This is a genomic window from Actinocatenispora comari (assembly GCF_017312725.1).
Lineage (GTDB): Bacteria > Actinomycetota > Actinomycetes > Mycobacteriales > Micromonosporaceae > Actinocatenispora > Actinocatenispora comari.
On sequence record NZ_BOPO01000001.1, the window covers coordinates 1 to 57,477 of the forward strand.

Here is a 57,477-nt window from a genome sequence, read left to right on the forward strand (position 1 = left end):
CGTGGGGAGGGGGCTTCGCCCCTCCCCACACCCCTCCCCGTCAAGGGGGCCTTCGCCCCCTTGACCATCCCCCGCCGGGAGACCAGAGACGAGATCCTGACACCGCCTGGCACGCCTCGGAACGTCGGGGAACGGTGATCGGGCCGGACACCCCCTGGCCGCCTCGGAACGTCGGGGAACGGTGATCGGGCCGGACACCGCCTGGCCGCTTCGGAGCGTCGGGGCCGGTTCGGGTGGACGCCGGGCCGGTTCGGGTGGTCGGTTGAGGGTCGTTGGCGGGTGGCGGGTCAGAGGGAAGGGGTGGCGCCGCCGTCTACCAGGATGGTGCTGCCGGTGATGAAGCCTGCGTGGGTGCTGGCGAGGAAGGCGGCGGTGGCCGCGAAGTCGGCCGGGGCGCCGAGCCGGCCGACCGGGATGGTGGCGGCGATGTCGGCAAGGCCCGCGTCGGGGTCGGCGAACTGGCTGGTCAGCGCCGGGGTGCGGTGGTAGCCGGGGGCGAGCACGTTGATGGTGACGCCGTCCGGGCCGATCTCCGGTACCAGCGACTTCGCGTAGCCGGCGAGGCCGGGCCGCACCGTGTTGGACAGGCCGTATTGCGGGCGGGGCGCCCGGATCGTCTCGGAGGCGACGAGCAGGATCCGGCCCCAGCCGGCCGCTCGCAACCGGGGCAGCGTCGCCTGCACGAAGCCGATGTGGGCGAGCAGGCACAGCTCGACGGCGTCCCGGTAGGCGTCCAGGCCGAACGCGGTCACCGGGCCGGCGGGTGGGCCGCCGGCGTTGCTCACCACGATGCCCGGTTCGCCGAGATCGGTTGCCACCGCGTCGATCCAGCCGCGTACCGCGTCCTGGTCGCGCAGGTCGACCCGGTCGGCCCGGACCGACCCGTCGCCACCGACCGGGTGGGCCGCGGCCACCTGGTCGGCGGCGGCGGCGAGGCGCTGCTCGTTCCGGCCGCAGATCGCGACCCGGGCGCCCTCGGCGGCCAGTGCGGTCGCGACGGCCAGGCCGAGCCCGCTGGTCGCGCCGGAGACCAGCGCGACCCGGCCGGCGATACCGAGATCCACCAGGGTGCTCCTCTCGTTCGGTGCTCCGCACCGGCTGCCGGGAGGCCGCCGGCCACCCGACCGTTCGTCAGGCGGTGTCGCGCAGCCGGTAGCCGTACCGGTGCAGCCACGGTGCGGCGATCGAGGCGGCGACGTACCGGGTGGTACGCGGGGCGGTGGAACGCCAGCGATCGTCCGGCCGGATGGTGACCGGTCCGGTCCGCAGCCGGTCCGGGTTGCCGGTGACGGTGTGGTTGGGCGACAGTACGGCGGTGCCGTCGGCGCCGACCGGTGCGACGGCGGCGAGGCCCCAGTCCGCGAGCACCGCGCCGAGGGTGTCGGCCGGTGCGGCGGCGAAGTCCTCGTACCGCAGCCGCCGGTACCGGTCCGGGAAGGCGCGGCCGACCCGCGCCGAGGCGCGCTGGAACGCGACCCAGTAGGCGGTGCTGCGCCAGGCCGGCATGGCCGGGATGTACGCCTTCGGGCGGCGCCACGACTCCGCGATCGCGCGCGGATCCCGCAGCACGTGCAGCACGTACGGCCGGACCCGGCCGCTGCCGCACAGCGTCGCCGCCTCGGCCGGGAACTTGCCGCTGTCGACGATGATCCGGGCACCGGTCTCCGCTGCGATGGCTTCGTAGAGCCGTTCCAGATCGCGCCGGGCCAGGGTCGTGGCGGTGCTCTCGGCCAGCCGGGCGACGGCGTGCCGGGTGCGCAGCAGCCGACGCTGCCGGTCCAGCACGGCCGGCACCACCTCCGGGGCGTCCAACCGGCGCAGCACGGCCGACCACAGTGGACAGTCGGCGATCCGGGCGCCGCAGCCGCACGTGTCGTTGGTGCCGTCGCCCAGCACCCCGTGCCGCCACAGGTACCGCAGCTCGCCGACGTGCACCGCACCGGGCAGCTCGCCGATCAGGTTCCCGATCAGGGTGGTACCGCTGCGGCACCAGCCGGTCAGGTAGACGACGACGGGCCGCTCGTTCATCGCCGGCCCGGCAGAGCCGCGGCGACCTTGTCGACCGCGTCGACCAGCTGGGCGCAGTCCTCCTCCGTCAGGTTCGCCGACAGCGGGATGTCGACGGTGCGGGCCACCGCGGAGGTACTGGCCGGGAAGGCGGCGCGGGCGGCGGCCGGGTCCGGATGCAGGAACCGCCAGTTCCAGAACGCGCGGACGTTGACGTCGTTCGGGTCGCCGAAGGCGCGGACGCCGATCCCCTCGGCGCGCAGGGCGCGGGCGAACCAGCAGGCCGTCGGTGCGTCCGGTAGCCGCAGCAGCAGCGCCTCGCCGAGGTAGGCGCCGGGCGCGACCGGCTGCCGGACCGCGATGTCCGACCGGTCGGCGAGGGCAGCGGCGACCCGGTCGTAGTTGCGGCGATGCGCTTCGAGTCGGCCGGGTAGCCGAGCGAGCTGGGCGTGGGCGAGGGCGGCACGGATCTCGTCCATCCGCCAGCTGTACAGCGGCAGGGACAGGTCGTCCAGCTCGGGAGGGTCGGTGAAGTGCCGGGCCATGCGCGATTCGTAGGCGCCGGAGTAGACCAGCGCCCGGGCGTGCAGGGTGGCGTCGTCCGTGAGCAGGAAGCCGCCTTCCCCGGTGTTCAGCGCCTTGTCCGACTGGGTGGAGAACGCGCCGGCCCGGCCCCAGGTGCCGAGCGGCCGGCCTGCCAGCCGGACCCCCAGCGCCGGCACCGCGTCCTCGACGACAGGCACCCCGTACTGGTCGGCGATCGCGGTGAGGGCGGGCATGTCGGCGGCGAACCCGCGCATGTGTACCACCACGATCGCGCGGGCGCCGGCGGCGAGTGTGCGGTGCAGGTCGGCCGGATCGAGTTGCAGTTCGTCGTCGCACTCGACCAGGACCGGGCGGTGTCCGGCGAGCAGGATCGCGCTGGGGGTGGCGGCGAACGTGAACGTCGGGCAGATCACGTCGGAGCCGGCGGGCAGGTCCAGCGCGAGCAGCCCCAGCGCGAGGGCGGTGGTGCCGCTGGCGCAACCCAGCGCGTGTCCGGTGCCGAAGTACCGGCACAGCTCCGCCTCGAACGCGCCGGTCTCGGTCGCTTCGTGCGGGCGGGTGTCGTACCGGAAGTACCGGCGGCTGCGCAGCGCCCGGACGGCGGCGTCGATGTCCTCGTCGGCGACGTAGGCGTCGCCGTTGTCGTAGGCCGGCCAGCGGGTCGTACGGACCGGGGTGCCGCCGTCGATCGCCAGCGTGACGTCGGTGGTACTCGCGGCCATCGGCGGCTCCCTTCCGACCGGTGGCAGGCGTCGTTGCCGCACCACTCCAGGAGCCCGGGGCGGGGCACCGACGACGTGGGGCCGCCGTCGGGCCCGGATGCGTCATGCCGGGCTCGCGCTTACGAAATCGGATCGGTGCCGGCGCGGTATACCCAGCTACGGGCGAAACCAGGGTTTTCCCCAGAAGTTTCCTGGCCCCCGGATTTGTGCCCTAGGGTCTCGGTTCGAGTCGCCGAGCACGCCGGGCCCCGCCCCGGCCGGCGCGTTCGCCGACCCTGCTTACCTTGGCGCCCAAGGCGTTCGGTCCTCACCCGGATGGGGGTACGTTGCGCTACCTCGTCGACGATCCCGACCTGACCAGCCGCACACCCGGCGAGGAGCTGGCCGTGGCGGCCTGCCGTTCGCCGGGCGAGACCGCGACCGCCGTGGTACGAGGAGCGATCGCGCGGCACTTCCCCCTGGCCGCGACCCGGCCCCGCCCGCCGGTACGGGACCTGCTCAAGTCGGCCACCATCGCGGACGAGACGGTGTCGTTCGTCGAGGAGCGCCGCGGCTCGCACCAGGTCACCCTGGACACCGAGTACGCGGCGACCCCCGAGGCGCACCAGCAGCCCCGCGCGATCAAGGCGGCACTCACCGAGATCCGGGTCCGGGTACCGGTACCGGCCCAGATCTGCCGTGACCCGGCACTGCTGGCCCGGTTCGTCGACCACCGGGTCATCGTGCGACTGTGCACGGTGGAGAACGACGTCCTGCTGCACGGCAGCACCGACGGCGCGATCACCGGACTGCTCCGACTCCCCGACCTGCGCCGGCTCCGCGGCGGCACCGACCTGCTCGACAGCATCATGGCCGCCGCCGCCGACGTCGAGGACCAGGGCGGCTCCTGCGACGCGCTGGTCCTGCACCCCCGCACCTACTGGCGACTGATCGCGCTCGGCGCGCTGCCGACCCTGGACGCGGCCGGGCTGCGCATCACCCGGACCCGCATGATCGCCCCCGACCAGGTACTGCTGGGCGACTTCCGCGCCGGCGTCACGCTGCTGGACGGCAGCGACGGCGGCACCCTGACGCTGCGCCACCACGGCGAACTGGCCGAGATCGAGGCCGGCGGCCGGGTCGGCCTCGCGGTGCACCTGCCGCAGCACTTCGCCCTGCTGGTACTGGCGCCGGAGACGGTGCCGCCGGCCATCGAGGTCCTGCCGGCGGCGGAGGGGGCGGCATGAAGATCGGCATCCTGCTGTGGGACTACAGCGGCATCGACGCGGACGCCCTCGCGTTGCTGGAGTTCGGCAGGCAACGGGGCCACGAGATGTCCGGCTTCACCCTGGAGGAGATCGAGTACCGCCGGGCCGACGGGCGGGCGACCGTGCTCGCGAAGGGTGTCGACGTCGACGGCTACGACGCGGTGATCTCCCGGGCGAACCTGATCGGGGACGTGTGGCAGCAGGATCTGGCCGCCACCGCCGGGCCGTGGCGCGACCGGGTCGAGCGGTTGACGATGCTCAGCAACGCGCTCGGTCCGCGGCTGTTCGATCCGGTGGACGCCTGGCTGTGCGGGATGAGCAAGTTCCTGATGGCGCAACGGCTCGCCGAGGGCGGGTTCCCGGTGCCGCCGTTCCGGTCGGTGAGCTCGGTCGAGGACGCGGCGGCGGCGCTCGCCGACTGGGGCGACATCATCCTCAAGCCGTCGTACGGGCTGCGCGGCATCGACGTCGAGCGGGTCACCGACCTGGACGCCGACCGGTCCATCGTGGACAGTCAGCTGGCCCGCTACGGCACGGTGTTCTGCCAGCCGTTCTACCCCACCCAGTACGGCGAGCTGCGGATCACCGTGTGCGGCGAGGCGACGCCGATCAACATGCTCAAGCTGCCCGCGGCCGGTACCTGGCGGTGCAAGACGCTGGAGGGCGCGAGCTGGGAGCGGTTCGACGCACCGGACGAGCTGATCGACCTGTCCGTCCGGGCCGCCCGGCACCAGGGCCTCACCTGGGCCGGGCTGGACATCCTGCCGACCCCGGACGGGTACCGGATTCTCGAGGTCAACATGGTGCCCGGTTTCCTCGCCATCTTCGGCGACGGGCCCGCCGCCGAGGGCCACGCCGGCATCTTCGACTGGATCGAGAAGCGGTCCTGACGGCCCGCCACCGGCACGATCGGCGCACCGACGAGCGTTGGGGGACAACGGATCATGATGTACGGAGCGGAGTCGCTGCGGCTGCCGAGCGCCGAGCTGGCGGCCCGGTACCGCGCCGCCGGCTGGTGGCGGGACGAGACGTTCCTGGACGATCTGGCACGGGCCGCCGAGACCCGCCCGGAGCACCCCGCGATCATCGCGTACCAGGGCGACACGCCGCGGACGATCTGCTACCGCGAGCTCGCCGACCTGGTCGAACGGTTCGCCGGGGCGCTGCTGGCGCTCGGCGTCGAGCGCGGTGACGTGGTCGCCACGTACCTGCCGAACGTCTGGCAGCTGACCCCGCTGTGGCTGGCCTGCGCCCGGATCGGCGCGGTCAGCGCGGCGATGTTCCCGGCGCTCGCCGAGCGCGAACTGCGGTACACGATGACCGTCAGCCGGGCGCCGGTGTGCATCGGGCTGGACCGGATCGGCGACCTCGATCTCGGTGCCCGGATGGCCGCCGCGGCACCGGACACGGTACGGCACCGGGTGGTGATCGGGGACGGCTCGGCTGCCGACGCCATCGACTTCACCGAGTTCTTCCTCGCCACCGAGCATCCGGCGCCCGACCCGGCGCTCGCGCTGCGCCCGGACGAGCCCGCCGTACTGGTCTGCACGTCCGGCACGTCCGGCCAGATGAAGGCGGTGGCGCACACCGGCAACACGCTGTACGCGGCGGCCCGCGCCGGCGCCGAGCCGTACGGACTGGGTGCCGACGACGTGATCGTGGTGCCGCACCCGCACACGCACATGGCGGGCATGACCTACGGCGCGCTGATGCCGTTGCAGCTGGGCGCGACCTGGCTGCTGTACGACCGGCCGAACGACATGGGGCTGCTGCTCGACTCGATCGAGCGGCACGGCGTCAGCTGGGCGTACATGTCGCCCGGCTACCTGGTCGACCTGATCGCCCGGCAGCGCGAGCGGGCCCGCGACACCGGCTCGCTGCACCGGATCGTCTCCGGTTCCGCGCCGCTGCTGCCCGACCTGGTCGAGTCGGTACGCGACACCTTCCGGGTACCGGTGCACGCGCTGTGGGGCATGACCGAGAACGCCGCGGTCACCATGACCAGACCGGCGGACCCGGACGACTGGGCGACCCGCAGCGACGGCAGCGCGGTGCCGTGGATGGACGTCCGCATCGACGCGGCGGAGGGCGAGGAGGCGGGCCGCCTGCTGGTCCGGGGCGCCTCGCAGTGCCTCGGCTACCTGCACCAGCGCGACACCTACGACGAGTGCCTCGACGACGACGGCTGGTTCGACACCGGTGACATCGCGCGCCCCGACGGGCGCGGTGGCATCCGCATCGTCGGCCGCCGCAGCGACCTGATCATCCGCTCCAACGGCATGAAGGTGCCGGTACTGGAGGTCGAGGGGCTGCTCGCCCGACACCCCGGGATCAAGGAGCTGGCGCTCGTCGGCTACCCCGATCCGACCGTGCCGGGCTCCGAGCTGTGCTGTGCCGTCGTGGTACCGGACGGGCAGCCACCGACGCTCGCGGAACTGCACGAGTACCTCGGCGGGACCGGGATGGCGCGGGTGTTCTGGCCCGACCGGGTGCAGTTCGTCTGGCAGCTGCCGAGGAACTCGCTGGGCAAGATCCAGCGCGCCCCGCTGCACCAACGGCTGGAGCTGGCCGCGGCGCCGCGATGACGCGTACCGCGGGGGTCGGCAGCCCGGACGAGGACGCGGCCGGCCGCACCGACGGCTCCCGGGCCCGTACCGCGGCGCTGGCCGTGATCTGCGCCGCGCAGACGATGTTCCTGCTGGACACGATGATCGTGACGGTGGCACTGCCACACATCCAGACCGGGCTGCACTTCTCCGGCCCCGACCTGGAGTGGGTGATCACCGCGTACGCGCTGGCCTTCGGCGGGTTGCTGCTGCTCGGCAGCCGGTGCGGCGACGTGTTCGGCCGGCGCCGGATGTTCGTGTTCGGGCTGGTGCTGTTCACCGTCGCGTCGCTGACCGCCGGCCTGGCGCAGGCGCCGTGGCAACTGATCGCCTCCCGCGCGGCGCAGGCCGCCGGCGCCGCAGCGGCCAGCCCGGCGACGCTGTCGCTGCTCGCCACCACGTTCCCGGACGGCCCGGCACGGGCCCGGGCGATCAGCATCTACACCGCGCTGGGTACCGCCGGCGGTGGCATCGGCCTGCTGGCCGGCGGGCTGATCGCGAGCCTGACGTCGTGGCGCTGGATCATGCTGGTCAACGTGCCGTTCGGGATCCTCGTCGTCGCCCTCGCGCCGCGGGTGCTCCCCGAGTCGGGCCGCCGGCCCGGACGCTTCGACGTACCGGGAGCGCTGACCGGCACGCTCGGCATGACGCTGCTGGTGTACGGGCTGACCCGGGCCGCCGCCGACCCGTCCGGCACCGTGCACTGGGCCGACCCGGCGGTACTCGGATCGGTCGCCGGCGCCGCGCTGCTGCTCGGCGTGTTCGTGCTGGTGGAGTGGCGCAGCCGGCGGCCGCTGCTCCCGCTGCGGCTGTTCGCCGGCCGGGCCCGGGTCGGCAACTACCTGGCGATCGTCGCGTACAGCATGGCGATGACCGGGATCGCGTTCTTCCTCACCCTGTTCCTGCAGCGCATCTGGCACTACAGCCCCATGCGTACCGCGCTGGTCTTCCTACCGATGACCGCGCTGCTGGTGGTCTGCTCCCGCGCCAGCGGCCCGCTGCTGCGCCGCCTCGGTACCCGTACCGTCGTGCTCGGCGGGCTGGCGGTCGCCGCGGTCGGAGTCGGCTGGCTGTCCATGATGGACGGTTCGGGTGGCTACCTGACCGACCTGCTGGTGCCCAGCTCGCTGACCTACGCCGGCCTGGGCGTCGCCGCACCGCCGATGACCGTCGAGGCGATGGCGAGCATCGGCGAGCGGGACACCGGCATCGCCTCCGGCGTGTTCAACTGCGCCCGGCAGCTCGGCGGCGCGGTCGGGTTGGCGCTGCTCGGCAGCATCACCTGGACGACGGTCGCGGCGTACCGGCGACTGCCGGACGCGCAGGCACTGGCGGTCGGCGTCGACCGGGGCTTCCTCGCCGCCGCCGCGCTCGTCGTCCTGGCGCTCGCGGCCACCGTGGCCGGCACCCTTCGCCGCCGGACACCACGCCCCTGACGGCGCACCGGAACCCGGACCCACGGCGTACCACCGGACGCCCGGGGCGGGTCGCTTTCCCCGCCGGCCCCACGCGTACCACCGGACCTCCGGGGCGGGTCACTCCGCGGCGGGTGCCGCCAGCTCGCGGTAGCAGTGCAGATCCACGACGATGTCGTCGGCGTCGTACAGGGCGACCGTGTCGCCGTAGTTGTCCAGGAACTTCTTGCTCGCCGAGTCGACCTCCAGCGTCTCGCCGGCGGCGAGCTGGCGCGCCGGCAACGGCTGCCGGCGCAGCAGGTGGTTGCGCAGCGACCAGCCGCTCAGGTCCACAGTGGACTCCGCCCGCAGCACGGTGCGTTCGTCGACCGCCGAGGCCGACTCGATCCGTACCGGCGTGCGCGGCAACCGGCTCGGCTGCCCGGCCAGGATCGGCTGCGCGAACGGCACGTTGTTGGTGATCACCGCGTCGACGCCGAGATCGCGCATCGCCGCGACCGTCTCCGGTGCGTCGATCGTCCACGGCAGCACCCGGATCCCGTGCTCGTGCGCGGCTGTCACGTGCTCGGCGGTCAGCAGCCGGCCCAGCGGCGTGTACCCGGAGACCCAGTCACCCAGCGCCGCGAACCGGTCCAGCTCCAGCATGTAGGTCAGCCCGCTCATCAGGCACATCGGTACGGTCGGCAGCAGGTCGTGCAGCTGCCACAGCCGGTCCGGGTCGCTGACCTGGATCGCCACCGGCGGATGACCGGGGTCGTTCAGCCGGTCGCCGAGGCAGCGGTGCAGCTCCTCGGCCAGCTGCTCCTCGATCCCCGGGCTGCGCTCCGGCCACTTCAGCTCGATGAACAGCGTGCTGCGCCCGTCGATCGCGGCCAGCAGCTCGGTCAGCGTCGGTACCGGCTCGCCGCGGTACCGCTCGTCGAACCAGGCGCCGGCGTCGAGCTTGCGCAACTCCGCCATGGTCAGCTCGTTGATCGTCGCGTCCGCCCGGTCCGGCAGCACCTGCGCGATGTCGGTGGTACGGCGCAGCTTGCTGTCGTGCATCACGACCAGCTCGCCGTCACCGCAGCGCTGCACGTCCACCTCGATCGTCCGGGCACCCTGCTCGATCGCCGTGCTGCAGGCGGCGATCGTGTTCTCCGGCGCGGTGCCGCACGCACCCCGGTGCGCGACGCAGGTACCGATCCGCGGCCATTCGGGTTTTCCGCTCATCCGGGGGATGCTACGGGCAACCGGGCCGGTCCCGGTGACCCGACATCGATCGACGTCGTATCGGCGCTGCTGAGTTGTAAGCAACGGTTTCGCGCTGCACACCTGATTGATCGGGTCTTCACATGCCGCGATCAGCGGTGTCAACCGTTGTGTTGACGTACCGTTGTCGCCCCGCGGGAACCGACTGGCACGCTTGCTCCGGTACACGACGTCACCGACCACGTGTCCTCACGAGCTCGGTTCGCCACCTCCACAGTCGTCGGAGGTGGCGAACCGACTCGCGGGCGGGCCGCCGAGGTCACGTGCGGGTCCCGGTCCCCGTCGGGCAACCGGGGGGATGCCGGTGGGGGCCGGGACCATCGTCGTGGCACCGGGTGCGCAGGGGGTTGCGCTACCGAAACCGGTCATGATCAGGGGGAACGCATGACCCAGACAGAGTTGCCGACACTGGCCGTGGCGAGCGGCCAGACCGTCCAGGTGCACGCGCACGGACGGATCCTCGCCTCCGCGATCCGCAACGGCCGGGGCTGGTCGGTCCTGGTGGACGGGGAACAGTACGAGGCGTCCAACCTCGACCGGGTGCTGGAACTGCTCCGCCTGCTCCCGCACCACCGCCGCCGCTGACCGCACCATCCACAGTGGACCTATGAGTCCACTGTGGATGCATTGAGCGCCAGCCCGTAACCCGCTGTCCGACCTTCGTGCCGCGCGCCGTGCGCCGGTCGATCGCGCCGTGTCCGTGCTCCCGCACGCGCACCCGGCCGGTCGGCCGGCGCGCTGCTGCGCTGGCCGCGAAGGGTGACCGGGCGGCAGCGCTGTTGACTCTTGACGCGAGCAGCGTCGACGCCTAGGTTTCACGATCAAACATCGTCGATCAGGATTCCACACAGATCGACCATTGATCCCCACTCAAACAGGACAGAGGGGGCACCGTGGATACCTCCACGCCCGTACCGGCCCTGCCCGACAGACCGCGCGCCCGGCTCCGGCGCCTCCTCGCCGCCGCGAGCGCGGCGGTCGCCGTCGCCACTGCACTCACCGCCGCGGCGACAACACCCGCCGCCGCCCTCGACAACGACCTCGCGGCGACCCCGCCGATGGGCTGGAACAGCTGGAACACCTTCGGCTGCGCCATCGACGAGGACCTGATCGAGAGCACCGCCGACCACCTCGTCTCGTCCGGGCTCGCCGCGAAGGGCTACCGGTACGTCAACATCGACGACTGCTGGCAGGCGCCGCAACGGGACCAGGCGGGACGGCTGCAGGCCGACCCGACCCGCTTCCCCAGCGGCATCAAGGCACTCGCCGACCACGTCCACGCGCAGGGGCTGAAGCTCGGGATCTACTCGACCGCCGGTACCGGCACCTGCCAGCGGCTGCCCGGCAGCCTCGGCCACGAGGACCTCGACGCGCGCACCTTCGCGTCCTGGGGCGTCGACTACCTCAAGTACGACCACTGCTTCACCGAGAAGTCGGCGCTGCCGGACGTCGACCGCATCACCCTGACCGGCGGCGACCAGACCAGCTCGTACGAAGGGGAAGCGGCGCAGCCGTCGGGCACCGCGAAGACCGTGTCCTGCCCGACCTGCTCCGGCGGCGCGCGGGTCACCGGGCTCGGCGCCGCGAAGGGCGCGCTCGACTTCTCCGTCGACGTACCGACCGCGGGCACCTACCGGCTCGGGATCGACTACCTGTACGGCGCCGACCCGCGCACCTCCTACTACCCCACCGGGTACGTGACGGTGAACGGCCAGCGGGCGGGCGACCGGATCCGCTTCGACCCGTCGCCGTCCGCACAGCAGACCGCCTCGTACCGGATGGACGTGACGCTGGCCGCCGGCGGCAACACCATCCGGCTGGACAACCCGCTGACCGATCTGAAGGTCAAGCAGGACAACTTCGCCCGGATGCGCGACGCGCTCGCGGCGACCGGCCGACCCATCGTCTACTCGATCAACGCGAACACCCAGGACGGCACGTCGTTCGCCGACATCGCCAACCTCTGGCGCACGACGCAGGACATCAAACCGTTGTGGCACAGCACATCCTGGTACCGGGGTGTAGACGACATCATCGAGCAGAACGGCAGGCTGGGCAGCGCGACCGGGCCCGGGCACTGGAACGACCCGGACATGCTCGAGGTCGGCGTCCGGCTCGACGGATTCCCCGGCCTGACACCGGACGAGGAGCGCACCCACTTCAGCATGTGGGCGATGATGGCCGCACCGCTGATCGCCGGCGCGGACGTGCGGACGATGAGCGCGGACACCGCCGAGGTGCTCGGCAACTCCGCGGTCATCGCCGTCGACCAGGACCGGCTGGGCCAGGCCGGTACGCTCGTCGCCAGCAGCGGCGACACCGAGGTCTGGGTCCGCGTGCTGCACAACGGCGACCGCGCCGTCGTCCTGCGCAACCGCGGTACGACGACCCGGCAGGTCACCGCGACCCCGGCGCAGCTCGGCGTCACCGCCGACAACCGCTACCTGGTCCGGGATCTGTGGGCGGACACCGCGCGTACCCACGTCCCGGCCGAGCTGTCCGCGGCGGTACCGGCGCACGGCGTCGCGATGTACCGGATCCATCGCCTGGGCCGCTGACCCGGTGCGGCGCGCGACCCCCGACGGTCGCGCGCCGCGCCGCCTCGACCATCCATTGTGGACGCTTCAGCATCGGCAGGCGTCGCGCCGATGGCGCACCGGGTACGGTCCGCTCGGTGCGGCGGCCACCGTTCGCCGCCGCGACGCCTGTCGAGCTCTGCTCGTACTCGACCGGGATGAGCACGACGTCGGCCCGACCGTTGCGGGTGATCGGACTCGCGCGCGACGCGGTCGGCCAGCTCGGCGACGTGCGCCCTGGCCTCCGTGATCGGAACGGCCCCCATTCGGACCATCATCCTGAACTCTGGCCGGTCCGCGGCCGGCTTCGCGAGGGTCAGCAGGTGGGCCAGCGGAAATCCTGCCTGCCGAGGTCGTCGCCGGCGTGCCGGCCGCCTTCCGGGTAGAGGCGCAGGCCGCCGGAGTCGGTGAGGTCGACGCGCAGCACGCCGTCGCGGGTGGGACAGGTCAGCGTCGTCGTCGCGTGCACGCCGGTCTGCCGGTCGGTGCCGGTCACGGTCAGCTTCACCAGGCCGGGCCGGCGGTCCGCGACCGAGAACTCGTTGCCGTCCGGCTGGACCGTGATCACCGGATGCCGTACCACCGCCCACGACACCGACGTCACCTCGGCGCCGCTGAACACCTGGCCGGGATGGCCCGGTACCGGCACCGACCCCGCGCCGAACGGGCAGCCCGGGGTGACCAGCCTCCGGTGCGTCGCGCAGGCGTCCAGGTACGCGTCGACCTGGTGCTGCGCCTGCCGCTGCGCCTCGGCGGTGAGGGTCGTCGGGGGCAGCGTGACCGGCGTGCCGTCGAGCACGATCGCATCGGGTTGCCGCAGCACGTACGTCCCCGGCATCAGCGGGTACCCGGAGCGGGCCACCGTGACGGTGTCCGGGGCCGAGGCGAAGAACCGGTGCACCCCGGGAAGCAGGGCGAGCTTGCCGACCCGCGCGACCCGCGCGGCCGTCTCGGGCAGCGCCTTCCGGTGCCCGTCGACGTCGACGTACGGCAGCGGGAAGGTCCCGAACGTCAGGTAGACGTACGGGTCGCGCAGCCGCCAGTCGTCGCCGGACCGGAACACGGTGAACCGGTACGAGGCGGTCCGGCCGCCGGCCGTCGAGATCGTCGCGTCGACCAGGCTCTCGCCCGGCCCGAGCGCGCTCGGTACCGCCCGCACCGAGTCGAGGTGCCACCGCTGCCGGGACACGGCCACCCGCAGGAACGAGTCGTCCGCGGACGAGTCGGGCTCGTCGTCCACCACCGCGGTGGCCGCGGCCACGTCACCCCGCTGGATCGCGCTGAGGAACGCGCGTACCTGCCGCTCGGCCGGGCTCGTGGCGCCCGGCCACACCAGGATCCCGAGCAGCAGCACGATGATCACGCCGGCCACCGCGTACCAGGTGATCGACCGCTGCCGCGCGCTCCGCAGCCGGGCGTCGCCCGGCACCGCACCGGGAACGTCGTCTTCCGGCTCGTCGTGCTCGGGCACGTCGTCTTCCGGCTCGTCGTCGCCCGGCTCCGCGTGCGGGGGCACGTCGTCCTCCGGCTCGACGTACGGCACGTCGTCCTCGGGCTCGACGCACGGCACGTCGGCCGTGGTGCCGAGCTGGGACACGCCGGGCGCCGGCTCGGCCGAGCCGTCCGGGCGCCGGGGGTCGTCCGTTGCGCGTTCCATGCGGCCACCCCTGGGGCTGGGCTGGACGCCGACTCGGGGCGAACCGGCGTAGCGGAGATCGTACGGGAACGGTCGATCGTGACTCCGTCGCGCGACAACGCTAGCGTGCTCGGATATCACGAACCTGGGGAGCAGCCGATGAGCGACGCCGCGTCCGAGCCGAAGGACGACGGCCCACCCGGCGCCGGCGATCGGGACGCCGGCGCCGCCGAGCCGGCGGCCGCCGCCGGGCCGGAGGCCAGGTCCGCCGAGCCGGACGGCCAGGTGCCGGCCGGTGCCGCGGAGCCGGAGGACGACATCCCGGCCGATGCCGCCGAACCCGACGACGACGTGCCCGCGGCCGACGAGCCGGCGGCCGACGGTGCGCGGCTGGCGCCGGGCTGGCACGTCGCGTCGGCATCGTTGCTGGTCGTGATCCTGATACTGGCGGGGATCCTGGTCGTGCGGCACACCGGCACCGGCACCGAACCGGTCGCCGCGGCATCGCCCTCGGCGTCCTCGCGTACCAAGGGGACGGTGTCGACCGGGCGGGCGGCGCCGGATCACGGCACGCTGAGCATCGCCGAGTCGGGCTTCCGGAACATCACCACGCCGGCCGGCGACCCCGCGGTGAGCTGGGGCGTCGTCCTGTCCAACAGCAGCCACAGCGCGGTCGCCGCCGTCCTGCTGAAGATCACCTACCGCGACCACGACGGGGCGACCATCGCCGTGCGGGACTTCTCCCGCAGGGCGAAGGCGGCGGAGATCCTGCCCGGCAGCCGGGCCGGTGTCGGCGGCGTCGGGTACCTGCCGAGCAAGGCGCCGGCGACCGTCCAGGTCAGCGTGGACAGCGTGCTGTGGACGGTGACGTCGAAGCGGCAGTCGTTGCGGGCGAGCAACCTCACCACCGACTGGCGGGACCAGGGCCAGCAGGCCCGACACTGGAAGCATCCGACCGCCGAGGCCAACCGGCGCGGCAACCTGTACCTGACGTTCCGGGTGGAGTCCACCTTTCCGAGCCTGCTGTCCTACCCCGCCTACACCGCGGTCTACCGGGACGAGCACGGTCGGATCGTCGGCGGCGCCCCGCTCGACTCGTTCGGAACCGACGTCCTGGTCCCGGCCGGCTGGTCCGAGCAGACCGTCCGGGTGTGGTACCCGCCGCCGGCGGGCGCCGTCGACGCGAAGACCGAGGTCTACCTGTACTCCCGGCGGGACTGACTGGCCGTCGTCCGGCGACCGGTCCAGCTGACCGGCCGCGGCCGGCCGATCAGGCGGTACGCGCGGTCCGGCCGATCGGTGCCGGTCGGCTGCGTACCCTCGCGGCATGGACGTGGTCTGGCTGGAGAGCCTGGTGGCGCTGGGTGAGCACGGCAGCTTCACCCGAGCGGCCGAGTCGCTGCACATCAGCCAGCCGGCGTTCAGCCGGCGGATCCGCGCGCTGGAGCAGTGGGCCGGCACCGACCTGGTCGACCGGACCAGCCTGCCGATCACGCTGACCCCGAGCGGCCGGGTGCTGCGGGCCCGCGCCGCCGACGTGGTGGCGGGGCTGTCCGCGCTGCACGACGAGATGCGCGGCCGGCAGACGATGCCGGCGCACCCGGTCCGGCTGGCGGTCAGCCACAGCCTCGCCACGCACTACTTCGCCGGGTGGTGGCGGTCGATCACCGCGGACGCGCCGCAGCTGACCTGCCTGCTGCTCGCGGCGAACACGCTGGAGGCGTACGACACGCTGGTGCACGGCGGCTGCGACCTGCTGCTCGCCTACGTCGACCCGCTGCACCCGCTGGAACTGGGCGACAGCGACCTGGAGTCGGTACTGGTCGCGCGGGACCGGCTCGCGCCGTACGCCCGGCCCGACACGTACCGGCTGCCCGACCCGCGGCGGTCGCCGGACGACGGCCCGGAGGTGCCGTACGTCAGCCACGGCGCCGGCTCGTTCCTCGGCCGGGTCACCGACCGGACGCTGGCCGGTCGGCGGCCCCGGCTGCGCCCGGTCGCGCAGAGCGACCTCACCTCGGTACTGGCGGCGCTGGTCGCCGCCGGCCTCGGGGTCGGCTGGCTGCCCGGCCTGCTCACCGCCGAGCAGGTGGCGGCCGGACGGATGACGCCGGTCGGCGACGGGCAGTGGACCGCCGGGCTGGAGATCCGGCTCAGCCGCAACCGGCGGCAGCGGGCCAGCAGTCACGCCGCCGAGGTCTGGGAGCGGGCCACCGTGGACCGGGACCCGACCGGCTGACCCGGGCCGACGTCGGCTACTCCGGGGCGAACGTGCTGCGGTAGCCGAACAGGCCGACGCTGCCGCCGGTGTGCACGAACACCACGTGCTCGTCGGCGGCGAACCGCCCGGCCTCGATCGCCCCCAGCAGCCCGGCGAACCCCTTGCCCGAGTAGACCGGGTCGAGCAGGATGCCCTCGGTCTCGGCGAGCAGCCGGACCGCGGCGACCATCTCGTCGGTCGGTACCCCGTAGCCGGGTCCGGTCCAGCGGTCGTCCACCTGCACGTCGTCCAGGCCCACCGCGCCGGGCGCGCCGATCAGCTCGGCGGTGCGTACGGCGAGGTCGTGCACCAGCGGCCGCTGCACCGCCTCCGGCTGCCGGACGCTGACCCCGAGCACCTGGATGCCGCTGCGCATCGCGAGCAGCCCGGCGAGCAGCCCGGCCTGGGTGCCCGCACTGCCGGTCGCGTGCACCACCCAGTCGATCGGTACGTCGGAGGTCGCGAGCTCCTGCGCGCAGCCCACGTACCCGAGCGCGCCGACCGGGTTCGACCCGCCGCCGGGAATCACGTACGGCCGCTTCCCCTGGGCGCGCAGGTCGTCGGCGAGCGACTCCATCGCCTTCGCCATGTCCGTACCGGCCGGCAGCCGGTCGGCGATCCGGGCGCCGAGGATCGTGTCCAGCAGCACGTTGCCGGACGCCTCGTAGTCGTCGTCGCGGACCTGCCGGCGTTCCAGCAGCAGCGCGCAGCCGAGGCCGGCGCGGGCCGCCGCGGCAGCGGTCTGCCGGGCGTGGTTGGACTGCGTCGCGCCCTGCGTGATCAGCGTGTCGGCGCCCTGCGCCAGCGCGTCCGCGAGCAGGTACTCCAGCTTGCGGGTCTTGTTGCCGCCGGTTGCGAGCCCGGTGCAGTCGTCCCGCTTGATCCACAGGTGCGGCACCGTCGAACCCTTGGCGCGCAACACCTCCGTCAACCGGGGCATCGGCTCCAGCGGCGTGGGCAGGTGCCCCAGCCGGTACCGGGGGAATCGAGCGAGCTGCATCCGTGGCCTCCCATCGGCGAACCGGGGCCGGTAGCGGGCCCCCGGGCGAGTACAGCAGAACCGGTACCGGGCGGTCCAATGCCGGATTTCGAGGGCCCATGCGGATCGTGCATGCCAGCGGCGGATCCGTTGACGGCCCCTCCGGTGCCCAGCAGAATCCCGGCAATGCGGCCCGCGTCACCACGCGAACGGCCACAGCCCGACCGCTCGGTACGGCCGCACCAGGCCGGGTCCGACCGGCGTCCCCGCACGCGGCCCGTTGCGTTCCGCCCTGGGAAAGGACACCAGCATGACCGAACCGGCACCCACCGGCCCGCCCGCGGACGTAGTCGCGCTGCGCCGGGACCTGCACCGGCACCCGGAGGTCGGCTTCACCGAGTTCCGTACCGCGAGCCGGGCCGCCGGCCGGCTGGCCGATCTCGGCTGGCAGGTGGCGGCCGGCGCGCCCGTACTGGACGCCGACGCGCGGCTCGGCGTGCCCGACGACGCGGAGCTGGCCGAGGCGTACCAGCGGGCGGCCGACAGCGGCGCCGATCCCCGGTACCTGCCGGCGCTGCGCGGCGGGCTGACCGGCGTGGTGGCCCGGCTGCGCGGCTCCCGGCCGGGGCCGGTGCTCGCGTTCCGGGCCGACCTGGACGCGTTGCCGCTCGACGAGTCCGATGCCGACGAGCATGCGCCGAGCCGGCTCGGGTTCCGGTCCGGGTGGGCCGGACGGATGCACGCCTGCGGGCACGACGGGCACGTCGCCGTGGCCCTGGCGCTCGCCGACCGGCTCATCGACCGCGACTTCCCCGGCGAGGTACGGCTGATCCTGCAGCCGGCCGAGGAGGGCGGGCGTGGTGGCGCCGCGATGGTCGCCGCCGGCGTCGTCGACGACGTGGATGTGTTCGTGGCACCGCACCTGGGCATGGGCCTGCCGACCGGCACCATCTGTACCGACGTGGCGGGACTGCTGGCCAACTCCAAGCTGCGCGCGGTGTTCCGCGGCGCCGCCGCGCACGCCTCGATGGCGCCCGAACACGGCCGGCACGCGCTGCTCGGTGCCGCCGCGGCAACCCTTGCGGTGCACACGATGCCGTCGTTCTCCGGACACCAGACGCGGGTCAACGTCGGCGCGCTGCACGGCGGTACGGTCAGCAACATCGTGCCGGACCGGGCCGAGCTGCGGCTGGAGACCCGGGCCGACGACGGCGACGTCAACGCCGAACTGGAACGCCGCGTGCGCCGGATGCTCGCCGGCGCGGCCGGCACGTACGGGCTGGACGTGGACGTCGAGCTGATCGGCGCGGTGACCACCGCCGGCAACGATCCCGCCGTCACCGCCGCGCTGGGCGCCGCGGCGGACCGGATCGGCGTCACCGTCGGCGCACCCGGCGCCGGCATCGGCAGCGACGACGCCACCGCGTTCATGCGCCGGGTACAGGATCGCGGCGGCGTCGCCGGCTACTTCGGCATCGGCGCGAGCAGCCCGGCACCGCACCACTCCGGCACCTTCGACCTCGACGAGGCAGCGCTGCCGCTCGCCGTCGACCTGCTGGAGTCCCTGGTACGCAACCAGACCGTGCCCGAGTGAGGCACGGCGACCCGCCGGGCGCACCGCCCGGCAGCTCCCGCGTCGGCTGAGCCACCCGCGCACCGTGCCCGCCGGGCAACGGTTCCGGCGGCCGACGCCCCCGGATGGAGGTGGAGACCAGCATGTCCGGACCGACCAGACGACGCCATCGACTGCTCCTCGTGATCCCCTACCTGTGGACGGTGGCGGCGGTACCGGCCGTCAACCTGGTCCACGCGAGCCCGCTCGACGTGCCGCTGCTGCTGTGGTGGGCGCTGATCGGCGTGCTCGTGACGGCCGGCAGCATCGCCGTGGTGTGGCGGCTCGACAACGCCCTCGACGCCCCGGCAGCCGACGAACCGACGGCGGTGCAACGATGACCGTCGCCCTCGGTATCGCGCTGTTCATCGTCGCCGTCACCACCGGCGGCACCACCTACCTGGCCCGCCGGCGCCGCAAGGTCACCATGAGCGAGTGGGCGGTCGGCGGCCGCAGCTTCGGCGGCATCCTGCTGTGGTTCCTGTCCGCCGGCGAGATCTACACGACGTTCGCGTTCCTCGGCGCCGCCGGCTGGGCCTACGCGTACGGCGCGCCCGGGTTCTACATCCTCGCCAACGCGCCGCTCGGCTACGTGCTCGGGTACTGGCTGCTGCCGAAGATCTGGCGGGCCGGGCACGACCACAACGTGATGTCGCAGGCGGACTACATCCGGGCCCGGTTCGGCCGGCGCTGGCTCGCCGGGCTCATCGCGTTGATCGGCGTCCTCGCGCTCATCCCGTACGTGCAGGTGCAGCTGACCGGGCTGTCGACCATCCTGACCGTGATGTTCCACGGTTCGGTCGGCAAGCCGCTCGCCGTACTGGTGGGTGCGTTGCTGCTGCTGACCTTCACGTTCACCGCCGGGCTGCGCTCCTCGGCGTTCGCCTCGATGGTCAAGGACGTGTTCGTGGTCGGCGTCGTGGTCGCCGTGTTCGTCACCATCGGCACGCTCACCGGACTCGGCGGCATCGGCGGCATCTTCCGGCACATGGCCGAGCAGCACCCGAACTACACCAACCTGCCGGGGATGCAGTCCGGTACGCACTACAGCCCCTGGTGGTTCTGCTCGTCGATCCTGATGACGAACATCGGCTACTGGATGTGGCCGCACTCGTTCCAGGCCAACCTGTCCGCGAAGAGCGACCGGGCGATCCGGCGCAACGCCGTGCTGCAACCGATCTACACCCTGTCGTACTTCTTCATCTTCGTGATCGGGTTCGCCGCGCTGCTGACCCTGCCGCACCTGACCGACTCCAACACCGCGCTGGTGTCGGTGATCTACCGGTACTTCCCGCAGTGGTTCATCGGGATCGCCGCCGGGACCGGCATTCTCGTCGCGCTCGTGCCGTCCACGGTGATGCTGCTGACCCTCGGCACCACGGTGGCGCGCAACATCTACCGGCCGACCGCCGACCTGTCCGACCGGCACCGGCTGCTCGTCGGCCGGCTCGCCACCGTGGTCGGCGTCGCGATCGCCGCGTACCTGACGCTCGGTTCCAGCTCGACCATCGTGAGCCTGCTGCTCGTCGCGTACAGCGGGATCGCGCAGATCGGGCCGGCCGTCGTCCTGTCGCTGATCTGGCGCCGCACCACCGCGTACGGCGTCGCCGCTGGCTCGCTCGTCGGCATCGCGCTGGTCGGCATCCCGCAGGTGTCGACCTGGTGGTCGGGCATCTCGTCGATCGAGGTAGGGCTGTTCGCCGTGGCGGTCAACACGGTGGTCCTGGTCGCCGTCAGCCTCTGCACCCGCGCGCCGGAGCAGGCGAACATCGCGGTCGGGATCCCGGACAGCACGCTGCCGCGCACCGTACCGGCGCCGGCCTGACGGAGACCGCCGTGTCCCGGCGACGCTGCCGGGGCACGGCGATCAGCAGGTCTGCCAGCGGATCGGGGAACGGTCGACGCGGTCCGCGCCGTACCGGCCGCCCTCCGGGTAGACGCGGAACCCGCCGGAGTCGGTGACGTCGACCCGCAGCACGCCGTCCGGGGTCGGGCAGGACATCGACGTGGTGGCATGGAAACCGGTGTCCTCGTCGGTACCGGTGACGGTCAGCTTCAGCGTCCCGGGCCGCCGGTCGACCACCTGGAACTCGTTGCCGACCGGCTCGATCGTGACCTCCGGGTGGCGCTGCAGCTTCCATCGGGTGGACTTGATCTCGCGCCCGTAGAAGATCCGATCGGGCCGGCCCGGCTCCGGTACCGACTCGGCGCCGAACGGGCAGCCGGGCGTCACCAGCTTGGCCCGCCGCACGCAGTCGTCCAGGTAGTCGTACACCGCCTGCTGCGCCTTCCGCTGCGCCGAGCCGGTCAGGCGCATCCGGGGGAGGGTCAGGGCGTTCGGCCCGGCGGCCGACGCGTCGTCGTCCTGCCGCACGGCGTACTGCCCGGGCATCAACGGGTACGCCCTCGTCGAGTGGGTGACCGCCGGCGCCGACGAGAAGAACCGGTACACGCCGGGGAACAGCACGTACCGTGCGCCGTAGGTGGTGTTCTCGCCCGGGCGCGGCAGCTTCTCGCGGTGGCCGTTGATCGCGACGTAGCTCACCGGGAACGTGCCGAACGTCAGGTACACGTACGGATCCCGCAACCGCCAGGCGCCGTCGCCGCTCTCCCGGACCAAGTCGAACCGGTGGGTGACCGAAGGACCGCCCGGCACCGCGATCGTCGCGTCCACCTCCGCGGAGTACGAGCGCTCGTCGGCGTCGTCGTCCGACCGTACCGAGGTGACGCGCCAGCGTTGCCGCAGCACGTCGGACCGCAGGAACGACGGACTCGACATGCGCGTGTCCGGCCGGTCGTCCACCAGCCGCTGCGCTGCCGCCACGTCACCGCGCTGGACCGCCGTCAGGAACGCGCGTACCTGCCGCTCGGCGTCGGTCGGCTGCCGCGGCCACACCAGCAGCGTCGTCAGCAGCACGATCACCGCCCCCGCCACCGCGTACCACGCGATCCGTCCCCACCGGGAACGCCGACGCACCGCCCCGGCCGGGACCGGCCCCGCGTTCGCCTGTTCGACGACGCGCACGGCCGATCGAACGTCCAGCGCACCCTCGACGGGCCCCGCCTCGTCCCCTGCGACGTCCGGGGCGCCGTCGGCGGGCGCCGCCTCGCCACCTCGGACGTGCGGGGCGACCTCGACGGACGCCGCCTCGTCACCCGCCGCGGACTCCGGAGCCGCGCCGGACGGGCCCCGCTGCCCCTCCGCATCCACGCCGGGTGGCTCCGCCGGGCCCTTCGCATCCACGGGCGACGGGGCCCCCGGACGCTCGGCGTCCACACCCGCCGAACGCCCCGGATCGGTACCTGCCGGATCCGCCGGACGCGCCGGATCGGTACCCGCCGGATCCGCCGGACGCGCCGGATCGGTGCGCGGCGGATCGGCTGGGGGCGCCGGATCGGTGCGCGGCGGATCCGCCGGACGCTGCGGGTCCGCTGCGCTGTCCATGGCTCGCTACCTCCGGGTGGGGCTCGACGTGCCGGAGATCGTACGAGGTCGCGTCAACGCCGGGGCGGGTTGCGCGGCCTCGTTAACCTGCCCGGATACCGCGAGTCGAGGAGTGGGGATGACCGACGCCGGAGCCGCACCGCCCGACCCGGCTGGCGTGCGACGCTCGCCGCTGCGCCGGCACCTGGTGTCGCTGCTGCTGGTCGCGGCCATCCTGGTGCTGATCGTCCTGCTCGCCGTCAAGGGCGGCACCGACCACAGGCTGCCCACCGCGGCGCCGTCGTCACCGTCGCCGTCCGCGTCACCGTCGAACGCCGGCAGCCGGTACGCGCCGCTGGAGACCCCGCCGGACCACGGCACGGTGAAGATCGACGAGACCGGCTTCGAGAACATCAAGGACGTGGCCGGCGAGCCGCAGGTCACCTGGGGCGCCGTCATCGAGAACACCAGCGGTGCGGCGACCGCCGCGGTGGAGCTGCGCATCACCTACCTGGACCGGGCCGGCAAGAAGATCAAGGTCGAGGGGTTCTACGAGCAGGCCACGGTCCCCGCCGTGCTGCCCGGCCGGCGCACCGGCGTCGGCGGCGTCACCTACCTCGACGACCCCGCCGTCGCCGCCGTCCGGATCCGGGTCGGCACGACGCGCTGGTGGGTCGACCCCGGCAAGCCGCCGACCCTGTCCATCGGCCGGATCCGGACCGACTGGCGAGGCAAGGGCGAGCCCGTGCCGTACTGGGGAGCCGGCAAGATCGGCGCGTTCCGGAACGACCGCGGCACTCTCTACGTCACGTTCCGGGTCGACTCGTCGTACCGGACGGTGCTGTCCCGGGCGGGCGTGACGGCCGTGTTCCGCAACGCCAAGGGACACATCGTCGGCGGCTCGTCGATGACCGATCTCGGCCTCGACGTCTCGCTCCCGCCGGGCTGGTCCGACCAGTCCCTCCGGGTCAAGTACGGCCCGCCCGACGACGTCGACGAAGCCCGAACGGAGATCTACGTCTACCCCTCGACGACCTGACCACCGCTCGACCGTCGTCCCTCAGACCTCGTACTCGCGGACCAGGTCGCGGAACCGCCGTTCCAGCCGGGCCAGCGGTACCGCCAGCTCGGCGTCGATGGCAGCGGCCCGTCCGGCGTCGAGTACCACCCGGGCCGGCTCGTCCGGCCGGCTGGCGGCGTGGTCCAGCCGCATCGCGGTCGGCGGGTGCGACGAGTCGACCCGGTGCCGACGCATCCGACCCCGCCGGAACAGCCGGTCCTTCTCGGTGGCCGGCAGTTCCGCGGCATGCGCGACGATCGCCGCGTACGACTCACCCGCCGGCGCGTTCCGGGGCACCAGCCGGCCGGCCCGCAGCAGGGTGTCGGTCACCAGGAACGTCTCCAGTAGCGACCGGGCCGCCGACCGTCCGCCGGCGCGGACGGCCATCGCGTCGGCCAGGTACTCGGCCCGCTGGCCGACCCTCAGCAACGCCAAGCCGAACGCCACGATCACGCAGTACAGTGCGCCACCGATGACCGCCTGCGGGATCAGCAACAGCAGACCCGCGACCATCGCGAACGGGTTTCCGCGGGCCGCGAAGGCGCTGTCCCGGCCGGGCCGCACCAGCTCGTACCAGCGGACCAGCGCGCGCAGCGCACCGCCGACGAACACGCCCTGCCGGTTGTCGCCGTTCGCACCGTGGCCGAGCTCGTGGCCGAGCAGCGCGACCCGGCCCTGCCGGTCCAACACTGTCCACAGTGGAGCGCCCAGCACCATGGTCCGGCGCTGCCGGATGCCGACGACGGTGTAGTACGCGTTGAAGTCCGGATCCAGGCCGATCTGGTCGATGTGCCGGGCACCGATCGCGTCGGCCACGGCGTCGCACAGCGCGTACAGCTGCGGCGCCTCGTCACGGTCGAGCAGCTCGACCTCCGGGTCCAGCTTCCCCAGCCGGGGCCGCAACAACACCACGATCGCCAGCGCGAGCAGCCCGAGCGGGACGAGCACCAGCCGGCCGGTGAGGCAGAGCCAGATTCCCAGTACCGCGACGGCGACGGTCACCGCGTGCACGCCCGCGGCCAGTACGTAGGTGAGCACCCAGGCCACGTCGCGGCTCGGACGGGACACCTCGGCGCGGCAGAGGCGTTCGTGCACCGAGGCCATGGTCCGGTCGCCGACCTTCCGGATCCACCGGTTCACCCGGCCGCGCGGCGGCTTCGGCGGGCTGGGGTCGACGCCCCACTCGCACCCGGGGCACCACGACGGGTACCGCTCGTCGGCCACCAGCGGGGCGGCGCAGTTCGGGCAGGCAGCGGACATCTCGGTCGTCACGGCGGCCGAACCTATCGAAACCCCATCATCCGCCCCTCCCCCGAACGGCCCATCCACCCTGTCCCGTCGGCCGTACTCCGCGCGGTGCACGCCCCGGCCCCGTACCTTGGTGCACCGGTCTTCGACAGGACTCGCGGGAGGGGCGCCATGCAGGGCGGGCACGGTACGGCCGGAGCGGCGGAGGCGATGCGGTTCGCCGACGCCGCGGCGTGGGAGTCCTGGCTGGCCGAACACCACGCCGAGGACGGCGGTGCCTGGCTGCTGATCCGGCGCAAGAACGCGGCCGTACCGCTGCTCACCATCGACGAGGCCGCCGAGGTGGCGCTCTGCTACGGCTGGATCGACGGCCACCGCCGCGCCCACGACGCCGACTCGTTCCGGCAGCGGTACTCCCGCCGGCGGCGCGGCAGCCCCTGGTCGCGGGTGAACGTCGAGCGGGCGGAGGCGCTGATCGAGGCCGGCCGGATGCGCGAGCCGGGGTTCGCCGCGATCCAGGCGGCCCGCGCCGACGGCCGCTGGGACGCCGCGTACGCCCCGCAGCGCGAGGCACCGGTACCGCCCGAACTCGCCGCGGCGCTCGCCGCCGACCCGGCCGCGTCGGCCCGCTTCGACGCCCTCGATCGCACCGCCCGCTACCTGCTGGTCCTCCCGCTCCTCAAGGCCCGCACCCCCACCACCCGCCAGCGCCACCTCACCACCATCCTGTCCCGCCTGACCACCAACCCCTGACGACCGGCCAGGGCACGCGAAGCGGGCAAGCTCCCGCTGCATGAACTGCGGCCAGCGAAAAACGAGCCGGCATTGGGCGGGTACCACGAGGTGCGGAGCGGTCGCCGTACGGAAAGGTGGGGCATGCACTGCTGCGATGCGATGAGCCGGCACGCCAACGCGACCTGCGACGAGCACGAGGATCCGTTCGACTGCCCGGACGCAGTGATCAGGTTCGACCCGAGATTCCAGGAGTACGGGCTCATCATCCACGACGGCGGCAGCTCGAGCAGCATCATCGCCTTCTGCCCCTGGTGTGGGCATCGGCTACCCGAGTCACAACGGGACCGCTGGTTCGACGAGCTCGAGCGCCACGGCATCGACCCATGGGAGGACGACGTCCCGCCGGAGTTCGAAGACGATCGCCGGCTCGGGCTCAAACGTCCCGGGTCGCCATGCCGCTGACTCGGCTGACCTTCGGTCAATTGCGCAAGGCCGCGAGCATTGGGCGCTCGCGCTGCTCCACGAGTACGGCGTACCGCTCGGTTGGCCGCCGTCGATGCCGCAGCCGCCGGCGTGGGACAGCGTGACGATCTCAATGATCTGGGAACTGCAGGACGCGATCCCCAAACTGATCGCCGCCCGCCGCTCATACGACGAACTCGCCCGCGCCGACGGCTAGGCCCCCAGCGACCGCGGCACCCATAAGGCCGATCGGTTCGTGACAGGCTGCGATCCGGGTTCGAAGTACCCGCATCGCGGAGCCCGGTGTGGTGGTGCGAAGTGGATGATGGCTCAGTGACGAAGATCGATGACGACCACGTGAAGGTCCACTTCCGCATGGACGTGGATGAGGACGGTTGGCCACCGGCCAGCGTCGAGAGTCTATGGGCGGTGGACCTCGGCGACCGCACGGTGCGGTTGGACAACACGCCCTGGTTTGCCCGCGGAGTCGCCAGCCAGGACATCGTCCGGGTGCACCCGGACGAGGACGGTGTTCTCTGGGCCGGGGAGACAGTCCAGCCCTCGCAGAACTGCACCATCCGGCTCATCGTGCTGAAGGACGGTGGATCTGCTGCCGCGCTACAGAGCGTGCTGGAGCTTTTCCATCGCCTCGGCACGACGGGCGAAGGCATCGAGCAGTTCCGGATGGTCGCCCTGGAGGTTCCCCCGCAGGCAGACCTGCCGAAAATCCGGCAGCTGTTGGAGCACGGCGCGACGGAGGAGTGGTGGCACTGGGAAGAAGGGTGCATCACCGCCGCCTGGAAAGCTGCCGCGCGGTCGTGAGAACGACGGCGCCGCGCAACTACGCGCTGGACCTGCTGGCCGAGGCGATCGGCTACCGGATCCCGATCGTGGTCCTCCCGTTCGTGAACACCAACCTCGCCGAACGCGCGACTTTCCGGCGTAGCGTGGCGGCGTTGCGCACCGAGGGGGTCCGCATCATGCTCGGCCCCGGCGAATGGCAGCCACATCCGCCCGGCGCCGGCTCGGATCGTCTGCACGAGTTCCCGTGGTCTCGGGCGCTCGACCGGGTCACGCGGGCGGCGCCCTGAATTGTGGTTGTTGGGGAGGAGCCGGGTCGTTAGCTTGCCCGGGTGACGTATCTGAGCCCGCTGGGGTACCTGCTGGGTGTGGAAGGTGTCGCGCTGCTGCGCGGGATGCGGGAAGGTACCGGCGACCGGACGTTCGTCGAGGCCCGGCTGGCCGAGATCCGCGAGCTGCTCGCCGATCCGACGTTGCGGGCCGCCGGTGGCCTGGACGCGGTGCCGGGCGGGATCGGTACCGACCAGGTGTACGACGAGTGGGCCGCGCACTACGACGGCCCGAACTCGATGATCGACCTCGAACAGCCGCTGGTGCGCGAGATCCTCGCCGGGTTGCCGGTCGGTACCGCTCTCGACGCCGCCTGCGGCACCGGCCGGCACGCCGAGTACCTCGCCGGGCTCGGTCACCGCGTTATCGGGGTCGACGCCAACCCGCGGATGCTCGCGGTCGCCGCAGCGAAACTGCCCGAGCTGGACCTGCGCCGGGGCATGCTCGACGCACTCCCGCTGGGCGACGACTCGGTCGATCTGGTGGTGTGCGGCCTGGCCCTGTGCCACACGCCGGACCTCGCCCCGGTGTTCGCCGAGTTCGCGCGGGTGCTCCGACCCGGCGGGCACCTGGTCGTCTCGGACCCGCACCAGGTGTTGTCGTACCTGCGCCCCACGCTGCCGCGCGCGCCGGGGCCGGACGGGCGGCGATCGATCCTCGTCGAGTACCACCGGCCGCTGAGCGCCTACCTCACCGCGGCACTCCGGTACGGTTTCCAGCTCCGGCACTGTGCCGAGCCCCAGGCGGAGCGGCCGGAACGGCCCACGGTAGCGCCGCCGATGCCGACCGAGGTCGGCTGGGCACTGCTCGACCAGGTACCCGAGGCCGCGGCGGTGGCGCTGAGCGTCCCGTCCGTCGTGCTGCTGCACCTGCAGTCGCCCGGGTGAACGGGCCCGCGGCTACTTGTGGCGGAAGTGGACGAAGAGGCGGCCGAAGTTGCGGGAGTCCTTTTCGACCCGGTGGTAGAGCGGCTTGATGTCGCGGCGGTCGAGAAAGCGCAGCACCCGCTTCTTGAGCTGGCCGGAGCCCTTGCCGGGGATGATTTCGACCAGGGTGGCCTTCTTGGCCAGGGCCTCCTGGATGATGTCGTTGAGGGCGCGATCGATGTCCTGACCGCGGTTGAAGATGTCGTGCAGGTCGAGCTTGAGCTTCATCGCGTCCCCTCCTGGTTCGCCCCCACGGTACCCGGGTCGTCTGCCAGGGCGAGACAGGCGAAGGTGGCGAGCCAGTGCGCGGTGAGGAAGCTGCCGCTGGTGAGCGCGCCGAGGCAGCGCTGCGTCTCGGTCTCGGCGAGGGTACGAAACGGCGCCACCCGCGGGTCGTCCGCCGGCAGCGCGGCGGCGAGTGCGCGCAGCTGCCAGGCGCGGGACAGGCCCAGCCCGTACAGGTGGGACTGCTGGCTGTCGCCGGGGTCGAGCGGCGCGACCGGTCGCAGTCCCAGCGACTGGCCGGCATCGAGGCCCGCACCCGGACCGGCTGCACTCGCCTCGGCACCACCGGCTTCCGGCGCGTTCCGACCGGCGGCACTCAGCTCGGCCGCACCGGCTTCCGGCGGGTGAGGACCGGCCGCCGGCGGGAGGAAGTTCGTGAGCCAGGCCGGGAACTCGCCGGCGGGGAGGACCCGGCGCATCAGGTCGGCTTCGGACAGGCCGGCGGACAGGAAGTCCTGGCCGCTCGGTTCCCAGCCGATCGGGTAGTCGCGATCGCCGCGGTACCAGTCGTTCGCGCGATCCCGGAGGCGGGCGGCCAGCGTCTCGTCGCCGCGCGCCTGCGCGCCGTCGAGCAGCAGCGACAGCGCGAACGCGGTGTTGGCGTGGGTACCGTGCCGGACCGGCGCCGGGGTGCGGTCGAGCCAGCGGAGGGCGAGCGACGACACCGCGTCGGCGAGCGGGCCGAGCGCGGCCGACCAGCGGGCCCCGGCGGGGCAGCGGTCGGCGACGCCGGCCAGCACGTACGCCCAGGCCCACCCGTACGGTCGCTCGAACTCCGGGTGCGAGCGCAGGTAGTCGGCCTCGACCCGGATCGCCGCCGGGGTGAGCGTCTCCCCGAGCGCCGCCTCCACCGCAGCCACGTCGATCCACTGTGGATAGTCGGTGCGCAGCCGGATCAGCAGCCAGTGCATGTGCACGCAGGAATGCCAGTCGTACGCGCCACCGAACGCCGGATGCAGCCGGCGGGGTCGCCAGGTGTCGTCCGGGCCGGCCGTGACGTGCTGGCTCGCGTACGGGAACTCGGTGCGGATGTTGCGGATCGCGGTCTCCGCGAGGGTTCCGGCGAGCTCCGCCAACCGCTCACTCACTGCTCGGCCCCGCCGGAGACCGTGATGTCCACAGTGGACGACAGCGCGGTGTCGACCACGATGCGCAGGCCGCGGGCGATGTCGGGGACCGACATGCTCGGCGCCGAGCCGTCGGTGACCTGCTCCGGCGCGTACGGGACGTGCACGAACCCGCCGCGCACCGCCGGGAACTCGGTGTCGATCAGGTGCGCCAGGCCGTAGAACACGTGGTTGCAGACGAACGTACCGGCGGTCTGCGACACCGCCGCCGGGATGCCCGCCGCGCGCAGTGCCGCGACGCACGCCTTGATCGGCAGCGACGAGAAGTACGCCGCGGGCCCGTCCGGCACGACCGGCTCGTCGATCGGTTGGGCGCCCGCGTTGTCCGGGATGCGCGCGTCGTCGACGTTGATCGCCACCCGCTCGACCGACAGCCCGGCGCGGCCGCCGGCGAGCCCGGCGCACACCACCAGCTCCGGCTCGTACCGGTCGATCGCGGCGCGCAGCGCGGGAATCGAGCCGGCGAACGTGCACGGCAGCTCCACCGCGTGCACACCGTCCATCGTGGACACCGCGGCCCAGGACGGGTTGATGCTCGCCCCACCGAACGGCTCGAACCCGGTCACCAACACGCTCACACCGCACCTCCACGGCACTCCGCCACGACCCGGCGCGCGCACGCGCACCACCCGTGACTCGCTCGTTCACGCTCGCTCATGCCACGCCTCCGCCGCGCTCGCCGGACCACGAGGAACGGTCGTTCACCCGACGACCCCGAAGGCGAACACGTACATCAGGGCCATGTTGCAGAGCAGCAGCGGGATCGCGGTCGGGATCTGCGCCTTGATCGGACCGTACTTGCTGCGCATCTCCAGCAGGGCGGCCGGGACCAGGTTGAAGTTCGCGGCCATCGGGGTGCACAGCGTGCCGCAGAAGCCGGCGAGCATCCCGATCGCGAACACCGCGGCCGGGTTGCCGTGGAACTGCTGGATCAGGATCGGCCAGCCGATCGCCGCGGTCATGATCGGGAACGCCGCGAACGCGTTGCCCATGATGATGGTGAACAGCGCCATGCCCAGGCAGTACACGACGACGCCGCCGATCAGCGAACCGTGTGGCAGCACGTGGTTGGTCACCGTGCCGACCGCGGTGCCGACGCCGGCGGCGGTGAACAGCTGGCCGAGCGTGGCGAGCATCTGCGGCAGCACCGCGGCCCAGCCGATCGCCTCCAGCAGCCGGCGGCCCTCCCGCATCGGGGCGAGCACGCCACCGGCGGCGGCGGTCGGGCGCAGCATCACCAGGCCGACCGCGACCGCGACGATCGCCGCCACGCCGAGCCCGATCAGCGTCTCCGAACCGGCCTCCAGCAGCGGGGTCGCGCCGATCCGTACCTTCACCAGTACCGCGGCGAACAGCACGGCGACCGCCGGGATCACCAGCGCGGGGACGAACAGCAGGCTGCCGAACCGGTCCGCGCCGGCCCTGCGCTGCGCGTCGTCCGGCCCGCCGGCGGTACCGCGGGACAGCTGCCGGGTGCCCACCAGCGCGGCCATCACCAGTACGCCGATGCCCAGCGGCCAGGCGGGTGCGGTCTTGTGCACCACGAACGTGCCGTACCCGAAGGACACCCCGAGCAGGCCCCAGAACGCGGCGCTGCCGTACCGCTTCGGGTTGCTGCGGTCGCCGACGGTCAGCGCAGCGACGCCGAGGAAGATGAGCCCGCACAGCCAGTAGAACCACTCGACCTTGATCACGGCTGCGGCACCTCCGCGTCGGCCTGCTTCGGCGCGAGCTCGCGCGCCATCCGGTCGAGCTGGCGGTCCAGCCACAGCAGCCGCGCGCCGTGGATGACGAACGCGCAGATCGCCGTCGGGATCGCCCACAGCGCCACGTGCAGCGCGTCGAGCTTCAGCCCGTACGTGGAGTCGACGAAGCCGGTGATGAGCAGGATCGAACCGATCGCGACGAAGATGTCCTCGCCGAAGAAGACGCCCACGGTGTCGGCGCTCGCCGCGTACCCCTTGATCTTCTCGGCCATCGTCGGCGGCACCGAGCCGTACCGGCGGGCCGCCGCGCCCTCGGCCATCGGGTAGATGAGCGGCCGCACCGCCTGCGCCGGGCCGCCGATCGAGTTGAGCCCCAGCGCCGCCGTGACCTGCCGGATCAGCTGGTACAGGGTGAGCAGCCGGCCGGTGGTCAGCACGCCGAGCTTGGCGATCAGCCGGCGTGCCTGTTCCTGCAGGCCGAACCGTTCGATCAGGCCGATCACCGGCAGCACGATGATGAACAGCGTCACCGAGCGGCTGCCGGCGAACCCGTTGCCGAACGCGTCCAGGATCTTCATCGGCGACAGCCCGCCGAGCAGGCCGGTCACGATGCCGGCGACGGTCACCACCACGAGCGGGTTGAGCCGTAACGCGAACCCGACCACGACCAGCAGCACACCGATCAACACCAGCATCGCGGCCTCCGTCTCCCGACCACCCGCGTATCCGGTGATTCGCACCTTATGGAGATATGCGGTCGCCGCACAAGAGGTCTCGTCGTCGGGGTTCGGTCACGGTCGGTCGAGCCTCCCCGTCCGCCTCGCCGTACCTTGTCGGGTGGGGGTGGCCCCACCCGACAGTGGCGGGATCGCTGGCTGTGTCCGGAATGGTCGCGCCCCTAGGTTCGGTGGGCATGAAGGCGATCCTGACCGCGCTCGGCGGTACCGTCGCGGCGGTGGCGGCCTGCCTGTGCCTCGCGACCCCCGCGCGCGCCGACGACACCACCGCGACCGTCGCGCACACCGCCGACCGGGTGATCACGGCGCAGCTGGCCAAGGACCACATCCCCGGCGCCGCCGTGGTCGTCGTCGCCGGCGGCAAGCAGGTGTACGCGAAGGGTTACGGCGTCGCCGACACGGGCCGGCGTACCCCGGTCGACCCGGCCCGTACCCGCTTCTACCTGGGCTCGGTGACGAAGCTGCTCACCGCGTCGGCGGTGCAGCAGCTGGTCGACGCCGGGAAGCTCGACCTGGACGCGGACGTCAACTCGTACCTCGACTTCCGGATCCGGGACAGCTACCCGGGGCGGCCGATCCGGCTGCGCGACCTGCTGACGCACACCTCCGGCTTCGAGGACCGGGTGCTCGGCGTCGCGACCCCGACCGGTACGCCCGTGCCGAAACTCGGGCCGTGGCTCGCCGCGCACCAGCCCGCGCGGGTGCGACCGCCGGGAACCCTTGCCTCGTACGACAACTACGGCGTCGCGCTCGCCGGCTACATCGTGCAGCGGGTGTCCGGCGAGCCGTACGAACGGTACGTGCGGCAGCACGTGCTGGCGCCGCTCGGGATGCGGCACACCAGCCTGGACAACGACACCGAGCACCTCGCCACCGGGTACCGCAGCGACGGCACCGTCGCCACCGGTGGGCAGCGCGGCCCGTTGACCCCGGCCGGCCCCAACGTGACCGCGGTGCCCACCGACCTCGGCCGGTACCTGATCGCGCAGCTGCGGCCCGGGAACCCGTTGCTGCACCGGCAGTTCACGCCGGACAAGCGGCTGCCCGGGATGGGGCTGATCTTCGAGGAGCACCCGCACGACGGCACCCGGGTGTTCGCCAAGGACGGCGACGTGCCCGGCTACCACGACTACGTCGCGCTGCTGCCGGACGACGACCTCGGCGTCTACGTGGCGTACAACGGCGACGGGGTGGACGGCAGCGGCAGCTACGCGCGGCGCGAACTGGTCGACCGGATCGTCGAGGCGCTGCACCCCGACCGGCACCCCGCGACACCGACCCGGCACGACGACGGCGACCTGTCCCGCTACGCCGGCAGCTACCGCACCACCCGCTACAACCACCAGGATCTGACCAAGGTGACCCAGCTGGTGTCGCCGGTGACCGTCACCGCGTCCGACGACGAGCTCACCACCACCGGCCTGTCGGAGAACCCGGCCGTGTCCGAGCAGCACTGGATTCCGTTGGGGCACGGGCTGTTCGCCGAACGCGGCGGGGACGCGCGGCTCGCGTTCGACGGCGACGTGCTGTTCGACTCCGCGAGCCCGAGTGCCGCCTACCAGCGGCTGCCCTGGTACCAGGCGCCGATGCGGCACCTGGAGCTGCTCGTCGCCGCGACCCTGGTCCTGCTGTACGCGCTGGTCGCCTGGCCGATCGCGGCGATCGCGCAGCGCCGCGCCGGACTGCTGCCGAACCTGGCCCGCTGGGGCGGCTGGGGCGCCGCCGTGTCGGCGTTCGCCTTCCTGGCACTGTTCGCCATGGTGATGAGCGACTCGGCGGCCCTGAACGAGCACATCACGCTGAACGACTCCACCGCCCTGCACGCCGCGCCGGTCCTGCTGCGCGTCACGTTCGGGTTCACCGCCCTGCTGCTCGCCGGCTCGGTACTGGCCTGGGTACGTCGCTGGTGGCGGCTGCCGGGACGGATCGGCTACACCGTGGTCACCGTCGCCGCCGTCGCCTTCTGCGTCGTCACCGCCCTCTACAACCTGATGCTCGACTGACGGTGACGCCGCGCTGACCTCGCGGTGGTGTGCCGGGCACCGACTCTGGAGAAATCATGTAGATCCTTCTTCTACGCTGCCGACACGGCCCGCCCTTCCGACATGTGGCGGTACGGGCGGGTCGTCGTGCTTCGGCTGCGATGTGGAGGAACCCATGAGCAGATCCAGTCACCCCCGGTCGATGCGCCGACTCGTCTCGCGGGCCGGCCTGATCGGCGCGGCAGCGCTGGCCGCGGTACTCGTCGCCGGGCAGGCGTCGGCCGCGACCGTGCACACCAGCAGCGGCAAGTCGCTCAACGTCCGGTCCGGGCCGCACACCAGCTCGAAGATCGTCGGCTCGGTGCGCGACGGCGCCACGGTGAGCATCAGCTGCCAGGCCCACGGCGACAAGGTCACCGGCAAGTACGGCACGAGCGATCTGTGGGACAAGGTCTCCGGCGGCTACGTCAGCGACACCTACGTCTACACCGGCTCGGACGGCCGGGTCGCGAAGCTGTGCGGCTCGTCGACCCCGACGACGAAGTGCTCCACCAGCGGTACCGGCGACCCGCGCAGCTGCGCGAAGGCGGTCACCTGGGCCAAGAACCACCGCACCACCACCTACCACAGCGGCTACTACCGGATGTGCGACCACCTCGTCGGCCTCGCGTACGGCTTCTCGCACTCCGGCTCGACCACCGCGTACGTGCACTGGACCCAGGTGCCCAAGAAGTACAAGCACGCCGGGTCGACGACCGTACCGGCCGGCGGGCTGGCGTTCTTCGGCGGCGGCTCCGGGCACGTGATGATCTCGATCGGCGGCGGCAAGTTCGTCTCCAACGACATCCACGGCAACGGCACCTACACCACGACCACCATCAAGGAGATCAAGCAGAAGTGGGGCAAGCCCTACCTCGGCTGGACCCAGCCCTGGTTCAAGGCCAACCACTGAACCGCACCGGCCCCGCCGGTTCCCGACCCGGCGGCTGCGGGTGGACACCACCGCCCGCAGCCGCCGCACCACGCCGGCTCAGCCAGCCCCGGCCGCGAGCAGCGCGGTGACCTCGGAGCTCGGCCGTACGTCGCCGAAGCACCGGAAGATGGTGGCGAGCTCGGCCTCGCCCACGCCGAACGACTGGCCCACCAGCGCATCGGACACCATCACGATGCGGTAGCCCAGCTCGGACGCGTCCCGTGCGGACGAACCGCAACACACGTTCGTCACCGCGCCGGCGATCAGCACCGTGTCGACGCCGCGCTCGGCCAGCCGCTCGGGCACGTCGCACTTGCCGGGAAAGAACGCGCTGCTGCCGGTCTTGACCGCCTGCAGGTCCTCGTCGCGCACGTCGAGCTCGTGCCACAGCGTGCGGGCCACGCCGGCGCCCTCCTCCTCGTACATCCGGGCGGTCGACGGGCCGAAGATCGCCACGAACCGCTCGCTGGCCCGCTGGATCGGGGTACGCACCCAGGCGACCACACCGCCGTGTGCCCGCACCGCCGCCACCGCGTTCACCGGCGCGATGACCGTCGCCATCACGGTGTCCGGCAGGCAGCGCCGCACCGTACCGGTGTCGAGGTCGATCACCACCAGCGCGGTGCGACCCGGATCGAGCCGCTCGAACGCGTGCAGCCGGCCGCGCCGCGCCACCACCTTGTCGACGAGATCCTGCCTGATCCCGCTCGGATGCACCACCACGCCACGACCTCCGCTCCGCGCCGAGGCCGGCAGCCTAGCCGGCACCCCGGACACTCCTCCCCGCCCGGGCGGGCGGCCGTCAGAGGGCGACGCGCAGGCCCGGGGTGGCGAGAACGACCGGGCAGTCGGCGATCGCGGCCGCCTCGGCGAGCAGCGCCGGGGCGTCCTGCCAGGCCCGCAGGTGGGTGAGGACCAGCAGTTCCGCGCCGGATCGGCGGGCGAGCCGGCCGGCGTCGCCGGCGGTCAGGTGCCCGCGCAGCGGCCCCTCCGCGTCGAACCCGCTCGCCTCGGCCAGCAGCACCCGGCAGCCCCGCGCCAGCTCGTCCAGCGCCGCAGCCGGCTCGCTGTCCGCGGTGTAGCACAACGCATCGCCGACCCGGGTCGCCCAGCACTCGCCGTGCGGTACCGCCGCCTGCCGGATCGTCAGCGGGCCGGCGCGGAACGGCTCGGCGGTGGCGCGGCGCGCGTGCATCGTCTCGGCCTCGGCGTACACGAACTCCGGCAGGTCGCTCGGCCCGACCACCTCCAGCGGTCGGTCACTGGACCGTTCCCGCAGGTACCAGAGCTGGGTCAGGTCGACCCAGTGGTCCGAGTGGGCGTGCGACAGCAACACCAGGTCGACGTCCGCGGGCGTCACGTAGCGCTGCAGCGGGCCGGCCGAGCCGGAACCGGTGTCCAGCACCAGCCGGTAGCCGTCCGCCTCGACCAGATAGCACGAACAGCCCGAATCGGCCGACGGGGCCGAGCCGGAACAACCCACCACCGTCAACCACATGGGTCGACGATAGTGCGGACGATCGCCCGATCCGGCCCCCGGTGCCGGACCGTACTGGCAGGATCGGCGCCGGGGCCCACCTGCCCTCGCGGCCCGCCAGCGGGGCCGGCGTGCCGACCTCGACACGGGCACGCAGACGTCACTCGACAGCGAGGGAGATCTCGCGATGACCTCGAACCTCAACCCGTACATCAGCTTCGACGGGAACGCCCGCGAAGCGATGGAGTTCTACCGCGACGCGCTCGGCGGCGACCTGACCGTGAGCACGTTCGGCGACATGGGCGACACCGGCCCGGCCGCGGACAAGGTGATGCACAGCCGCCTGGAGACCCCGGCCGGCTTCCAGCTGATGGCCGCGGACACCCCACCCGGCATGGAGTACCGGCCGGGGCAGAACATCTCGATCAGCATCACCGGCCCGGCCGCGGACGCCGCCAACCTGCACCGCTACTGGGAGGCGCTGTCCGCCGGCGGCACCATCAACGTGCCGCTGGAGAAGCAGCCCTGGGGCGACGAGATGGGCGCCTGCGTCGACCGCTTCGGCATCGCCTGGCTCGTCGACATCGGTACCGAAGACTCGGCCCAGTAACCGATCCACCGGTCTCGGGGGACAGCCCCGTCTCGTTCGGCCGGCTACCCCCGCATCGTTCGTCCGGTTACCGCCATGGCTCCGCGTGGCGGCAGCCAGCAGAGTGATCCTCGTACGCCGAGGCGAGGAGGGTCACCGTGCAAGCAACGGGTCTGCGGCGGCTGTTGCCGTTCGCGCTGGTGTGCCTGGGGCTGTCCTGGGTGCCGTGGCTGGTGCTCGCGATGCTGCGGGTGGACGTCGACCACGGCCCCGCGCAGCTGGTGTTCGGCCTCGCGGCGAGCGGTCCTTCGCTGGCCGCACTGGTGTTGTGGCTGGCCGGTGGTCGGCGCCGCCGGCCCTCCGGCGTGCGACTCGGACTGTGGCCGATCGCGGCGCTGCTGCTGGGCGCTGCGGCGCCGGTGCTCGCCGCCCTCCTGCTGCACGGCGGTGACGTGCCGCAGCTCGTCCGGCACGCCGGAGTCGTCGTCGCCGGGGTCGGCGGACCGCTCGGTGCGCTGGCGTACACCCTCGTGTCCGGGCCGCTGTCCGAGGAGTTCGGCTGGCGCGGGTACGCCCAGCCGCGGCTGCGCGACCGCTTCGGCCGCGGCGGCACCGTCGCGCTGCTCGGCACCGCCTGGGGGCTGTGGCACCTGCCGCTGTACTTCCTGGTCGGCACGGGGCAGCACGACACCGGCCTGTTCTCGGTGCAGGGCGCGCTGTTCTTCGTGATGATCTATCCGGTCACGTACCTGGCGCTGTTCGTCTCCGAGCACCTGCGCGGCGGCGTCTGGGCCGCGATCGTGCTGCACGCCGCCTGGAACTTCAGCGACGCGATCATGCCACCCGTCGGTACCGGCGGCGCCGCCCTGGAAACCCTGCTGTGGCTGGCGATCGCCGCCCTCGCCGCCCTCACCTGGCACACCCGCCGCCCGACCCACCGGATCGTCACCTCGCCGCAGCCGGCCACGGTACCCGGGTCCTGACCCGCCACCTCACCACCCGGCAGCACGGCAACCGCACTCCGGCGGGCACGCAAACCCGGTGGGTCACGACAGTTCGCTGAGCCAGGCGTAGGCCGCTTCTCTGTTGTCGTGCTCGACGTTGGTGTGGTCCGCCGAGTCGATCAGGTGCGCCACGATGCCCGGTACGTGGGCGGCGAGCCACCGGCCGTTGACGATGGGGACGGCCCGGTCGTGGACCCCGTGCCAGAGCCGTACCGGGACGCGGATGCTCGTCGGGTCGCAGCCCCACGGGGTCAGGGTCGCCGCCCAGTCGTCCCACCAGGCGTCGTCGCCGTCGGACAGCGAGTCCCGCATGATCGCGGCCAGGTGCCGGGCCACCGGCCAGCTCCGCGCGTCGTCGGTACCGGCGGCGTCGCCCCACCGCGCCACCCACCCCTCCGGCGTACCGAGGGTGGCGAGCAGCCGGTCCGCGTCCTGCTTCCAGTGCTCGCGGGCGGTCTCGCGGTCGGTGAAGAACAGCTCGACCTCGTGCGCGAACTCCGGGGTCGTCCCCGCGCAGAAGTCCAACCCCGGCGCCCCGTAGGGCGCGAAGCCGGCGAAGACCGCCGCGCCGGTGACCAGCTCGGGCAACACCGCGGCGCAGGCCAGCGCGTACGAGCCGCCGCCGGAGAACCCCCACATGCCGAGCCGCTCGATCCCCAGTGCCGCGGCGAGACTGCGGACGTCGGCGGCCGCATCGGCGATCCGCCGGCCCTCCCGACGCGGCCGGCCCCGGTAGCCGGGCCGGTCGTAGCTGAGCAGCCGCAGCCCGTACCGGCGTGCGGCGAGCTCCGCATCCGGCCGGAACAACCGCCGGGAGCCGGGACTTCCCGGGTGCACCAGGACCGGCTTCCCGTCCGGCGCGCCGAACTCCTCGACGCTGATCAGCTCACCGTCGGCGCCCGGAACCACGTGTGTGACGGTCTCCATGCCGGCGGATGATACGAACCCCACCACGATCTGTCGTCCCCTTACCCGACCGTCCCGAACGGCCGGGTATGCACCAACTCGGCGGCCCCGGATCGCTCCCTCGACGGGACTCGCGACCGGTGCGGCGGAGGGCGTGGGATTCGAACCCACGAGGACGGGGATACCGCCCTAGCGGTTTTCAAGACCGCCGCCATCGGCCACTAGGCGAGCCCTCCGGAGCGCCGCCCGGCGGCGCCGAGGCCCAGTTTGTCATGGCCGGGCGACGCCGGGTGATGCGAGGGTCGCGCCGGTCAGCGCACCACGTCGATCGGGGTGCCCGGCGGTACCTGCCGCAACCGGCGCAGCGACCGGTCGTGCAGCCGGATGCAGCCGTGCGAGATCCTGGCCCCGCCGGTACCGATCCGACCGTCCTCGCCGAGCGGCCCGTGGATGCCGACCACGGCGTCACCGGAGCCGGCCCAGTCCGAGATCACCTCCGAATGCGCGGACGTGACCACGATGAACGGGCCGTACCCGGGCTCGCCGGGCGGCGGCGCCTGGTCGAACGCGACGAAGAAGTGGCCGGCGGGGGTGGGGTCGTCGGGCGCGCCGACGCCGGCGGGCACGGACAGCGCCAACCGGCCCCGCTCGTACAGCCGGAGGTGGGTGTCGCCGAGGTCGACGACCAGCCGGTACGGCGTGCTGCCGAGCGACACGTCCCTGGCCCGCAGCCAGGTCGTCGAACCGTTCGGCCGCTGCGCCAGCCGCACCCGGACCCAGCCGGGCTTTCTGGCGATGACCGGCAGCATCGACGGCCGCCCGTACCAGCGTCCCGGCGCCACGCCGTCCGACCCGGCGCCGGGACGCGGGTACCGGGGTACGTCGTGGTGCAACGTGGCGACCACCGTGCTGCCTGCGGACGACGGCGCCGGCGAGCCGGTCGGGCGCCGTACGGTGGCGCCGGCCCGCGGGTCCGGCACACCCCGGGAGACCAATACCAGGGCGACGGCAACCGCCAGGACCGCGACGCCGACGGCGATCGCGAGCCCGCGGCGACGCCCGCGATGGAACGAGGAGAGCAACTGCACGATTCCCATCCTTTGCGTGGGTCCGTCCGGGCGCCCGCTCCGGAGCCGGCGGGCCGCGCTTCGAGGACTCCGGTGCGCCGGCATGGATCCGCGGCACGGCGCCGCGCCGCGGATCCATGCCGGGTGGCTACCCGGTCACCGGTACCTGGGCGTAGGCCGTGGCGGCCGAGGGTGCGGAGCGCACCGGTGTCCGCGATCCCGGCGGGTACCCCTGCGCCCGCGCGCTGTTTCGGACGTACTGCGCGCGCAGGTCGGCGGCGGTGATCCGGTAGGTGGCGGTGCAGGTCATCGCCTTCCCCGGGGCCAGCGTGGTCTGCGGGCAGCGGACCGTCGACATGCCGGGACGGTGGTCCGGCACGGTGATCCGGTCGAGCCGGACGTTGCCGGTGTTCGTCACCTGGTACCGGTAGTGCAGCAGCTGGCCGACCTCGCCGTACGTGGTCGGGTCGACCGACTTGCGGATGGTGATCGCCGGCTTCGCCACCGCCCGGACGGTGACCTCGGCGGGCGCCGACACCAGCGGTTCGGTCGCGCCCGGCGGAACGCCCTGCGCGGTGGCCACGTTGGTGACCGAACCGCGGTCCACGTCGTCCTGGGTGATCGTGTACGTGGCCGTGCAGTCCTGGCTCTCCCCGGGCTCCAGCGTCGACCGGGGGCAGCTCACGTCGGACACGCCGGCCAGTTCGTCCACCACGTCGACGCTGGTCAGCGGTACATCGCCGGTGTTGGTGACGTGGTAGGTGTAGCGGATCACCTGGCCGGCGGCCGAGAACGAGCTCGGTGTGGCGCTCTTGGTGAGGCCGATCCCACCCTGCGCCGGCGGCACGAACGTGACGTCCGCGCTGCCCGGCGGGTTGACGCCGGTCGAGTCGGTGATGTTCGACCCGTCGTTGGTGTAGGTGCCGGCGGTCGACGAGGTCACCCGCGCGGTCACCGTGCAGGACGCCTGGCCGGCGCTCAGCGCGCCACCGGTCAGGGAGATGGTGGAACCGCCGTCGTCGGCGCTGACGGTACCGGCGGGGCAGTCGGTGCTGGCATCGGCCGGCGTGGTGAGCGTCAGCCCAGGCGGCAGCGTGTCGGTGAACGACCAGCCGTCCTTGGCGAGCAGGTCGTCGGTGTTCGTGATGGTGAACGTCAGCAGCGAACTGCCGCCCACTCCGGTGCGGTCGGGGTCGAACGACTTGTCCAGCTGCGGTGTCACGTCCAGCAGCCGGATGTCGTCGAAGGAGTGGTCGTTGCCGTTCCCGCTGCCCTGGCCGTTGATCATCTTGATGCCGACCTCGGTGCCGGTGAACAGCAGCGGGGCGTCGCCGGTGAAGGTACCCGCGAAGTACCCGGGCTCGACCTCGGTTCCGCTGGTGCACGGGTCGATCGGCCGGTTGGTGACCGGGATCGACGTCGTCCCGTCGACGAGGTAGTAGTTCAGCAGGGCGTGGTTGTGGTTGGCGTCGCAGCTGGTCTCCGCGGCGTTCACGGAGAACGTCAGGAACCGGCCGTTGGCGGTGACCGGCACCGGGTTCTCGGTCTGGAACTCGACCTTGTCCGGCCCGGGGTTGCCGCTGTTCACCGACCCGTTGGTGTAGGCGCTGACCGCGTGGTTCGCGCTCGGCACGGCCGACCCGTTCAGGTCGCCGATCGCCCGGGACAGCTGGCGCACCCGGTTCCACGCCGTCACTCCCGGCGTCCCCGGTCCACCCGTGGCGGGCGTGCAGTCGCGTACCTGCGGGGCCACCGACGGGTCGCTGCCCGGCGGGTCGTCGAACGCGGCGATCCAGCCGTTGCAGTTGACCAGCCAGGCGGGGTCCGCGGTGTAGGTCGTGCCGGCGGTCCCGGTGTAGTCGTCGAGCCGGATCGGCAGCGCCGACTGGCGGTTCTCGAAGTCCTCGGTGAACACGGGGGTCGGCGGCTGCGGGGTACCGGGCGAGCCCGGCGCCGTCTCCGGCGACGCGACGGCCGGGGCGGCCGACGCGGGGGCCGGATGGCTTGCCACGCAAGCGACCGCCGCCGTCAGCAGGGCACAACCCAGCGCGGCGACGCGGGTACGGCCGAACCTGGTCAGTGTGCGGCTCATCCGTCGGTCATGTACGGCATGCACTTCTCCCCTGGCGTATTGACTACGCGGGGGACACTAAGCACCACGAAGAGCGACACACCGGGTTGGACCGGAACGAGCCGGCGAAGTTCCTCACATTGGTCGTACCGACCGGGTCAAAAACGGGCGCACGCCAGCGGAAACGAGACCGCGACCGTCCTGCCGTGCGGGCGGCGCCGCCGTGCGGGCCGTGCTGCCCGTGCTGCCCGTGCCGCCGTGCGGGCCGTTTCTGCGGTCAGGGCCGGGCGATGCTGTGCGGTGCGAGGGCGGCGGTGGGGCGGATCTCGCCGACCGGTGCCCCATGCCCCAGTACCGGCGGGGTCGCGAGCGAGCCGTCCACGGGCAGGGCGTCCACGGCGGTGAGGTCGGCGCCGAGCGCGCGCAGCGCCGCGACCAGTACCGGCGGGCGGGCGCGGCCGGAGCCGTCGGCGATCTTGAGGGCGGCGGCGCGGCCGTCCGGCAGCGCGGCGGCGTAGACGCCTTCGGCGCCGTCCTTGGCGATCAGCCCGGGGACGAGGCGCATCAGGTCGGTGACGTCGCGCCCGGTCCCGCCGACGTACTCGGGGTGCGCGCGCATGGCGGCGGCGACCCGGCCCTCCGGGATGCCGGAGTGTGCGGTGGCGATCCGGCCGAACGCGCGGGCCAGCCCGGTCAGCGACACCGCGAACAGCGGCGCGCCGCAGCCGTCGACGCCGACCGCGGCGACGGGCTCGCCGGCCAGGTCCTCCAGGGTGCGGCGGACGGCGCGCTGCAGCGGGTGGCCGGGGTCGAGGTAGTTCTCGATGGGCCAGCCGGCGGTGACGCAGGTGGCGAGCATCGCGGCGTGCTTGCCGGAGCAGTTCATGGTGATGCGTTCCGGGCCGCGGCCGGCGGCGTAGTGCGCGGCGAGCGCCTCGGTGGACAGCGGTAGCCCGGGGGTGTTCTGCAGGTCGTCGGGGGTGAGGCCGGCGCCGGCGAGGATGCGCCGCACCCCGTCCAGGTGGTACGGCTCGCCGGAGTGGCTGGCGCTGGCCAGGGCGAGCAGTTCGCCGTCCAGGTCGAGGCCGGCGCGCAGCATCGCGGTGGCCTGGATCGGCTTGTTCGACGAGCGCGGGTAGACCGGGACGTCCGGCGCGCCGACGGTCAGTACCGGCCGGTTGTCGGCGTCGAGTGCCACCACCGAGCCGTGGTGCCCGGATTCCAGAAAGTCGCCGCGCCAGACCTCGGCGACCGGCTCGTGCCCGCCCATGCGTACCCCCCAGATCGTCCCGCCTGGGTACGAGTCTTGCAGCGTCGCGGCGCGCGTCGCGAGCGGCCGGAGGTGACGGAGTGCGCCGTCACAGCGCCCCCACGTTGTACTGTCGGGATAGTTAGGCTAGCCTGACCTCGTTTGAGCGGGCGCTGCCCGCCATCGCCGCCGGTCGATACCGGACGGGCGAACCACACAGGTCGGCGCAAGGAGGCGCGACAGCGGTGATTCCGACGCTGGTGATCGGTCTGCGCGAAGGGCTCGAGGCGGCGCTGATCGTCGGCATCATCGCCGCGTTCCTCGGCCGCAACGGTCGGCGCGACGCGCTACGGCAGATGTGGATCGGCGTGGCCGCCGCGGTGGTGCTCTGCCTGCTGATCGGTGTCGGGTTGGTCACCCTGTCACAGGAACTGCCGCAACAGGCCCAGGAGGGCCTGGAGACCGTGATCGGGCTGTTCGCGGTCGTGATGGTCACGTTCATGATCGTGTGGATGTCCAAGCACTCCCGGTACATGAAGCGGGACCTGGAGGGCGCCGCGTCGGACGCGCTGGCCCGCGGCTCCGCCGGTGCGCTGGTGGCGATGGCGTTCCTCGCCGTGCTCCGGGAGGGCTTCGAGACCTCCGTCTTCCTCGTCTCCGTGCTGCAGAACTCCGGCAGCGTCGCGACCGGCGCGATCGGAGCCGTGCTCGGCATCCTGATCGCGGTCGCCATCGGGTACGGCATCTACCGCGGCGGCGTGAAGCTCAACATGGCGCGGTTCTTCAAGATCACCGGTCTGGTCCTGGTACTGGTCGCCGCCGGGCTGGTGATGACCGCGCTGCGCACCGCGCACGAGGCCGGCTGGCTCAACGTCGGGCAGGCTACCGCCGTCGACCTCACCTGGCTGGTACGCCCCGGCACCGTGCTGGAGTCGCTGTTCACCGGCGTACTGGGCTGGCAGTCCCGGCCGGCCGTGATCGAGGCGATCGGCTGGCTGGTGTACGCGGTACCGATGCTCTGCTACGTCGCCTGGCCGCGACGCCGGAAGGCGCCCGCCGCGAAGAAGTCCACCGAGCCGGCACCGGCACCCGTCGACGCCGCCTGAGCACCACACCCCTCGAACACGACATCGCAAGGAGTACCCCGTCATGCCTCGACCCCGATCGCTGCGCGCGCTGAGCGTCGGCGTACCGGCCGGGCTGGTCGCCGTCGGCCTGCTCGCCACCGGCTGCCAGCAGGGTGGCGACGACGCCGCCGCGAAGGGCGCGACGACGGTCAAGGTGTCGCTGACCGACGACGGCTGCAAGCCGTCCCCGGCGAAGATCAAGGCCGGCGCGGTCACGTTCGAGGTGAAGAACGCCAACGCGAGCAAGGTCAGCGAGGCCGAGCTGCTGCAGCACGGGGTGATCGTCGGCGAGAAGGAGAACCTGACGCCGGGCCTGTCCGGCACGTTCTCGCTCAAGCTCAAGGCCGGCAAGTACCAGCTCTACTGCCCGAACGCGAAGACCGAGCACTGGAACCTCCAGGTCACCGGGACGGCGGCGGGCGCCAGCCAGGACCCGGCGGTACGCAAGGCGCTCGCGTCGGCGACGACCGGGTACCACGACTACGTGGTCGCCGAGGTGGACAAGCTGATCCCGGCGACGAGGAAGTTCACCGACGCGGTCCGGGCCGGCGACGTCGAGAAGGCGAAGCAGCTGTACGCCTCGGCGCGGTACTACTACGAGGAGGTCGAGCCGGTCGCGGAGAGCTTCGGCAACCTCGACCCGGACGTGGACGCGCGCGCCAACGACGTGACCGACCCGAGCAAGTGGACCGGGTTCCACCGGATCGAGAAGGCGCTCTGGCAGGACAAGTCGGCCAAGGGCATGAAGCCGGTCGCGGACAAGCTGGACGCCGACGTCGCCAAGCTGAAGAAACTGGTGGCGACCGCGAAGTACCAGCCGGCGCAGCTCGCCAACGGCGCCACCGAACTGCTCAACGAGGTGGCGTCCAGCAAGATCACCGGCGAGGAGGACCGGTACTCGCACACCGACCTGACCGACTTCGAGGCGAACCTGACCGGCGGGCAGAAGGCGTTCCAGCTGCTCAAGCCGGCGCTGGACAAGATCGACCCGGCCCTGGCGAAGAAGGTCGACTCGGCGTACGCGCAGGTCTTCGACTCGCTGAAGCCGTTCGCGGGCGACTACGCCGGGACGAAGTACGTGGACTACTCGACGGTGACGCAGGCGCAGCGCCGTACCCTGACGCAGCAGGTGGACGCGCTCGCCGAGCCGCTGTCCCAGGTCGCCGCGAAGGTGACCGGCTGACCGTCCACAGTGGACGCTCTGAGGAGGGATCGCCGATGGCGGAACGGCTTCGTACCTCGCGCCGCGGGCTGCTGACGCTCGGCACCGCGGCGGTGGCCGGTACCGCGGCGGGCACGCTGACCGGGTGCGGCTCGGACGCCGACCAGCCGGCCGCGGCGCCGGCGATGGTGGCGTTCGGCGGCGACCGGCAGGCCGGCATCGCCACCGCCCAGCAGGACCGGCTGGCGTTCGCCGCGTACGACCTGACCATCGACGGGACCCCGGCGCAGAACCGGGAAGCGTTGCGCGAGTTGCTGAAGACCTGGACCGCGGCGGCCCGCGCGATGTGCGCCGGCAAGCCCGTCCCGGGCGAGAACAAGCTCGGCACCGCGCCGCCGGCCGACACCGGCGAGGCGTTCGGCAGCAAGCCGGCGAACCTGACCGTCACGATCGGGTTCGGCCCGTCGCTGTTCGACAAGCGGTTCGGGCTGGCGGACCGGCGGCCGGCGGCACTCGCCGACCTGCCGAAGTTCGCCGGGGAGAACCTGGACGCGCAGAACAGCAACGGCGACCTCGCGATCCAGGCCTGCTCGGACGACCCGATGGTGGCGTTCCACGCGGTCCGCAACCTGGCCCGGCTGGGCCGCGGCACCGTGGTGATGCGCTGGTCGCAGCTGGGTTTCGGGCGGGCCGCCTCGACCAGCACGAAGCAGGAGACGCCGCGGAACCTGTTCGGGTTCAAGGACGGCACCCGCAACATCCACGACGCGAAGACCATGGACCGCTGGGTGTTCGTCGGGTCCGACACCGACCAGAAGTGGATGCGGGACGGCAGCTACCTGGTGGCGCGCAAGATCCGGATGCGGATCGAGGCGTGGGACCGCGACTTCCTGACCGACCAGCAGAACGTGTTCGGCCGGCACAAGTACACCGGGGCGCCGCTGACCGGGGGCAGCGAGTTCGACAAACCGAACTTCGCGGCGAAGAACCCGGACGGCTCGCCGACGATCCCGGTCGGCGCGCACATGCGGCTGGCCGCCCGGGAGAACAACGGTGGCGTGCAGATCCTGCGCCGCGCGTACAACTACACCGACGGGATGATCGCCGCCTCCGGCGAGCTCGACGCGGGCCTGTTCTTCCTCTGCTACCAGCGCGACCCGCGGTCGCAGTTCGTTGCGCTGCAACGGAAGTTGAGCGCGCACGACGCGCTGAACGAGTACATCACGCACGTCGGCTCCGGCCTGTACGCCTGCCCACCCGGTGTCGCCGACCACGAGTACTGGGGCCAGGCCCTGCTGGCCGACTGACCCCGGGCGTCGTCGGGCCGCTGGTGCCGTCAGGGGCGTTGAGCGGCGACCAGTTCCTGGGCCTCGCGGCGGGAACCGACCGCCGGCGGCGAACCGCGGAGCGGGCGGCGGGCCGTCTCGCGCATGAAGAACACCGCGACACCGCCGATCACCGCGGCCGCCATCAGGTAGAAGGCCGGCACCATGGTGCTGCCGGTGGCGCTGATCAGCGCCTCGTTGACCAGCGGGGTGGTCCCGCCGAACAGCGATACCGACACGTTGAACCCGATCGACATCGCGCCGTAGCGCACCTTCGTCGGGAACAGTGCCGGCAGCGCCGCCGGCATCGTCGAGGTGAAGCAGACCAGCAACAGGCACAGCACCAGCACGCCGGCGAAGATCGTCGCGACCGTCGCGAGCTGCATGAGCAGGAATGCCGGCACCGACAGTACGAAGAAGCCGATGCAGCCGGCCATCAACACCGGCCGCCGGCCGAGGTGGTCGGAGATCCGGCCGGCGAAGGTGATCACCGCCATCATGATCACCATGCACACCAACACGATCAGCAGGCCCGGCGTCTCGCCGAAGCCGAGCGCCGCGTGCAGGTAGCTCGGCAGGTACGACAGCAGCATGTAGTCGGTGACGTTGAAGACGAGCACCAGCCCGAGGCACAGCAGCATCGCGCGCCACTCGCCGACGAGGATCTCCCGGTACTCGTGCCGCTTCGGTTTCTGCTCGTCGCTCTGCTTCTTGTCCGCGGTGATCTTCTCGTACGCCGGGGTCTCCTCCAGCCGCAGCCGCAGGTACAGGCCGATCAGGCCGAGCGGCCCAGCCACCAGGAACGGCAGCCGCCAACCCCAGGTCAGCAGCGTGTGCTCGGACAGTACGGCGGTGAGCACGGTGACCAGGCCGGCACCCATCGAGTAGCCGGTGAGGGTGCCGAACTCCAGCCAGCTGCCCATGAACCCGCGACGACGGTCCGGCGAGTACTCGGCGATGAACGTGGTCGCCCCGCCGTACTCGCCGCCCGTCGAGAACCCCTGTACCAGCCGCGCCACCAGCAGCAACGCCGGCGCGAACAGCCCGATCGTCGCGTAGGAGGGGATGAACGCGATGCTGAACGTGCCGGCGGCCATCGTGATCATCGTGGTCGCGAGGACCCGTTTGCGGCCGATCCGGTCACCGAGCGGGCCGAAGAACAACCCGCCGATCGGCCGGACCAGGAACGCCGCGGTGAAGGTGGCGAACGTCGAGATCAGCTGCGCCGCCGGATTCCCGCTCGGGAAGAACACCTTCCCCAACGTCACCGCGAGGTAGCTGTAGACGCCGAAGTCGAACCATTCCATCGTGTTGCCGATGGCCGCCGCGGCGACCGCCCGACGCAGCGTGTCCGGGTTGACCACGGTCACGTCGTCGACGGTGAGCTTCCGGCGGCCACGGTCGGTACGGCGGCGCGGGCCGAGCCGCCGCGCGGCGCGTTCGGACCGTGCCATGGCGCCCCTCCCGGCTCGCTCGGCGGCGGACCGCTACCGGTCCGCTGGCCGAACTACCCGGTCCCGGGCCGATCAACCGTCCGACGTTCACCGTTCGCGGCGAACCGGACAGCCGGGTTCGTCACACCCGGCCGGGCCGAAACGGCGCGGTCAGGTGGCGCGGCGGGCGAGGTAGACGACGTCCGGTTCGCCGCGGGCCACCTCGACCGGCAACACCCGTACGTCGAAGAACAGCTCGCCGAGCGTCGCCTCGAACGCCGGCACGGCGGCGGCGCTCCACACGGCAAGGGCGCCACCGGGCGCGAGCGCCGACCGTACCGCGGTGAGGCCGGCGACGTCGTACAGCTCGGCGTTGCCCGGCACCACCGTCCACTGTGGACCGTTATCGATGTCGAGGCAGATCGCGTCGTACCGGCCGGCCGGCGCATCGGCGTGCAGCCACCGCACCAGATCGTCGACCAGCACCGTGACACGCGGGTCGGCCAACGCGCCGTCGGAGAACCGGGACAGGTGCGCGTGCTGCCACTCCAACACCACCGGCTCCCGCTCCAGCACGGTGATCTCCGTCAACCGCCCGTCGGCCACCGCCTGCGCCAACGAGAACCCGACCCCCAGCCCGCCGATCAGCAGCCGGCGCGGCCCGTCCACCGCCGCCAACGCTTCCGTCACCAGCAGCCGCTCGGACCGACCGTCCGACGTGTCCATCAGAAACGTGCCGTTGCTGATGATCTCGTACCGGTCGGTCTGCTCGTCACGGCGCAACACCAGCTCGCCGCGCGGCGTGTCCCGACGTTCGATGGTCTCCACGGACGTCGAGCCTAGGTGCCGACGGCGGCCGCGTGCCGCTCGGTGCCGGCCGCCTCCGGCCGGATGCGGGAAGGCCGGATCACCTGTAGCGCTATGGCAGCCCCCACCCTCACCGGGGGCTCCCCGCTGACCAGCCTATCGGGGTGAGTGGGGGCCGGCGCGGGTCGCGGGAAATCTGTGGACGACGGGTACCCCTGTGGACAACGCGGCGCGGACCCGGTCGACGCGAAACGACCGGCCCCCGGCGGTACGGTGGCGACGTGCATGCGGTGATCAGGAACGCGGACGGTGGCCCCGAGGTGTTCGAGTGGGCCGAGGTGCCGGACTCGGCTCCCGGGCCCGGTGAGGTCGTCATCGAGGTGGTCGCGGCCGGTGTCAACCGCGCCGACGTCCAGCAGCGGCGCGGGCTCTACCCGCCGCCGCCCGGCGCGCCCGACTATCTCGGCCTGGAGTGCTCCGGCCGGATCTTCGCCGTCGGCGCGGACGTGACCGACTGGCAGCTCGGCGACGAGGTGTGCGCGCTGCTGCCCGGCGGCGGGTACGCCGAGCGTGTCGCGGTCTCCGCCGACACGGTGCTGCCTGTCCCCGCCGGGGTCTCGCTGCGGGACGCGGCCGGGCTACCCGAGATCGCCTGTACCGTCTGGTCCAACCTGGTCCAGGTCGGCCGCCTGAGCGCCGACGAGACGCTGCTCGTGCACGGCGGCGGCAGCGGCATCGGTACCTTCGCCATCCAGCTCGCCCGCGCCCTCGGCGCCGTCCCGTACGCGACCGCCCGGACGGTCAAGCACGAGGCGTTGCGCGCCCTCGGCGTCGAAGAGGTCTTCGACTACACCACCACCGACTTCGTCGCGGCGCTCGCCGACGCCACCGGCGGCCGCGGCGCCGACGTCATCCTGGACCACATCGGTGCCAAGTACCTGACCCGCAACGTCACCGCGCTGGCCCGCAACGGCCGGCTGGTCGTCATCGGTTTCCAGGGCGGCCGTACCGCCGAGCTCGACCTCGGCCTGCTGATGGCCCGCAACGCCTCGCTCACCGTCACCGGATTGCGTGCCCGGCCGCTGCCGGAGAAGGCCGCCATCGTCGGCGAGGTGCGCACCCACGTCTGGCCGCTCGTCACGGCCGGCGCGATCCGCCCCGTCATCGCCGACACGTTCCCGCTCCCGGACGCCGCCGAAGCCCACCGAGTCATGGAGTCCAACTCCCACCTCGGCAAACTCCTCCTCACCCGCTGACGCACCGCGGCACCTCTGCGCGCTGAGGTGCTCCCGAAGCGCTCGTGTCACCGCGGGATGCGCTCGTTGCCGACGGTGCAAAGGCCACCTCTGTCCGCTGAGGTGCGCCCCAAGCGGCGGTGTAAAGACCACCTCTGCTCATCGCTTTGACCCGCGTGGGGGAATGCGAGGAGAGGGCTTCGCCCCCTCCTCGCGCTCCTTCCCCGCCAAGGGGGCCGCCCCCTTGGCCATCCCCGCCCAGCCCCCGGTGATGCTGCCCATCGACGCTGAGCAGGCGTCGAAGAAGAACGGGCACCGGCTCGGCCTACCCATCACGGCCACGCCCGCTTCGCTTCGTGTCGTGTCGTGTTGCGGGCGGGGTTGGGTTGGTGTCGTGGCGGGCTGGGCGTCGATGGGCAGGCCGCACCGGGCCCCGTCGTTCCGAAGCGAGCCAGGCGGTGTCCTGCCTGAACACTGATTCCCGGGCAGGGGATGTCAAGGGGGCGACTGCCCCCTTGATGGGGAGGGGTGTGGGGAGGGGCGAAGCCCGCTCCCCACGTTCCCCCACGGGGGGTGAAAGAGGCGAACAGAGGTGGCCTTTACACCGCCAACACCCAGCACCCCAGCACCCCAGCCGCGCTTCGGGAGCACCTCAGCGCAAAGAGGTGGAACCCTCACCTCAGGGTGAACTGCCGCCCCAGCAACCCCTGGCGCGACCTACGCTCCTCCGCGGTCAGCGGCTCGGCGGCGGCCAGGTGCCGCTGGTACCTGTCGCGGACCGCGGCGAGCGGCTCCTCCCAGTCGCTGCCGGGCCGGTCGATCGGCACGTCCCACACCGGTACGAGCAGCCCGTGGGCGCGGAACATCCCGGCGAACCGGGTGCCGTCGCCGAGGGTCAGCGCGCCGGCGGCGGCGAGCTTGGCCAGCGCGTTCAGGGCCGGGTCCTCGTCCTCGGCGAGCACCCACCGCACGTGCGCCTTGTCGGGTACCCGGCACCAGTAGGCGCCGGGCGCCGCGGTGAGGTGCTCGGTCGGGTAGATGGACTCGTTCGCCTGGTCGAGGCTGGCCTTGACATTGGGGTCCTCGTCGGCGCCGGGCGCGATCCAGAACTCGAACCCGGTCTCGATCGTCACGTCGAGCGGGCCGTCGACCAGCACGTCCTGCAGCCGCGGACCGGGGCCGGGCAGCGCCGGTACGCCGACGGTCTGGCCGACCTCGGTGTCCAGCGCGCTGAGCAGCGAGGCGGCGATGTCGCGGCTGATGTCGCCGGACTGGAACTGGCGTTGCAGCCCGACGAGGACCGTGCCGTCGGCGCGGACCATCGCCGGCCACGCCATCGGCAGCACGGTGGCCAGGACGACCTGCCGGTCCGGGTACTTCGCCGCGTACTCCGCGGACAGCTGCAGCGGTGCGGTCGCCGCGGGGACCAGCTCCCGCAGCGCCACCCAGTCGGCCTCGCTGGCCAGACCCTCGAACGGACGCGCGACGAAGATGTCGCGCACCTTCTCCCGGCGCTCGGCGCGGGAGGCACTGTTTCGGCGACGCTTGCTCACGGCACGCCAGCCTAGGCGGTTACGCCGGGTCACCCGCAACCGGCATACGGTACGCGACCGGCCGATCGCGTACCGAGACGCCGCCACCGCGGTCCGCAACGCCCCGACCACGCCCGCGGGCGCCCGCGCCGGCGGACGGCAGCGCCCCTGCACCGTCGAAGCCCAGCCCGTCGGAAAGCCCAGCCCCCGAAAGGCCCAGCCCGTCAGAAGGCCCGCCCGTCAGAAGGCCCAGCCCCGAAAGGCCGGCCCGGCGGAAGGCCCAGCCCCGGAAGCCCAGCCCGTCAGAAGGCCCGGTCCGTCGGAAGGCCCGGCCCCGAAAGGCCCGGTCCGTCGGAAGGCTCGACGCCGAACGGCCCGGCGCCGGTACGTCAGACGGCGAGGCGGCCGTCGCTGCTGACGGCGACGAGTTCGGCCCAGACGCGGCGTCGCCCGTCCTCGGTCTGCACTCCCCAGCGGGAGGCGAGGGCGGCGACGATCTGCAGGCCACGGCCGTCGACCGCGTCCCAGTCGGCCGACCGCAGCGCCGGCGTCTCGGCCGAACCGCCGTCGATGACCGCCACCTGGACCCGGTCCGGCAGGACCGACCAGGACACCTCGATGAGCGTGTCGCGCAGCGCGCGGGCGTGCCGGGCGGCGTTACCGACCAGCTCGGACACCACCGTCACGGCGTCACTGGCCAGCTCGGCGTCGACGCCGGCGGCGCGAAGACCGGACAGCAGGCGGGTGCGGGCGAGGCTCGCGCCGCGGGCGTGATGCGGCACGAAGGTGTGCCGGGCACGCTCCCCAACGCCAGCTGTCACGTTCACGCCTCTCCCCATACGTCACACGCCTGCGCGAGGCAACCGTACCTCAGCGACCGTTCCGTCCGGATTACGCCGCCGTAACGACACCCAGCCATGCTGGCCCTCCACGATCCGACGCACCAGGTAAAGTCCCAGGCCGACGCCGCCGAAGCGGCGCCGGTCGGTCCGTTCCGCCTGCCAGAAGCGATCGAAGACGCGACCGGTGTCCTCCGGTCGTACCCCGATGCCGCTGTCGGCGATTTCGAACCACACTGTGTTGTCGTCCGCACCCGCCGTCAGCGTTATCACTCCGCCGCCAGGGGAATATTTGTGGGCGTTCTGGACCAGTTCGGTCAGTACCGTCGGTACACTGTCCGGATCTCCATACGCCGGGGGCAACCGGTCCGGCAGCGTCGGCCGCAGCCGCGCCGCCTCCTCCGGGCCCAGCCGCGCCACCGCCTCCCCGAGCGCCGCGAGCAGATCGAATTCGCGCGGTTCGAGCAACGCGTCGACCCGCTCCTCGTCGCCGCCCAGCAGCAGCCGGTCCACCAGTACGGCCAGCCGGTCGGCGCGCTCGTGGATGGCGCGGACCAGGTCGCGGCGGGTGTCGTCGTCGAGCTGGTCCCACCGCCGGTGCAGCGTGTCGACGTACCCGCGGATCACCGTCACCGGGGTGCGCAGCTCGTGGCTGGTGGTGGCGACGAACAGGTCCTTCGCCCGCTCCCGCCGGCGCGCCTCGGTGACGTCCCGGAACGTCACCACGTGGTCGGCCGAGCCGGCGAGCGCGGTACACGACACCGACAGCACCCGGGCGTCGGCGAGGTCGAGTTCCACGGTCCGGCCCGGCGGCGGCACCGCGAACGGGATCGGGTGGCCGACCGCCTGCGCCGCGGTGCGGCCGGTGATCACCTGCGCGGCCGGGTTCCAGCTGCGCACCGTACCGTCCGCGGCGACCACGGCGAGGCCGTCGGCGAGCGCGGCGACCAGCGGGTCGGTCGCCGGCGGGCGGACCACCCCGAGCAACCGGGCGACCAGCCGTACCGCGTCCCGCTCGTCCCGGTCGAGCCGCCGGTCGGGATGCAGGTACAGCCGCACCAGGCCAACCGGGCGGCCCTCGGCGTCCGGTACGGCAACGGTGACGGTCCCGGCAGCGCCGACCGCGGGCGGGTCCGTGGCGGAGTCCGCGGCGACGGTGCGACCCAGCGACCAGGCGGCGCCGGGGCTCGCGGCGACGATCCGGGCGGCGCCCTCGCCGGGGGTGGCGAACGCGGCGCCGGCGGCGCCGAGCGCGTCGGACAGCGCGATGAGCAGCTCCCGTACCGCCGGCTTCGGGTGCCGGCCGGCATCGGTGGCCCGCAGCACGCCGGCGATCAGTACGGGGAAGTCCACGGCCATCGCGGTGCAGTCTTGCCGGCCGGCAGGCAGGACGCAACCGCGCGGCGGCGACTTCGCAGCTCATACCTCAAATACGCCGGTTTGGCGTACCGGATCGGGGCAGACCCGCCGTCGGAGCCGGAGGGTGTCTCGGAGCCCTCGGGTCGAGCGAGGCGAGCCCGCTCCCGGGTCAGATGATGCGCGGGGACTCGCCGGCGGCGGCCTCCAGCGGGCGGTCGGCGGCGGCCCAGGCGCGCATCCCGCCGTCCACGTTGCGGACCTGGTCGAACCCGTTGCCCAGCAGGTACGCGGTGACCTGGGCGGAGCGGCCGCCGGACCGGCAGATCACGTACACGTCGTCGTCCATCGGCACCTCGCCCATCCGGGCGGGCACGTCCTGCATCGGCAGGTGGTGGGCGCCCGGCGCGTGCCCGGCGGCCCACTCGTCGTCCTCCCGAACATCGAGCAGGTACGCGTCGTCGGGGACGTCGGTGGCCGACACGGTGGGGACTTCTGGTGCGAACACGATGGGAGCCTTCCTGATGGTCGTCTCCCGAAACGTATACCGCGCCGTCAGGCGGCGTTCTTGTTGACCAGGGTGGGGTGGGCCGCCGCCCAGGTACCGAGGTCGTCCTCGCGGATCGCGGTGAACAGGCTGCGTCCGGTGTCGTCGAGCTGCTGGATCGCCTGCCCGTCCGGCGAGTACCCGTCGATCTCCGGCAGCCGCAGCATGGTGATGTCCGAGCCGGAGACGCGGCGCAGCGAGAACACCAGGTCGGGCAGCGCGACGCCGTTGGTGTCGACGGTCAGGTCGTCGCCGATCGCCCGGACCACCTTGTCCAGCTTCGCCGGGTTGGACAGCAGCCCCTCGTGCTCGGCCCGCGCGGCAGCCGCCTTGATCAGCTGCTGCTGGTGCCGCTGGCGGCCGTAGTCGCCGTCCGGCAGGTCCTCGCGCTGCCGCACGTAGTCGAGCGCCTCGGCACCGGTGAAGTGGTGGCAGCCGACGGTGAACAGCCGCCCGGTGTGGATCGACCTGGTGCGCTCGTCCACGCACAGCCGGATCCCGCCGAGCGCGTCGACCACCTTGTCGAACCCCTGGAAGCTGACGATGACCATGCCGTCCAGCGAGACACCGGTGAGCTGCTCGACGGTACGGGCGGTCAGTTTCGGCCCGCCGAAGTCGTACGCCGCGTTGATCTTGGATTCGCAGCCGCTGCCCTGGCCGCAGTCGTCGATCGGCACCCACAGGTCACGCGGGATGGAGATCAGGTACGCGTGCCGGTGGTCGGCGGTGACGTGCGCGATCATGATCGTGTCGGACCGGCCCAGGTCGTCGGTGGAGTCGGTGGGTCGCTTGTCCGAGCCCAGCAGCAGGTAGTTGAACGCGCCGTCGATCACCTCGTGGCCGGCCGACCCGTCGATCAGGTCGGCCCGGTGCACGCTGCTGTCGTACCGGTGCTCCAGCACGGCGCCGGCCGCCATCGTGCCGCCGGACAGCACCACCAGCACCACGCCCACCCACACCAGCAGCCGGGCCCACAGTGGCGACGTGCGCCGACCGCCCCGGCCGGTCCGCGCCTCGGCCACGGTCCGCCTCCCCGTCTCCGGGGCGGCAGTCGGCCCCGGCACGAGTCATTGTGTGCCGGGGCCGATGCGCTGCGTATCGAAAGCGCGGGTTGTTACTTCTTCTGTGGGTTTTCCTTCAGCCACTTGGCGACGGTGTCGTTGGTGACCGCGTCGTACAGCGAGGACGCCTTCTGCTTGTTCGACAGCACCACGCTCTGCCCGTCCATCGTGCCGGTGCCGTCGTTCGGGCTGGTCATGAACGTGATGTCGTTGCTGCGCAGGTTGCGGAACTGCACCGCCTCGTCGATCAGCTGGAAGCTCTTGTCCACCTGGATCACCTTGACGACCGCCTGCAGGAAGTCGTTCAGCTTCTTCGGGTTGGACAGCGTGCCGCTGCTGGCCGCCTTGTTCAGCAGCGCCTTGAGGAACGCCTGCTGGTGCTTCTGCCGGGCGAAGTCGCCGGTCGCGAACTGGTACCGCTGGCGGCAGTAGTCGAGCGCCTGGGCGCCGTCGAAGTTGTGCCAGCCCTTGGTGAACTTGCGGTGCGGCGGGTGGATCGAGGTGATCGTCTGGTCCACGTACATCCGGACCCCGCCGAGCGCGTCGGTGACCTCCTGGAAGCCCTGGAAGTTCATGATCGCGACGTGGTCGATCCGGACCCCGGTGAACCCCTCCACCGTCTTCACCATCAGCGGCGTGCCGCCCCAGGCGAACGCGGCGTTGATCTTCGCGTTGGTGCCGCCGCCGTCGGCGCCCTTCATCTCCGGCACGTACACCCAGGTGTCGCGCGGGATGGAGACCACGTAGGCGTGGTTGTGGTCGGCGTCGATGTGCAGCAGCATGATCGTGTCGGTGCGCGGCTTCTCGCCGCTCTTCTCCCAGCTCGTCCGCATGTCGCTGCCGAGCATCAGGATGTTCTGCGCGCCGTCGACCTTCTTCGCGGGCCGGCCGCCGGTCAGCCCGGCGAACGCGTCGGTCCGGTGCAGCTTGTCGTCCAGCGAGTTGGCGTACGCCCAGACGCCGACGGTGCCGATCCCGGCCAGCACCACCAGCGCCAGCACGACGACCAGGATGCGCCGCCCCCAGCGTGGCCGGCGCTTCCCGCGGTACTGGTTGCCACCGCCGCCGCCACCGCCGGGCCGGCGCGGACCGCCCGGGCCGCCGGGGCCGCCGCCTTCGCTGCGGGGACGGGCCGAGCCACGGGCCGGGCGGGACTGCCCGCCCAGGTAGCTGCGCGGCACGGTGCCGTGCGACATCCCCTCGCGGCCGGGTGTCCGGCCGGAGCGGACCCGGGCGGAGCCGCGCGCGTTCGGGGGAGTGGAAGCCATGGACCCAGCGTACGGGCAGTAGTCCCGGTACGAATGGCGCCACGACGACAGTACCGACAGATCGGGCAGCTGCCGCGGGTCGTGATCATGCCGCTGACGAGGCAGGACGCCCTGGCGGCAAGCGCTTTCTCAGAGGTTGCTGCGAATTTGGCGCACGGCGGTCGCCGCCGAGCGGCCGGGACCCACCGTGCTCGGTCCCCCCGGACCACCCGACCGCCTGACGGCGACCTGTCGGCACACCCACACTCGTCGCCGCAGCGGCGGGCGTCCCCCCGTTGGTGCGTCCACTCCGTGCCGGCGACGGCCGCGGGAAGCCGGCGGGGCACGCAATCGAACCTAATCAGGGCCAGCGATCCACCGCAGGGACCAAAGTCCCGGAAACCGTCGATGTTCGGCGGGCCCGTGCATTCCCGCCTACTCTCCCGGCATCCGGCCCGGGCACGGTTTCACGGCGTGCCGACGGTCAGGTAGCGGCCCCGGCGGTACACCAGGATCGGCTCGTCGTCGGCCAGCGTCACCTGCTGCACCGTCGCGTCGATCCGGCGGCTCCAGCCCACCTCCGCCGCCCCCTCGTACCGGCAGCCGAGCCAGCTGGTGCCCGCGGCGAGCACCGGCCCCCACTCGGTGTCCGTCCAGCCCTGCTGCGCGAACAGCCCGCCCGGCGCCGGGGCGAGGCCGCCGAACCGGTCGGCCAGCACCCGGTGCCGGTCGCCGAGCAGTTGCACCGCGAACCGGCCGGTCTGCTCGATCGCGTCGGCGAGATCGCTGT

At 72.6% G+C, this 57,477-nt stretch carries 53 protein-coding genes and 1 tRNA gene (1 of these 54 only partly in view); 25 read left to right on the forward strand and 29 right to left on the reverse strand.

The features are described from left to right. Positions 1–287: 287 nt before the first annotated feature. The 3 genes from NUM_RS00005 to NUM_RS00015 form a co-directional block, all read right to left on the reverse strand. On the reverse strand, positions 288–1,064 hold the full coding sequence (locus NUM_RS00005) for an SDR family oxidoreductase (protein ID WP_207122374.1): 777 nt from the start codon (positions 1,062–1,064) through the stop codon (positions 288–290). Between the two features lie 67 nt (positions 1,065–1,131). Further along, entirely contained in the window at positions 1,132–2,028 is an 897-nt protein-coding gene (locus NUM_RS00010) for a sulfotransferase (RefSeq protein ID WP_207122375.1), read from the reverse strand. Beyond that, entirely contained in the window at positions 2,025–3,275 is a 1,251-nt protein-coding gene (locus tag NUM_RS00015) for a DegT/DnrJ/EryC1/StrS family aminotransferase (protein ID WP_207122376.1), read from the reverse strand. Before NUM_RS00015 ends, NUM_RS00010 begins: the two co-directional genes overlap by 4 nt. Before the next feature lie 326 nt (positions 3,276–3,601). Here NUM_RS00015 and NUM_RS00020 point away from each other — a divergent pair, with 326 nt between their 5' ends. Genes NUM_RS00020 through NUM_RS00035 form a run of 4 tightly spaced genes read left to right on the forward strand, consistent with a single transcriptional unit; the run spans position 3,602 to position 8,564 of the window. Further along, entirely contained in the window at positions 3,602–4,501 is a 900-nt protein-coding gene (locus tag NUM_RS00020) for a family 3 encapsulin nanocompartment shell protein (RefSeq protein WP_207122377.1), read from the forward strand. Further along, entirely contained in the window at positions 4,498–5,412 is a 915-nt protein-coding gene (locus tag NUM_RS00025; protein ID WP_207122378.1) for an ATP-grasp domain-containing protein, read from the forward strand. The genes NUM_RS00020 and NUM_RS00025 overlap by 4 nt, the downstream gene beginning before the upstream one ends. Positions 5,413–5,466: 54 nt before the next feature. After that, positions 5,467–7,107 (forward strand): AMP-binding protein, encoded by a 1,641-nt coding sequence (locus tag NUM_RS00030; RefSeq protein WP_207122379.1) that lies wholly within the window; start codon positions 5,467–5,469, stop codon positions 7,105–7,107. Further along, positions 7,104–8,564, forward strand: a complete 1,461-nt coding sequence (locus NUM_RS00035) for an MFS transporter (RefSeq protein WP_207122380.1) — start codon at positions 7,104–7,106, stop codon at positions 8,562–8,564. Before NUM_RS00030 ends, NUM_RS00035 begins: the two co-directional genes overlap by 4 nt. A 99-nt stretch (positions 8,565–8,663) precedes the next feature. Here the strand turns inward: NUM_RS00035 and NUM_RS00040 are convergent, their stop codons facing one another. Beyond that, a complete protein-coding gene (locus NUM_RS00040) occupies positions 8,664–9,755 on the reverse strand; it encodes a glycerophosphodiester phosphodiesterase family protein (protein WP_207122381.1) in 1,092 nt (363 codons plus the stop codon). Positions 9,756–10,178: 423 nt separating this feature from the next. Between NUM_RS00040 and NUM_RS00045 the strand changes: the two genes are divergently transcribed. Both NUM_RS00045 and NUM_RS00050 read left to right on the forward strand, forming a co-directional pair. After that, positions 10,179–10,379: a hypothetical protein gene (locus tag NUM_RS00045; protein ID WP_203964697.1), complete on the forward strand. Its 201-nt coding sequence runs from the start codon at positions 10,179–10,181 to the stop codon at positions 10,377–10,379. Positions 10,380–10,687: 308 nt separating this feature from the next. Beyond that, complete coding sequence (locus NUM_RS00050; RefSeq protein ID WP_207122382.1) at positions 10,688–12,352, forward strand: alpha-galactosidase; 1,665 nt, start codon at positions 10,688–10,690, stop codon at positions 12,350–12,352. A 334-nt stretch (positions 12,353–12,686) separates the two neighbouring features. Here NUM_RS00050 and NUM_RS00055 read toward each other — a convergent pair whose 3' ends face one another. Beyond that, the gene (locus NUM_RS00055; protein WP_207122383.1) at positions 12,687–14,027 is read right to left on the reverse strand and encodes a hypothetical protein; all 1,341 of its coding nucleotides are present in this window, start codon (positions 14,025–14,027) and stop codon (positions 12,687–12,689) included. Between the two features lie 138 nt (positions 14,028–14,165). On the opposite strand from NUM_RS00055, the gene NUM_RS00060 reads away from it, so the two are divergent. Together NUM_RS00060 and NUM_RS00065 are read left to right on the forward strand one after the other, a co-directional pair. After that, entirely contained in the window at positions 14,166–15,227 is a 1,062-nt protein-coding gene (locus NUM_RS00060; protein ID WP_207122384.1) for a hypothetical protein, read from the forward strand. Between the two features lie 106 nt (positions 15,228–15,333). Next, a complete protein-coding gene (locus tag NUM_RS00065; RefSeq protein ID WP_207122385.1) occupies positions 15,334–16,245 on the forward strand; it encodes a LysR family transcriptional regulator in 912 nt (303 codons plus the stop codon). Positions 16,246–16,261: 16 nt separating this feature from the next. Here the strand turns inward: NUM_RS00065 and cuyA are convergent, their stop codons facing one another. After that, a complete protein-coding gene (cuyA, locus tag NUM_RS00070; protein ID WP_207122386.1) occupies positions 16,262–17,266 on the reverse strand; it encodes a D-cysteate sulfo-lyase in 1,005 nt (334 codons plus the stop codon). A 289-nt stretch (positions 17,267–17,555) separates the two neighbouring features. Between cuyA and NUM_RS00075 the strand changes: the two genes are divergently transcribed. From NUM_RS00075 to NUM_RS00085, 3 genes are all read left to right on the forward strand, one after another. Beyond that, positions 17,556–18,839, forward strand: a complete 1,284-nt coding sequence (locus NUM_RS00075; RefSeq protein ID WP_207122387.1) for an amidohydrolase — start codon at positions 17,556–17,558, stop codon at positions 18,837–18,839. Positions 18,840–18,961: 122 nt separating this feature from the next. Further along, the gene (locus NUM_RS00080; RefSeq protein ID WP_207122388.1) at positions 18,962–19,198 is read left to right on the forward strand and encodes a DUF3311 domain-containing protein; all 237 of its coding nucleotides are present in this window, start codon (positions 18,962–18,964) and stop codon (positions 19,196–19,198) included. Then, positions 19,195–20,682 (forward strand): sodium:solute symporter family protein, encoded by a 1,488-nt coding sequence (locus tag NUM_RS00085; RefSeq protein ID WP_207122389.1) that lies wholly within the window; start codon positions 19,195–19,197, stop codon positions 20,680–20,682. The genes NUM_RS00080 and NUM_RS00085 overlap by 4 nt, the downstream gene beginning before the upstream one ends. A gap of 42 nt (positions 20,683–20,724) precedes the next feature. Here the strand turns inward: NUM_RS00085 and NUM_RS00090 are convergent, their stop codons facing one another. Further along, positions 20,725–22,068 carry a hypothetical protein gene (locus NUM_RS00090; RefSeq protein ID WP_207122390.1) on the reverse strand — a complete coding sequence of 448 codons (1,344 nt, stop codon included), beginning with the start codon at positions 22,066–22,068 and terminating at the stop codon, positions 20,725–20,727. 352 nt (positions 22,069–22,420) lie between these two features. Here NUM_RS00090 and NUM_RS00095 point away from each other — a divergent pair, with 352 nt between their 5' ends. Beyond that, a complete protein-coding gene (locus NUM_RS00095; RefSeq protein ID WP_207122391.1) occupies positions 22,421–23,320 on the forward strand; it encodes a hypothetical protein in 900 nt (299 codons plus the stop codon). 21 nt (positions 23,321–23,341) lie between these two features. Here the strand turns inward: NUM_RS00095 and NUM_RS00100 are convergent, their stop codons facing one another. Then, positions 23,342–24,613 carry a M48 family metalloprotease gene (locus NUM_RS00100; protein ID WP_207122392.1) on the reverse strand — a complete coding sequence of 424 codons (1,272 nt, stop codon included), beginning with the start codon at positions 24,611–24,613 and terminating at the stop codon, positions 23,342–23,344. 147 nt (positions 24,614–24,760) lie between these two features. Between NUM_RS00100 and NUM_RS00105 the strand changes: the two genes are divergently transcribed. From NUM_RS00105 to NUM_RS00125, 5 genes are all read left to right on the forward strand, one after another. Then, positions 24,761–25,342 carry a YdeI/OmpD-associated family protein gene (locus NUM_RS00105; RefSeq protein ID WP_207122393.1) on the forward strand — a complete coding sequence of 194 codons (582 nt, stop codon included), beginning with the start codon at positions 24,761–24,763 and terminating at the stop codon, positions 25,340–25,342. A 123-nt stretch (positions 25,343–25,465) separates the two neighbouring features. Further along, entirely contained in the window at positions 25,466–25,786 is a 321-nt protein-coding gene (locus tag NUM_RS00110; protein ID WP_207122394.1) for a DUF6980 family protein, read from the forward strand. 333 nt (positions 25,787–26,119) lie between these two features. Continuing rightward, positions 26,120–26,608 carry a DUF4265 domain-containing protein gene (locus tag NUM_RS00115; RefSeq protein WP_207122395.1) on the forward strand — a complete coding sequence of 163 codons (489 nt, stop codon included), beginning with the start codon at positions 26,120–26,122 and terminating at the stop codon, positions 26,606–26,608. After that, positions 26,605–26,877, forward strand: coding sequence for a hypothetical protein (locus NUM_RS00120; RefSeq protein WP_207122396.1), 273 nt, complete (start codon positions 26,605–26,607; stop codon positions 26,875–26,877). The genes NUM_RS00115 and NUM_RS00120 overlap by 4 nt, the downstream gene beginning before the upstream one ends. Before the next feature lie 42 nt (positions 26,878–26,919). Continuing rightward, on the forward strand, positions 26,920–27,804 hold the full coding sequence (locus NUM_RS00125; protein WP_207122397.1) for a class I SAM-dependent methyltransferase: 885 nt from the start codon (positions 26,920–26,922) through the stop codon (positions 27,802–27,804). 12 nt (positions 27,805–27,816) lie between these two features. On the opposite strand, the gene NUM_RS00130 is transcribed toward NUM_RS00125, so the two are convergent. The 5 genes from NUM_RS00130 to NUM_RS00150 all read right to left on the reverse strand — a co-directional run bounded on the left by NUM_RS00130 (position 27,817) and on the right by NUM_RS00150 (position 31,656). Further along, the gene (locus NUM_RS00130) at positions 27,817–28,071 is read right to left on the reverse strand and encodes a Smr/MutS family protein (RefSeq protein WP_207122398.1); all 255 of its coding nucleotides are present in this window, start codon (positions 28,069–28,071) and stop codon (positions 27,817–27,819) included. Beyond that, positions 28,068–29,216 (reverse strand): DUF2891 family protein, encoded by a 1,149-nt coding sequence (locus NUM_RS00135; protein WP_207122399.1) that lies wholly within the window; start codon positions 29,214–29,216, stop codon positions 28,068–28,070. The genes NUM_RS00130 and NUM_RS00135 overlap by 4 nt, the downstream gene beginning before the upstream one ends. Next, the gene (gene pcp / locus NUM_RS00140) at positions 29,213–29,833 is read right to left on the reverse strand and encodes a pyroglutamyl-peptidase I (RefSeq protein ID WP_207122400.1); all 621 of its coding nucleotides are present in this window, start codon (positions 29,831–29,833) and stop codon (positions 29,213–29,215) included. The genes NUM_RS00135 and pcp overlap by 4 nt, the downstream gene beginning before the upstream one ends. Positions 29,834–29,956: 123 nt before the next feature. After that, positions 29,957–30,949 (reverse strand): DUF979 domain-containing protein, encoded by a 993-nt coding sequence (locus NUM_RS00145; protein ID WP_207122401.1) that lies wholly within the window; start codon positions 30,947–30,949, stop codon positions 29,957–29,959. Further along, entirely contained in the window at positions 30,946–31,656 is a 711-nt protein-coding gene (locus tag NUM_RS00150; protein WP_207122402.1) for a DUF969 domain-containing protein, read from the reverse strand. The genes NUM_RS00145 and NUM_RS00150 overlap by 4 nt, the downstream gene beginning before the upstream one ends. Before the next feature lie 218 nt (positions 31,657–31,874). Between NUM_RS00150 and NUM_RS00155 the strand changes: the two genes are divergently transcribed. Continuing rightward, positions 31,875–33,701 carry a serine hydrolase domain-containing protein gene (locus tag NUM_RS00155; protein ID WP_207122403.1) on the forward strand — a complete coding sequence of 609 codons (1,827 nt, stop codon included), beginning with the start codon at positions 31,875–31,877 and terminating at the stop codon, positions 33,699–33,701. A gap of 154 nt (positions 33,702–33,855) precedes the next feature. Further along, entirely contained in the window at positions 33,856–34,632 is a 777-nt protein-coding gene (locus NUM_RS00160; protein ID WP_207122404.1) for an SH3 domain-containing protein, read from the forward strand. 78 nt (positions 34,633–34,710) lie between these two features. On the opposite strand, the gene NUM_RS00165 is transcribed toward NUM_RS00160, so the two are convergent. Beyond that, positions 34,711–35,376, reverse strand: coding sequence for a cysteine hydrolase family protein (locus NUM_RS00165; RefSeq protein ID WP_207122405.1), 666 nt, complete (start codon positions 35,374–35,376; stop codon positions 34,711–34,713). Positions 35,377–35,455: 79 nt separating this feature from the next. Next, positions 35,456–36,151 (reverse strand): MBL fold metallo-hydrolase, encoded by a 696-nt coding sequence (locus NUM_RS00170; RefSeq protein ID WP_207122406.1) that lies wholly within the window; start codon positions 36,149–36,151, stop codon positions 35,456–35,458. Positions 36,152–36,317: 166 nt separating this feature from the next. Here NUM_RS00170 and NUM_RS00175 point away from each other — a divergent pair, with 166 nt between their 5' ends. After that, positions 36,318–36,740, forward strand: a complete 423-nt coding sequence (locus NUM_RS00175; protein WP_207122407.1) for a VOC family protein — start codon at positions 36,318–36,320, stop codon at positions 36,738–36,740. Positions 36,741–36,877: 137 nt separating this feature from the next. Further along, positions 36,878–37,702, forward strand: a complete 825-nt coding sequence (locus NUM_RS00180) for a CPBP family intramembrane glutamic endopeptidase (RefSeq protein WP_207122408.1) — start codon at positions 36,878–36,880, stop codon at positions 37,700–37,702. Positions 37,703–37,765: 63 nt separating this feature from the next. Here NUM_RS00180 and NUM_RS00185 read toward each other — a convergent pair whose 3' ends face one another. The 5 genes from NUM_RS00185 to NUM_RS00205 all read right to left on the reverse strand — a co-directional run bounded on the left by NUM_RS00185 (position 37,766) and on the right by NUM_RS00205 (position 43,037). Beyond that, positions 37,766–38,650 carry an alpha/beta fold hydrolase gene (locus NUM_RS00185; protein WP_207122409.1) on the reverse strand — a complete coding sequence of 295 codons (885 nt, stop codon included), beginning with the start codon at positions 38,648–38,650 and terminating at the stop codon, positions 37,766–37,768. A gap of 125 nt (positions 38,651–38,775) precedes the next feature. Further along, positions 38,776–38,865 (reverse strand) — tRNA-Ser (locus tag NUM_RS00190). A gap of 75 nt (positions 38,866–38,940) precedes the next feature. Then, positions 38,941–39,717: a L,D-transpeptidase gene (locus NUM_RS00195; protein ID WP_207122410.1), complete on the reverse strand. Its 777-nt coding sequence runs from the start codon at positions 39,715–39,717 to the stop codon at positions 38,941–38,943. Positions 39,718–39,844: 127 nt separating this feature from the next. After that, positions 39,845–41,788 carry a DUF7507 domain-containing protein gene (locus tag NUM_RS00200; RefSeq protein WP_207122411.1) on the reverse strand — a complete coding sequence of 648 codons (1,944 nt, stop codon included), beginning with the start codon at positions 41,786–41,788 and terminating at the stop codon, positions 39,845–39,847. A gap of 256 nt (positions 41,789–42,044) precedes the next feature. Further along, complete coding sequence (locus NUM_RS00205) at positions 42,045–43,037, reverse strand: asparaginase (protein ID WP_207122412.1); 993 nt, start codon at positions 43,035–43,037, stop codon at positions 42,045–42,047. A gap of 224 nt (positions 43,038–43,261) precedes the next feature. Between NUM_RS00205 and efeU the strand changes: the two genes are divergently transcribed. From efeU to efeB, 3 genes are read left to right on the forward strand one after another with little or no spacing between them, the layout of a single operon-like run. Beyond that, positions 43,262–44,122: an iron uptake transporter permease EfeU gene (gene efeU / locus NUM_RS00210; RefSeq protein ID WP_207122413.1), complete on the forward strand. Its 861-nt coding sequence runs from the start codon at positions 43,262–43,264 to the stop codon at positions 44,120–44,122. Between the two features lie 43 nt (positions 44,123–44,165). Continuing rightward, complete coding sequence (efeO, locus tag NUM_RS00215; protein WP_207122414.1) at positions 44,166–45,326, forward strand: iron uptake system protein EfeO; 1,161 nt, start codon at positions 44,166–44,168, stop codon at positions 45,324–45,326. Positions 45,327–45,361: 35 nt separating this feature from the next. Further along, a complete protein-coding gene (gene efeB, locus NUM_RS00220; protein ID WP_207122415.1) occupies positions 45,362–46,612 on the forward strand; it encodes an iron uptake transporter deferrochelatase/peroxidase subunit in 1,251 nt (416 codons plus the stop codon). Positions 46,613–46,641: 29 nt separating this feature from the next. Here the strand turns inward: efeB and proP are convergent, their stop codons facing one another. Both proP and NUM_RS00230 read right to left on the reverse strand, forming a co-directional pair. After that, positions 46,642–48,084, reverse strand: coding sequence for a glycine betaine/L-proline transporter ProP (proP, locus tag NUM_RS00225; protein ID WP_207122416.1), 1,443 nt, complete (start codon positions 48,082–48,084; stop codon positions 46,642–46,644). Between the two features lie 150 nt (positions 48,085–48,234). Then, positions 48,235–48,891 (reverse strand): spermidine synthase family protein, encoded by a 657-nt coding sequence (locus NUM_RS00230; protein WP_207122417.1) that lies wholly within the window; start codon positions 48,889–48,891, stop codon positions 48,235–48,237. Positions 48,892–49,151: 260 nt separating this feature from the next. On the opposite strand from NUM_RS00230, the gene NUM_RS00235 reads away from it, so the two are divergent. After that, the gene (locus NUM_RS00235) at positions 49,152–50,126 is read left to right on the forward strand and encodes an NAD(P)H-quinone oxidoreductase (RefSeq protein ID WP_207122418.1); all 975 of its coding nucleotides are present in this window, start codon (positions 49,152–49,154) and stop codon (positions 50,124–50,126) included. A gap of 653 nt (positions 50,127–50,779) precedes the next feature. Here the strand turns inward: NUM_RS00235 and NUM_RS00240 are convergent. The 7 genes from NUM_RS00240 to NUM_RS00270 form a co-directional block, all read right to left on the reverse strand. Next, positions 50,780–51,658: a DUF5926 family protein gene (locus tag NUM_RS00240; protein ID WP_207122419.1), complete on the reverse strand. Its 879-nt coding sequence runs from the start codon at positions 51,656–51,658 to the stop codon at positions 50,780–50,782. A gap of 368 nt (positions 51,659–52,026) precedes the next feature. Next, positions 52,027–52,458 (reverse strand): ATP-binding protein, encoded by a 432-nt coding sequence (locus NUM_RS00245; RefSeq protein WP_207122420.1) that lies wholly within the window; start codon positions 52,456–52,458, stop codon positions 52,027–52,029. 21 nt (positions 52,459–52,479) lie between these two features. After that, complete coding sequence (locus NUM_RS00250; RefSeq protein WP_207122421.1) at positions 52,480–53,835, reverse strand: sensor histidine kinase; 1,356 nt, start codon at positions 53,833–53,835, stop codon at positions 52,480–52,482. A 169-nt stretch (positions 53,836–54,004) separates the two neighbouring features. Beyond that, a complete protein-coding gene (locus NUM_RS00255; protein ID WP_207122422.1) occupies positions 54,005–54,340 on the reverse strand; it encodes a rhodanese-like domain-containing protein in 336 nt (111 codons plus the stop codon). Between the two features lie 47 nt (positions 54,341–54,387). Further along, entirely contained in the window at positions 54,388–55,401 is a 1,014-nt protein-coding gene (locus tag NUM_RS00260) for an LCP family protein (RefSeq protein ID WP_207122423.1), read from the reverse strand. Between the two features lie 92 nt (positions 55,402–55,493). Further along, positions 55,494–56,636, reverse strand: a complete 1,143-nt coding sequence (locus tag NUM_RS00265) for an LCP family protein (RefSeq protein ID WP_440588069.1) — start codon at positions 56,634–56,636, stop codon at positions 55,494–55,496. 518 nt (positions 56,637–57,154) lie between these two features. Further along, positions 57,155–57,477: the 3' portion of a flavin reductase family protein gene (locus NUM_RS00270; protein ID WP_207122425.1), read on the reverse strand. The gene runs 211 nt beyond the window's last position; 323 of the gene's 534 nt are visible here — the last part of the coding sequence; its start codon lies beyond the right edge, outside the window; the stop codon is at positions 57,155–57,157.

Coding starts and splice junctions, on each gene's coding strand:
- NUM_RS00010 (WP_207122375.1), bottom strand. CDS start 2,028: ATGAACGAGCGGCCCGTCGTCGTCTACCTGACCGGCTGGTGCCGCAGC.
- NUM_RS00015 (WP_207122376.1), bottom strand. CDS start 3,275: ATGGCCGCGAGTACCACCGACGTCACGCTGGCGATCGACGGCGGCACC.
- NUM_RS00025 (WP_207122378.1), top strand. CDS start 4,498: ATGAAGATCGGCATCCTGCTGTGGGACTACAGCGGCATCGACGCGGAC.
- NUM_RS00030 (WP_207122379.1), top strand. CDS start 5,467: ATGATGTACGGAGCGGAGTCGCTGCGGCTGCCGAGCGCCGAGCTGGCG.
- NUM_RS00035 (WP_207122380.1), top strand. CDS start 7,104: ATGACGCGTACCGCGGGGGTCGGCAGCCCGGACGAGGACGCGGCCGGC.
- NUM_RS00040 (WP_207122381.1), bottom strand. CDS start 9,755: ATGAGCGGAAAACCCGAATGGCCGCGGATCGGTACCTGCGTCGCGCAC.
- NUM_RS00045 (WP_203964697.1), top strand. CDS start 10,179: ATGACCCAGACAGAGTTGCCGACACTGGCCGTGGCGAGCGGCCAGACC.
- NUM_RS00055 (WP_207122383.1), bottom strand. CDS start 14,027: ATGGAACGCGCAACGGACGACCCCCGGCGCCCGGACGGCTCGGCCGAG.
- NUM_RS00060 (WP_207122384.1), top strand. CDS start 14,166: ATGAGCGACGCCGCGTCCGAGCCGAAGGACGACGGCCCACCCGGCGCC.
- NUM_RS00065 (WP_207122385.1), top strand. CDS start 15,334: ATGGACGTGGTCTGGCTGGAGAGCCTGGTGGCGCTGGGTGAGCACGGC.
- cuyA (WP_207122386.1), bottom strand. CDS start 17,266: ATGCAGCTCGCTCGATTCCCCCGGTACCGGCTGGGGCACCTGCCCACG.
- NUM_RS00075 (WP_207122387.1), top strand. CDS start 17,556: ATGACCGAACCGGCACCCACCGGCCCGCCCGCGGACGTAGTCGCGCTG.
- NUM_RS00080 (WP_207122388.1), top strand. CDS start 18,962: ATGTCCGGACCGACCAGACGACGCCATCGACTGCTCCTCGTGATCCCC.
- NUM_RS00085 (WP_207122389.1), top strand. CDS start 19,195: ATGACCGTCGCCCTCGGTATCGCGCTGTTCATCGTCGCCGTCACCACC.
- NUM_RS00095 (WP_207122391.1), top strand. CDS start 22,421: ATGACCGACGCCGGAGCCGCACCGCCCGACCCGGCTGGCGTGCGACGC.
- NUM_RS00105 (WP_207122393.1), top strand. CDS start 24,761: ATGCAGGGCGGGCACGGTACGGCCGGAGCGGCGGAGGCGATGCGGTTC.
- NUM_RS00110 (WP_207122394.1), top strand. CDS start 25,466: ATGCACTGCTGCGATGCGATGAGCCGGCACGCCAACGCGACCTGCGAC.
- NUM_RS00130 (WP_207122398.1), bottom strand. CDS start 28,071: ATGAAGCTCAAGCTCGACCTGCACGACATCTTCAACCGCGGTCAGGAC.
- NUM_RS00150 (WP_207122402.1), bottom strand. CDS start 31,656: ATGCTGGTGTTGATCGGTGTGCTGCTGGTCGTGGTCGGGTTCGCGTTA.
- NUM_RS00155 (WP_207122403.1), top strand. CDS start 31,875: ATGAAGGCGATCCTGACCGCGCTCGGCGGTACCGTCGCGGCGGTGGCG.
- NUM_RS00160 (WP_207122404.1), top strand. CDS start 33,856: ATGAGCAGATCCAGTCACCCCCGGTCGATGCGCCGACTCGTCTCGCGG.
- NUM_RS00170 (WP_207122406.1), bottom strand. CDS start 36,151: ATGTGGTTGACGGTGGTGGGTTGTTCCGGCTCGGCCCCGTCGGCCGAT.
- NUM_RS00175 (WP_207122407.1), top strand. CDS start 36,318: ATGACCTCGAACCTCAACCCGTACATCAGCTTCGACGGGAACGCCCGC.
- NUM_RS00185 (WP_207122409.1), bottom strand. CDS start 38,650: ATGGAGACCGTCACACACGTGGTTCCGGGCGCCGACGGTGAGCTGATC.
- NUM_RS00200 (WP_207122411.1), bottom strand. CDS start 41,788: ATGAGCCGCACACTGACCAGGTTCGGCCGTACCCGCGTCGCCGCGCTG.
- NUM_RS00205 (WP_207122412.1), bottom strand. CDS start 43,037: ATGGGCGGGCACGAGCCGGTCGCCGAGGTCTGGCGCGGCGACTTTCTG.
- efeO (WP_207122414.1), top strand. CDS start 44,166: ATGCCTCGACCCCGATCGCTGCGCGCGCTGAGCGTCGGCGTACCGGCC.
- efeB (WP_207122415.1), top strand. CDS start 45,362: ATGGCGGAACGGCTTCGTACCTCGCGCCGCGGGCTGCTGACGCTCGGC.
- proP (WP_207122416.1), bottom strand. CDS start 48,084: ATGGCACGGTCCGAACGCGCCGCGCGGCGGCTCGGCCCGCGCCGCCGT.
- NUM_RS00250 (WP_207122421.1), bottom strand. CDS start 53,835: ATGGCCGTGGACTTCCCCGTACTGATCGCCGGCGTGCTGCGGGCCACC.
- NUM_RS00265 (WP_440588069.1), bottom strand. CDS start 56,636: ATGTCGCACGGCACCGTGCCGCGCAGCTACCTGGGCGGGCAGTCCCGC.